This is a genomic window from Streptomyces sp. NPDC020898, from assembly GCF_044333925.1.
In the GTDB taxonomy this organism is placed as follows: Bacteria; Actinomycetota; Actinomycetes; order Streptomycetales; family Streptomycetaceae; genus Streptomyces.
This window is the reverse complement of the sequence record NZ_JBIRRV010000001.1, coordinates 1,728,142-1,785,812: the sequence shown is the minus strand read 5'-3', so window position 1 is coordinate 1,785,812 and position 57,671 is coordinate 1,728,142. Positions and strand designations below refer to the sequence as shown.

Sequence of the window (57,671 nt, the reverse complement as noted above, 5' to 3'; positions counted from 1 at the left end):
CGCCGAGCTGGAGCTGGAGCCGATCACGCTGGAGCAGTACAGGGAGCTGTACTGCGTGCCCGTGCCGCGGTTCTATGAGCGGCTGCTCGGGAGGCTGCCCACGGACGCCGAGTGGGCTGTCATGGACGAGGTCTTCCACCGGTACTACACACAGCACCGGGTGGCGTGCGAGCTGGCCGTGGGCGTGCGGGATCTGCTCGCCGGGTGGCAGTCGGCGGGGCGCAGTCAGTCCATTCTCAGCATGTACGGGCACGACGAACTCGTCCCGCTGGTCCGGGGATTCGGCATCGAGCCGCACTTCATACGTGTCGACGGGCGGACCGGGCCCTCCGGCGGCAGCAAGGCCGAGCACATGGTGCGTCACCTCGGTGCGCTGACCGGCGTCGAGGCCGCGCGCACGGTGGTGATCGGGGACGCCGCCGACGACGCGATCGCCGCCCGGCACGTGGGTGCGCTGGCCGTGCTCTACACCGGTGGCTCCCATGGCCGGGCCAGCCTCGAAGCGGTGGGCGTGCCCGTGGTGGACAGTCTGGAGGAGGCGGTCGCGGAGGCCGAGCGGCTGGCCGCGTGATGCGGTGTCGCCGATCGTCGAGCGGCTGGTCGTCCCCACGCGGGCCGTCGGCGTGCGCCGCGAGCACAGTCCTACCGGGCTGCGCGTCGTACCCGTGGTGATTTCGGCCCTTCCGGCGGCGCCGAACGTGTGACTGGTGGGGTGGGAGTGGCCGGATCGCCTGCCGCTCTCCCCTGCTGCTGTCGTGGTGGGTGCCCTGCCCGTCGCTCCCGTTCGCCCCGGGCTGGCGGCTTCGTCGGCGGGGCCGGTGGGCCGGTGGGGGCGTCTGGGCCCTCTCTTTTCTCCTCCTGTGCAGAACGGCAAACTTCGTGACCCGGTTTTGTACACAAACGGCTCATGACGGGGCCCCCGTCATGAGCGATAGCCTTATGGCGTGATCAGCGCGATACGTCGCGGGGGCGTCCACGTCCCTGCCATGCGCCCGGAGTGCACGGACCACATCCGTGCCCGGGTGGTGATCGCTGGTCGGCGCGGGCGGGACGGAACCCCGAGGGTTCCCATGACGCCGTACGCATCCCGCGGACCGGCGCTGCCGAGAGCAGTGTCACACTCCGCCGGGGTGCCGAGAATGGCCGATAACCCCTCGCTCTTCCCACCCCGCGGCATAGCGTCGGAACAGACCGGAGACCCCGCGTCGAGGCGTTGTGCCGGGGGAGGAACCCGTACTTCCTTCTACGTCACGCAACGGCGCGCGACAGGAGCCAGAGGACAATGCAGACCAAGCTGGACGAAGCCAAGGCCGAGCTGCTCGAAAGGGCCGCCCGGGTAGCTGAGAACAGCCCGGTCGGGGGGCACCTACCGACTGGGACGACACGTGAAACCACGCCCGGCGGAGATCCCGGAACCCCGGACCACGACACCGTGCTCGCGTTCCTCCAGCGCTATTACCTGCACACAGCCCCGGAGGACCTCGCCGACCGCGACCCGGTCGACGTCTTCGGCGCCGCCTTCTCGCACTACCGGCTGGGCGAGACACGTCCGCAGGGCACGGCGAGCGTGCGGGTGCACACCCCGACCGTCGAGGAGAACGGCTGGACGTGCAGCCACTCCGTCGTCGAGGTCGTCACCGACGACATGCCCTTCCTCGTCGACTCGGTCACCAACGAGCTGTCCCGGCAGGGGCGCGGCATCCATCTCGTCGTCCATCCGCAGTTCGTCGTACGACGGGATCTGACCGGGAAGCTCATCGAGGTCCTGCCGGCCCGGGGCGCCGGGAGTGCGGCGGGCGGGGGCGGCGAGCTGCCGCACGACGCGCACATCGAGTCGTGGATCCATGTCGAGATCGACCGCGAGACCGACCGCGCCGATCTGAAGCAGATCACCAACGACCTGCTGCGCGTGCTGTCCGACGCCCGTGAGGCCGTCGAGGACTGGGAGAAGATGCGCGACTCCGCGCTGCGCATCGCCGAGGAAATGCCCAAGGAGCCGACCGCCGACGACCTGCGCGACCAGGACGTCGAGGAGGCGCGGGAGCTGCTGCGCTGGCTCGCGGACGACCACTTCACCTTCCTCGGCTACCGCGAGTACGAGCTGCGGGGGGACGACTCGCTGGCCGCCGTACCCGGTACCGGGCTCGGGATCCTGCGGTCCGATCCGCACCACTCCGGTGACGAGGGGCACCCGGTCAGCCCGTCCTTCGAGCGACTGCCCGCCGACGCCCGCGCCAAGGCCCGTGAGCACAAGCTTCTCGTACTGACGAAGGCGAACAGTCGCTCCACCGTTCACCGGCCCTCCTACCTCGACTACGTCGGGGTCAAGAAGTTCGACGAGAACGGCGACGTCGTCGGCGAGCGGCGGTTCCTGGGGCTGTTCTCCTCCGCCGCCTACACCGAGTCCGTGCGGCGGGTTCCCGTTGTCCGGCGCAAGGTCGACGAGGTGCTGAGGGGCGCCGGGTTCTCGCCCAACAGCCATGACGGGCGCGACCTGCTCCAGATCCTGGAGACCTACCCCCGCGACGAGCTCTTCCAGACCCCGCCCGACGAACTCCGGGCCATCGTCACCTCGGTGCTCTACCTCCAGGAGCGGCGCCGGCTGCGGCTCTACCTCCGCCAGGACGAGTACGGGCGTTACTACTCCGCCCTCGTCTATCTGCCGCGCGACCGGTACACCACCGGTGTACGGCTGCGGATCATCGACATCCTGAAGGAGGAACTCGGCGGTACCAGCGTCGACTTCACCGCCTGGAACACCGAGTCGATTCTTTCGCGGCTGCACTTCGTCGTCCGGGTTCCGCAGGGGACCGAGCTGCCGGAGCTGTCCGACAGCGACAAGGATCGGATCGAGGCGCGGCTCGTCGAAGCCGCCCGGTCCTGGGCCGACGCCTTCTCCGAGGCTCTCAACGCCGAGCTGGGTGAGGAGCGCGCCGCCGAGCTGCTGCGCCGGTACGGGAACGCCTTCCCCGAGGGATACAAGGCCGACCACAATCCACGCGCCGCCGTCGCCGACCTCGTCCACCTCGAAAAGCTGGGCGTCGGCACGAACTTCGCGCTCAGCCTCTACGAGCCGGTGAGCGCCGCGCCCGGTGAGCGCCGCTTCAAGATCTACCGCACCGGTGAGTCCGTCTCGCTGTCCGCCGTACTCCCCGTCCTCAACCGGCTCGGCGTCGAGGTGATCGACGAGCGGCCGTACGAGCTGCGCTGCTCGGACCGGAGCGCCGTCTGGATCTACGACTTCGGGCTCCGGTTGCCCAAGTCGCTGAGCAGCGGCGGGGATTATCTCGGGGACGACGGCCGGGAGCGTTTCCAGGAGGCGTTCTCGGCCACCTGGACCGGGCAGGCCGAGAACGACGGCTTCAACGCGCTGGTGCTGAGCGCCGGCCTCAACTGGCGTCAGGCGCTGGTGCTTCGGGCGTACGCCAAGTACCTGCGGCAGGCCGGGTCCACGTTCAGCCAGGACTACATGGAGGACACCCTCCGCAACAACGTCCACACCACCCGGTTGCTCGTGTCGCTGTTCGAGGCGCGGATGTCGCCGGACCGGCAGCGGGCCGGAGTCGAGCTGACCGACGCCCTCCTCGAGGAGCTGGACGCGGCTCTCGACCAGGTGGCCTCCCTCGACGAGGACCGCATCCTGCGGTCCTTCCTGACCGTCATCAAGGCGACCCTGAGGACGAACTTCTACCAGGAGGGCATGGGCGGCAAGCCGCACGACTACGTCTCCATGAAGTTCGACCCGCAGGCCATCCCGGACCTGCCGGCACCGCGTCCGGCGTACGAGATCTGGGTCTACTCGCCGCGGGTCGAGGGCGTGCACCTGCGGTTCGGGAAGGTCGCGCGCGGTGGGCTGCGCTGGTCGGACCGGCGGGAGGACTTCCGTACGGAGATCCTCGGGCTGGTCAAGGCGCAGATGGTGAAGAACACCGTCATCGTGCCGGTCGGCGCCAAGGGCGGGTTCGTCGCCAAGCAGCTGCCGGATCCGAGTGTGGATCGGGACGCGTGGCTCGCGGAGGGGGTCCGCAGCTACAAGACCTTCATCTCGGCGCTCCTCGACATCACCGACAACCTGGTGGGCGGCGAGGTCGTGCCGCCCGCCGACGTCGTCCGGCACGACGAGGACGACACCTACCTCGTCGTCGCCGCCGACAAGGGCACCGCGACCTTCTCGGACATCGCCAACGAGGTCGCCCAGGCGTACAACTTCTGGCTCGGGGACGCTTTCGCCTCCGGTGGCAGCGCCGGGTACGACCACAAGGGCATGGGCATCACCGCGCGCGGCGCCTGGGAGTCCGTCAAGCGGCACTTCCGTGAGCTGGGCGTCAACACGCAGACCGAGGACTTCACCGTCGTGGGTGTCGGTGACATGAGCGGTGACGTGTTCGGGAACGGCATGCTGCTGAGTGAACACATTCGGCTTGTCGCCGCTTTCGACCACCGGCACATCTTCATCGACCCGAAGCCGGACGCGGCGACGTCGTACGCGGAACGGCGGCGCATCTTCGAGCTGCCGAGGTCCAGTTGGGCCGAGTACGACAGCGCGCTCATCTCGTCCGGCGGCGGGATCTTCCCCCGTACCGCCAAGGCCATTCCGGTCAACGCGCACATCCGGGAGGCCCTCGGCATCGAGGCCGGGGCCGGCAAGATGACGCCGGCCGACCTGATGAAGGCGATCCTCCAGGCGCCGGTCGACCTCCTGTGGAACGGCGGCATCGGGACGTACGTCAAGTCGAGTACGGAGTCGCACGCCGACGTCGGTGACAAGGCCAACGACTCCATCCGGGTCGACGGCGGTGACCTGCGCGTCAAGGTCGTCGGCGAGGGCGGCAACCTCGGGCTCACCCAGCTCGGGCGGATCGAGTTCGCGCAGCGCGGCGGGAGGATCAACACCGACGCCATCGACAACAGCGCGGGCGTGGACACCTCCGACCACGAGGTGAACATCAAGATCCTGCTCAACACCCTTGTCGCGGAAGGCGACATGACAGTCAAGCAGCGCAACAAGCTGCTCGCCCAGATGACCGACGAGGTCGGCGGGCTCGTCCTGCGCAACAACTACGCGCAGAACGTGGCCATCTCCAACGCCCTCGCCCAGTCCAAGGACATGCTCCACGCCCAGCAGCGCTTCATGCGCCACCTGGTGCGGGAGGGCCATCTGGACCGGGCTCTCGAATTCCTCCCGACCGACCGGCAGATCCGCGAACGGCTCAGCGGTGGACAGGGATTGACCGGTCCGGAGACGGCCGTGCTGCTGGCGTACACGAAGATCACGGTGGCGGACCAGCTGCTGCACACCTCGCTGCCCGAAGACCCGTATCTGCGCAGCCTGTTGCACGCCTACTTCCCGAGCGCGCTGCACAAGAAGTTCTCCGAGCAGATCGACGGGCACGCGCTGCGCCGCGAGATCATCACGACGGTCCTCGTCAACGACACGGTCAACACGGGCGGTACGAGCTTCCTGCACCGGCTGCGTGAGGAGACCGGTGCCTCACTGGAGGAGGTGGTGCGGGCGCAGACCGCGGCTCGCGCGATCTTCAACTCCAGTGCGGTGTGGGACGGGGTCGAGGCGCTCGACAACACGGTCGAGGCCGCCGTCCAGACCCGGATCCGCCTTCACTCGCGGCGACTTGTCGAGCGCGGCACCCGCTGGCTGCTCAACAACCGGCCGCAGCCGCTGCAACTCACGGAGACCATCGAGTTCTTCGGGACGCGGGTCGGTGAAGTCTGGTCCCAGGTGCCCAAGTTGCTGCGTGGCGCGGATCTGGAGTGGTACCAGAAGATCTACGACGAGCTGACGGACGCCGGCGTCCCCGACGAACTCGCCACGCGGGTCGCGGGCTTCTCGTCCGCCTTCCCGACGCTGGACATCGTCTCGGTCGCCGACCGTGCGGGACGCGACCCGATGGACGTCGCCGAGGTGTACTACGACCTCGCCGACCGTCTCCACATCACCCAGCTGATGGACCGCATCATCGAGCTGCCGCGCGCCGACCGCTGGCAGTCCATGGCCCGCGCGTCGATCCGCGAGGACCTGTACTCGGCCCACGCGGCCCTCACCGCGGACGTCCTCCTGGTCGGCAACGGCACGTCGACGCCCGAGCAGCGCTTCAAGGCGTGGGAGGAGAAGAACGCGGCGATCCTGGGCCGGGCGCGCACGACCCTGGACGAGATCCAGAGCTCGGACTCCTTCGACCTGGCGAACCTGTCGGTCGCGATGCGCACGATGCGGACGCTGCTGCGGACGCGTTCCTAGTCGGTACGTGAACAGAGGCGCCCCGGGCTGTGACGGCCGGGGCGCCCCTGTTTTCTTGCCAGTTCTTAGCGAAAGCCAGGCAAGGAATTTACGGTTTCCTGCTACCCGGGACTGCGTGGATAAAGTGCGCGAGTGAGTGTGAATGTCTCGGAGAGTGCGGATAGTACGGAGAACGCGGCGGACCGGCTGGTCCCTTCCGTCCGGCCGGTGCGGCGGGTAATCCTCGAAGCGGTGAAATTCGGGGCCGTCGGCGGCAGCGGTGTGCTCGTGAACTTCCTGTTCTTCAACCTGCTGCTGCACGGGTTCGGCCGACGGGCGATGACGGCGACCGTACTGGCCAGCCTCATCGCGATGGGCGGCAATTACCTGGGTTTCCGCTATTTCACCTACCGGGACAGGGCCTCACGTACCCGACCGCAGATCGCGCTGTTCTTCGTGTTCAGCGCGATCGGCGTCGCGATGGAAAGCGGGCTGTTCTACATCGGCTATCACGGGCTGGGGCTGAACGGTCCGGTCGAGTCGAATGCCGTGAAGGGCGTCTCGATCGTGCTCGCTTCCGCGTTCCGGTTCCTTGTCTATCGGACGTGGGTTTTCCGGCACTAGAACTCAGGCCGCCTTCTTGGCCGGGGCGTTGGTGAACGCCTCGTACTCCTTCAGTACGTCGTCGGTCGGGCCGTCCATGCGGAGTTCGCCGCGTTCCAGCCAGAGGACGCGGTCGCAGGTGTCGCGGATCGACTTGTTGTTGTGACTGACCAGGAACACCGTGCCCGCGTGCTTGCGCAGCTCGCGGATGCGGGCCTCGGAGCGCTGCTGGAACGAGCGGTCGCCGGTCGCCAGGGCCTCGTCGATCAGCAGGACGTCGTGGTCCTTGGCGGCGGCGATGGAGAAGCGCAGCCGGGCGCCCATGCCGGAGGAGTACGTCCGCATGGGCAGGGTGATGAAGTCGCCCTTCTCGTTGATCCCCGAGAAGTCGACGATGTCCTGGTAGCGCTCCTTGATCTGCTCCCGGGACATGCCCATCGCGAGACCGCCGAGATAGACGTTCCGCTCGCCCGTCAGGTCGCCCATCAGGGCCGCGTTGACGCCGAGGAGGGAGGGCTGGCCGTCCGTGTAGATGCTGCCGTTCTCCACCGGCAGCAGTCCCGCGACCGCCTTGAGCAGCGTGGACTTGCCGGAGCCGTTGGTGCCGATCAGGCCGACGGCCTCACCGCGGTAGGCGACGAAGGACACGTTCCTGACGGCGTGTACCTTGCGCACACCGGCCGCCTTCTCGCTCTGCTTGCGCCGCATCATGCGGTTGAGGGCGGCGGTCGCGGTGCCGCGTCCGGCGCCCGTGCCGTTGACCCGGTAGACGATGTCGACGTGGTTGGCGACGACGGTGGGAATCTGCTCGTTCGGGTTCTCAGCCACGGCCGTACGTCTCCTCAGCCTTCCAGAAGTAGATGAAACCGCCGACGCCCGCGGCCAGTGCCCAGCCGGTCGCGATCAGCCAGACGTGCGCGGGCAGCTGACTGGCGTGGTAGCTGTCGATCAGGGCGAAGCGCATCAGGTCGATGTAGATCGCCGCCGGGTTGGTCTCCAGGAGCACCGACACCACGTGCGGCAGGTTGTCCTTGTCGGCCAGCTTGTCGATGCTCCACATGACCCCGGACACGTACATCCAGGTGCGCAGCACGAACGGCATCAGCTGGGCGATGTCCGGAGTCGACGCGCCCATCCGGGCCATGATCATCGAGACGCCCGCATTGAACACGAACTGGAGTGCCAGGGCGGGGATGACCAGCAGCCAGGACGCGGTGACCGGGATGCCGAAGCAGAGCAGGATCACGATCAGCGCGGCCATCGAGAACAGCAGCTGCTGGAGCTGCTGGAGGCAGAAGGAGATCGGCAGGGCGGCGCGCGGGAAGTGCAGGGCCCGTACGAGGCCGAGGTTGCCGGCGATCGCACGGGTGCCCGACATGATCGAGCTCTGCGTGAACGTCCAGATGAACACGCCCGTGACCAGGAACGGGATGTAGTCCGGCACGCCGTGCTTGGTGCCCAGCAGGACGCCGAAGATGAAGTAGTAGACGGCCGCGTTCAGCAGCGGGGTCATGACCTGCCAGACCTGGCCGAGCTTCGCCTGGCTGTACTGGGCGGTGAGCTTGGCGGTGGCGAACGCGGTGATGAAGTGGCGCCGCGCCCACAGCTGACGGACGTACGCGGGCAGGGTGGGACGGGCGCCGCTGACCGAGAGGTCGTGCCGGACGGCGAGCGCGGTGAGATCGTCGTCGGTCGGAGTGACCTGCGACGGGGGCGGTGTGTGGAGGACCTGGCTCACATCCGCTGCTTTCGCTCGGGGGAGTGGAGACGGGGGTGGGGAAGGGAGTGGAGAAAGGGGCGCGCGAGCGGTTCCCTGGCCGGCGTCCCCCGCCGGTTCCCTCGGTTCCTTACGCGTTTCTTGCCGGACTCTTACGTCGGGACGGGACCGTATCGTCGCAACGGGAGCGTATTCCGATTCAGCGTCGGAACGCAACCGTCCCGTCGTAACGCCCCTATGCTGGTCCTCATGACGACGAACGCCGACGAGCCCGGGACCGCACCGGCGCGGACCCGCCGCCGGGCCCCCGCCGGAGCCGCCGTACTGCGGGAGGACGTGACGGAGGCCATTCGGGCGGCCGTCTTCGAGGAGCTGGCGTCCGTCGGATACGCCCGGATGTCCATCGAGGGCATCGCGCGCCGGGCGGGCGTGGGCAAGACGGCGGTGTACCGGCGCTGGCGTTCGAAGCTGCACCTGGTGCTCGACCTCGTCTCGGCGATCGCGGTGCAGGGACTGCCGGCGCCGGACACGGGCACCCTGGAGGGCGACCTGCGGCTGCTGTACGAACTGACGTCCCGCGCCCTGCGCCACCCGATCGCCTCGCAGGTCATCCCCGACCTCCAGGCGGAGGCGGCCCGCAATCCCGAGATCGCCGACGCCCTGCAGAAAGCGCTGCGGGAGGGGCAGGAAGGCGTCGCCAGCGGGATCGTGGCGGCGGCGGCGGAACGCGGAGAAGTCCGCCAGGGCATCGACGCGGACCTGGCCCTCGACCTGATCTCGGGGCCGCTCTACTGGCGCTCGGTCGTGATCCGCAGCCCGAAGCTGCCGAAGGGGTATCTGGAGACGCTGGCCCGGGCCACCACGGCGGCACTCAAGGCGCTGTGAACAGGACGCACCGCAAAAACGGCGGAGGGCGGGGTTCACAGCACCTGCTGTGAACCCCGCCCTCCGCCGATGCCGGCCCTCCCGATGTTCAGGCCTGATGCTGCCCCTGCGACCGCCCCTTCAGCAGGCCCATGCCCGCCCCCAGTGCCACGACTCCCATACCTGCGCTGGTCGCCAGGCCCTGCGCGCCGTCCACCGCGAAGGGCGCGACCGCCGCGACGGCGAGGTTGAACAGGAACAGGAACCAGAGGACCGGGCGGGACGAGAGCAGCGCCTTCATGGGGTTTTCCTTCCGGGGCGGGGAGCTCCTTCCGAGTGGGGGAGCCGTGAACTTCTGAGATCAACGATCCCGGGATCCGCCCGCCGCCACGAGGGAGTGCTCTCCCGAACCGATGGTGTAGCGGGCTACACCATCAGCCGGGAGCAGGGTCTCCCGCGCCCCCGCCCTTCGCTCGCCTAGCCTGATGACCATGTGGAAGACACTGCGACAAGCGGCGCGGGCCACGGTCCAGCTGGTCGCGGTCGCGATCCTGGCCTTCGGCTCGTACATATTCATCACCGTCCTGCTGATCACAGCCACCGTCTCGCTCGCGGTCATCGGCATCGGCATGCTGCCCGAGACGGTCCTGCTCATCCGCCGGATCGCCGGCACCAAGCGGCGGATGGCGACCGAGTGGTCGGGCGTGGAGATCCCCGAGGCGTATCTGCCCATCGAGGGCAAGCTGAAGGAGAAGCTGCGCACGGTGGTCCGCGACCCCGGTACGCACACCGACCTGCGCTGGATGGCCGCGCACTACGTGTACGGGGCCCTGCCGCTGCTGATGATCCCGCTCTGGCCGGTCGGTCTGGTCGTCGACGGTGTGTGGTGCGGGCTGCTGGGCCGCAAGGCCGTCGTCCTTCCGCTGATCAGCAGGCTCGCCGACCTCGACGCGTCCTGGTCGGCCACCCTGCTCAAGCCCTCGCCCAAGGCGGATCTCGTCGAGCGCGTCGAACAGCTGAAGGCGACCCGGGCCGACGCCGTCGCCGCGCACGGAGCCGAACTCCGGCGCATCGAAAGGGACCTGCACGACGGCGCCCAGGCCCGCCTGGTCTCCCTGTCCATGCGGATCGGCCTCGCGAAACGGGCGTACGACCGTGACCCGGACGCCGCCCGCAAGCTGCTGGAGGACGCGCAGGACCAGGCCGAGGAGGCGCTGACCGAGCTGCGCAACGTCGTACGCGGCATCCATCCGCCGATCCTCACCGACCGGGGTCTGGTGGGCGCGGTACGGGCGCTCGCGTCGAGCAGCGGCCTTGAGGTCGGCGTCCACGACGACGGCGTGGAGGACGGCGTACGGGCCCCCGCGGCCGTGGAGGCCGCCGCCTACTTCGTGATCGCCGAGGCCTTGACGAACGCGGCGAAGTACAGCGGCTCGCCGACGGCCTGGGTCGAACTCGCCCGTGTCCCCAGGGGGTTGAAGGTCCGGGTGGGCGACCACGGCCAGGGCGGCGCCGACGAGAAGGGCGGCACCGGACTGGTCGGGATGCGGCGCCGGGTGGCCGCACTGGACGGAAGCGTGGACGTGTCGAGCCCGGTCGGGGGGCCGACCGTGATCGAGGTGGAGCTGCCGTGCGTATGGTGAGCGCGACCGCCGCCGCACCGAAGAGATCGACCGGATCCAGCCGTACGGGATCCAGCCGGACCGGATGGAGAACAGGACCGTCATGCGCGTAGTGATCGCCGAGGACAACGCCCTGCTGAGGCAAGGGCTCGTCCTGCTGCTGACGTCGGCCGGACATGATGTCGTGGCCGTCGCGAGCAGTGGCCCCGAGGTGCTGCCGGCCATCCTCGAACACCGTCCGGACGCCGCCGTCCTGGACGTCCGGATGCCGCCCGGCTTCCGCGACGAGGGTCTGCGCGCCGCGCTGGAGGCGAGGGAGCAGATCCCCGGCCTCCCGGTGCTCGTCCTCTCCCAGTACGTGGAGGAGTCGTACGCGGCGGAGCTGCTGGGCGGCGGGGCGAGCGGTGTCGGCTACCTGCTCAAGGACCGCATCGGCAGGGTCGACGAGTTCCTCGACGCCCTGGAGCGGGTCGCCGACGGCGGCACGGCCCTCGACCCCGAGGTCGTCGCCGAGCTCCTCACCCGCCGCAAGAACTCCCCCCTCGACTCCCTCACGCCGCGCGAGCGCGAGGTCCTCAAGCTGATGGCGGAGGGCCACGACAACACGATGATCGCCAAGAACCTGGTGGTCACGGAGCGCTCGGTCAGCAAGCACATCGGCAACGTGTTCCTGAAGCTGGGCCTGCCCCCGACCGACAGCGGACACCGCAGGGTCCTGGCGGTACTGGCGTACCTGAACAACCAGTAGGACCCTCGACAGGGTGACCCGCATGTCCGACGCCTCCTCGCGCACCGCCCGCTTCTACGACCGGCTCGCCGACGACTACCACCTCGTCTACGCCGACTGGGACGCGAGCGTCGCACGGCAGGGCGAGAGCCTCGACCGGATCATCAGGGCGTGGCTCGGCCCCGGTGCCTCGGCGGTGCTCGACTGCGCCTGCGGGATCGGCACCCAGGCCATCGGGCTGGCGATGCGCGGATACGACGTCGTCGGGACCGATGTCAGCGGGGTGGCCGTCGGGCGGGCCGTGCGGGAGGCCGCGGCGCGGGACGTGCGGGTGCGGTGCGGAGTGGCCGACATGCGCCGACTGCCCTTCGGGGACGGGATGTTCGACGTGGTCGTCTGCGCCGACAACGCCCTTCCGCATCTGCTCACCGAAGCGGATGTGCGCGCCGCCCTGGCCGGGATGCGGCGCGCGCTGCGGGACGGCGGCCTGCTGCTGATCAGCACGCGGCCGTACGACGAGATCCGCGCCGACCGGCCCGCCGCCACCCCGCCCGGCGTGTCGCACACCGGGGGCGGCCGGGCCGTCGGCTTCCAGCTCTGGAACTGGCACGCGGACGGGGAACGGTACGACCTCGAACACTTCCTCCTGGAGGAACGCGGAGGAGGGGGCGAAGGAGAGGGAAGGGAAGAGGGAAGGGAAGAGGGAAAGGGGGACGGAGAAGGAGACGAGTGGTCCGTGAAGGTGCGGCGGGCCACCTACTGGGCGCTCGGGCAGCGGGAGTTGGCCGGGTTCGTCGCCGACTCGGGCTTCTCCGACGTGACATGGGAGGAGCCGGCGGCAACCGGCTTCTTCCAGCCGCTCCTTATCGCCCGGGCAGCGCCGGGGGCGATGGCGTCGCCGCCTCCGGATGCAGCCGCAGCCAGCCCTCCCACGCCGACGTGATCATGTCCTGGACGTCGTGCTTCGCCTTCCAGCCCAGCTCCGTCGCGATGCGGTCGGCCGAGGCCACGACCCTCGCCGGGTCGCCGGGGCGGCGCGGGCCGACGACCGGGGGCAGGGTGTGGCCCGTCGCCTCGTTGACCTGGTCGATCATCTCGCGGACCGAAACCCCCTCTCCCCGGCCGATGTTGAGGGTGAGTTCACGGCCCGGCGTCGCCTCCAGCGCCCGCGCCGTCGCCACATGGGCCTCCGCCAGGTCCACCACGTGGATGTAGTCCCGTACGCAGGTGCCGTCCGGGGTCGGGTAGTCGTCGCCGAAGACGCGCGGGGGTACGTGGTCCGTCAGGCGTTCGAAGATCATGGGGACGATGTTGAAGACGCCCACATCAGCCAGTTCCGGGGTCGCCGCGCCGGCCACGTTGAAGTAGCGGAGGCAGGCGGTGGACAGGCCCGTTGCCCTGCCCGTCGCGCGGACCAGCCACTCGCCCGCCAGTTTCGTCTCGCCGTACGGGCTCATCGGGGCGCACGGCGTCTCCTCCGTCACCAGGGTCACGTCCGGCATGCCGTACACCGCCGCCGAGGACGAGAACACGAAGGAGGCGACCCGGGCCGCCGTCACCGCGTCGAGCAGGACACGCAGGCCCTCCACGTTCTCCCGGTAGTAGTGCAGGGGGCGGTCCACCGACTCGCCCACCTGCTTCTTCGCCGCCAGATGGACCACACCCGTCACGTCGTGGGCCCGCAGGGCGCGCGCCAGGCCCTCGCCGTCCAGGGTCGAACCGACCACCAGCGGTACGCCGTCCGGCACCCGCTCGGCGATTCCGGTGGACAAGTCGTCGTACACCACGGTTCGTTCGCCCGCCTCGGTCATCGCGCGGACGACGTGCGCCCCGATGTATCCGGCTCCGCCGGTGATCAGCCAGGTCATGTGCGGCCATCCCCTCGTGTGGTCGGTGGGTCACGTCCCGTGACAGAGGAGAGTCAACCAGGAGGCGGGTGTCGTCCCACAGTGCGTGATTTTGGGCTTTGCCAGTTAACTCCCGTTACGAGGCACTTGGTTCCCGCTCGGGGATCGGATGAACGGACGGGGCGGGAGATGGAGACACGGAAGGAGGCGAGGAAGGAGACGGCACTGTGGCCGGGCGGGCCGAGCGCCACAGCCGTACGAGGGACAGGATCGCGGCCGTGGCCAGCAGACCGTTGCGGACGACCATCACCGTGACGCCCGTCCAGGTGCGGTCGATGACCTCGGCGTACAGGACCGGGTAGTCCAGCCCGCTGGCCGCGGCGGCGGCCACCAGCAGCCAGGCCACCGGGCGCTGACTGGTGTGCCGTGAGGTCAGGCACACGGCGGCCAGTCCGAGCAGCCACACCATGTACTGCGGGCTGACCACCCGGCTGGTGACCGTGAAGAGGAGTACGGCGGTCAGCGCCGCGTCGTACGGCGTCGCCTCCGTCCAGCGCCGGGCCCGGACCCGCCACAGCAGCAGCACCCCGAACGCCACGACCGTGAGCGCCAAGGACAGCGCCGCCACGGTGGAGACGTACGGGCCCACGAACTCCATCGCGCCGTACTGGTAGCGCACGTGCCCCTCCCACCCGGCGTGCGTGGCGAGGGAGAGCGCGGTACCGCCGAACGACTCGATCTGCACGCCCCGCCCGCCCTGCTGGCGCAGGAAGGAGAACGGGTCGCTGAAAGCCGCCGCCAGGAGTGCCAGCGCGGCCGTCGCCGTGACCGTCGAGGACCGCCACGCCGACCGGGTCACGGGCCCCCTGGGGGTGCCGAGGAGCACCAGTGCGGGCCAGACCTTCACCAGGGCGCCGAGCGCCGCGAACGCGCCGCACGCGCGCGGGGAGCGCGACAACGTCAACAGGGAGATGACGGCGAACGCGGTGACCTGCACGTCGTAACGGGCGAGCGGCACATGGAGGAGGAGCGGCAGGCTCGCCGTCCAGTACACGGCACCGCGCAGGGAACGGCCAGGGAGCCTTCCCGCGCGCGTGAGGGCGATCAGGATCAGGACGTCGGCGGCGAGTGTGAGCGCCACGAACGCCTCGAAGTAGGTCAGCATCGGCAGCAGCGCGGGCGACAGCAGCACCGGACCCGCGCCCGGCGGGTACTGCCACAGCGTGTCCTGCGCGGGGAAGGCGCCCTGCGTGAGGACGCCGTACCAGCGGAAGTACAGCCGCTGCACCTCGCGCGCCACACCGCCGCCGCCGAGCAGCGGGATGTCGTCGTGGACCAGCATCCACAGCATCAGCGCACGGGAGGCGGCCCAGCAGACGGTGAGGGAGAGGAGGGTGAGGAGGCGGGGCTTGGTGGGGGGTCTCGTCACGGCGGGATCGTAAGCCGCATGGATGTCGAATTCGTGTCATTTCGTCATCAATCGCCAACGAAGGTTCTCTCATCGCACAAAATCAGGCCCGTGATCAACACGCCGATGAACAAGGAGATGAACAAGAAGACGGTCGCCGTCGTCGCCCCCATGGCCGTCATGCTGGTGATCGCGTGCTGGGGGCTCGACCGGGGCGGCATATGGCGTGACGAGGCGGCGACCTTCCAGGTCGCGCGGCGCACGGTGCCGCAGATCTGGCGGCTGCTGCACGAGGTCGACGCCGTGCACGGCCTGTACTACCTGCTGATGCGGCCCGTCCTCGCCGTCCACCCCGGCGAGGTGCTCCTGCGGCTCCCGTCCGTCGCCGCGGCGGTCGCGACCGTCGGCCTGGTCGCGGCCCTCGGCACCCGGCTGGCCCGGCCGCGCGTCGGACTCTGGGCGGGCCTCCTCTACGCGGTCACGCCGATGGTCGGCCACTACGCGCAGGAGGGCCGCTCGTACGCGATGGTCGCGGCCGGCGCCACCGGCGCGACGCTGCTGCTCGTACGGGCGGTCGGCGGCCGTTCCTGGACGGCGTACGGAGTAGTCCTCGCCGTCACCTGCCTCCTCCACGAGTTCGCCGTACTGCTGCTCCTGGCGCACGCGCTGACCCTCGCGCTCGCCCACGCCCCCCGGCGGGTCTGGGCGGGCTGGCTGTGCGCGGCCGGAGCCGTGACGCTGGCGCTGCTCCCGCTGGCGCTGCTCTCGCACGCCCAGTCGGCACAGGTGGCGTGGCTGCGCCCACCAGGACAGGACAGTGTCGACCGGCTCGTGCACCAGTTCGTCGCCCCGACGGACGAGATCCTCGCGCCCTGCCTGATCCTCATGTACGTGGCGCTGCGCCGCCCCTGGAGCCCGCGGGGCCACGCCCACGGCAGGGGATTGACGCTCCCCGCCGTCGCCCTCCCCCTGCTCCTCGTACCCCCCGCGACCCTCATGGCCGTCTCCCAGTGGTCGCCGCTCTACGACGCCCGCTATGTGCTGTACGCCCTCGCCGGCGCCCCCCTGCTCGTCGCCGCCGGGGCCGACCGGATCGCACGGGCCGTGCCGCGGCTGCCCCGGGTCACCGTCACGGTCGCCGGGGCGCTGGCCGTGGCCCTCGTCTGCGCGCACCAGTTCCCGCTGCTGCGCCAGGACCGTTCCATGGCCCAGCGCGGCGGCGACAACCTCGCCACCGCCTCCGCCCTCGCGGCCCGCGAACTGCGCCCCGGCGACCCGGTGTTGTTCCTGCCGTCCATCGGACGGCGCTCGGCGCTGGCGTACCCCAAGGGATTCCGCGGGACCCGGGACGTGGCCCTCGGCGCCTCCGCGCGCGCGTCCGGCACGCTGTACGGCGTCGAGGTGGGCCCGGACGCGCTGCGGCGGCGGCTGGCGGGGCTGGACCAGGTGTGGCTGGTCGCCGAGCCGTACGCCCTGCGCACGTCCTGGTCCCCGGGCAGCCCCACCGAGCGGGTCAAGCGGGCGGCGGTGGAGGAGGAGTTCGAGCCGCGACGGGAGTTCAAGGGCAGCGGGGTGACGCTGCGACTCTACGAGCGCAGGCCGTCTACGCCTCCAGGGCCGCCGCGTCCAGGGCGACGGTGAGCTCGTCGAGACGGGCCCGCAACGCGCGGATCTCCTCCACGTCGAAGCTGGTCGCGGCGACGATCCGGCGCGGTACCTGAAGCGCCCGCTCGCGCAGCGCGAGGCCCTCCTCGGTCGCCCGCACCTCCACCGACCGCTCGTCCCGGGCGCTGCGCTCGCGCCGGACGAGACCTGCCGTCTCCAGCCGCTTGAGCAGCGGTGACAGTGTGCCGGAGTCGAGGCGCAGGTGTTCGCCGACCTTCTTCACGGGCAGCCGGCCGTGCTCCCACAGCACGAGCATCACCAGGTACTGCGGGTAGGTGAGGCCGAGGTCCTTGAGGACCACGCGGTAGACGCCGTTGAAGGCGCGGGACGCCGCGTTCAGCGAGAAGCAGATCTGCTGGTCGAGACGGAGGAAGTCCTCTGCGGGGGTGGTGGGTGTAGCTGACATGTCTCCAGGATACCTCTTGTCCGTCATCTAGTTGTGCACAATTGAATTGTGTGCTCTACTTATCTCCACAAGGAGCTCCGCGGGAAGCCGGGAAGCTCCGAAACTGACTGACCTGCTTGATGTGATGAGAGGGACGGGTTCCATGGACGCGATCTACACCGCAGTCGCCACCGCCACGCACGGCCGCGAGGGCCGCGCCGTCAGCTCCGACGGCAAGGTGGACCTCGCGCTGGCCATGCCGGTGGAGCTGGGTGGCAACGGCGCCGGAACCAACCCGGAGCAGCTCTTCGCCGCCGGTTACGCCGCCTGCTTCGGCAGCGCCCTCGGCCTCGTCGGCCGCAACGCCAAGATCGACGTCAGCGACGCCGCCGTGACCGCCGAGGTCGGCATAGGCAAGCAGGGCGAGGGCTTCGGCCTCAAGGTCACCCTGCGCGTCGAGCTGCCCGACTCCGTCGACGCCGAGGCCGGCCGCAAGCTGGTCGAGCAGGCCCACCAGGTCTGCCCGTACTCCAACGCGACCCGCGGCAACATCGAGGTCGACCTCGTCATCGAGTAGTACACCGAGCAGCAACCTGTACGTGACCTGCCCGCGCCGGCGTTGATGCCGGCGCGGGCACCGTCATGGGACGGCCGGGGCGTCCGGCCGGCCGCCAGGTGGTCGGCCGGGTCGGAGTGGGCCGCGACGGACTCGACGGCATGGGAACTCCCCGTGCGGGTAACGGTGTTCAGGAGCCGTTGTGGACGGGCACGGCATCGGCACAGGCCTCGGCGCCGGGATGCGGATGCGGCACGCTCGTGAGCGGCGCATTGACGAACGCGTCCGCCGCCGACGGCACCGGGTGGCGCTCGGCGAGCGGAGTGACCGGCGCCGACCCCGCCGTCTCGCCCAGCACCAGCCGCCGTACGACCCGTTCGGCGGCGCGCCCGTCGTCGTACGGGCAGAACCGCTCGCGGAAGGCGGCCCGCAGCTGCGCGGAGCGCGAACCGCGCCAGTGGCCGGTCGCGAAGATGTCGATCAGCTCGTCCTCGCTGCGCGAGACCGCGCCCGGCGGGAAGGCACGCAGGTCGAAGTAGGTGCCACGGGCCGCCTCGTACGCCTCCCAGTCGTCCGAGTGGATCACGATCGGCCGGTTCAGGTTGGCGTAGTCGAACATCAGGGAGGAGTAGTCGGTGATCAGCGCGTCCGAGGCGAGGCACAGCGACTCGACGCTCGGATGTCCGGTCACGTCGATCAGCCGACCGCCGGACGCGTGCGTCAGCGGGGCGTCGTAGAGGTGGTGGGCGCGGACCAACAGGACGAAACGCGGGCCGAGTTGGCGCAGGACGCGCTCCAGGTCGAGGGTGTGGCGAGGGCCGCGGAGATAGTCGCGGTGCGTGGGCGCGTACAGGATCGCGACCGAGCCCTCCGGGATGCCGAGCGACTCGCGCAGCCGGGTCACGTCCGTCGAAGTCGCCTGCTGGAACACGTCGTTGCGGGGCTGCCCGGTCTCCAGGGTGGCGTAGCCGCCGGGGAAGACGCGCTCCCATACGAGGGTGGAGTGGCGGTTGGCGGACAGGCAGTGGTCCCAGGTGTCGACGTCCGCGAGGAGCGCGGTGAAGTCGGTGTCACGGGCGGCGGCCGGCCGGTCCTGGAGGTCGAGGCCCATCTGCTTCAGCGGCGTCCCATGCTGGGTCTGGATCACCACCTGCCCGGCCCGCTTCACAAACCGCTCCTCCCAACTCACGTTGCTCACCAGGTACTTGGAGCGGGCCAGCGCCGTCCAGTAGGCGGCGGTGCCGGGCCGGACCCGGGCGGTCGCCGTCGGGAGCGTGTGATGGTGCTCGGGCCGGGCGACCCACGCCGTACGCATCCTGGGCACGAAAGAGCGGAACGCGGCTTCCAGGGCACCCGGGTTGCAGCCGTACCCGCGCCCGGAGTGACTGGTGAAGACGGCCCGGTCGGCGCGCAGCGGCAGTCGCAGCTGCACCCGGTAGTGCAGCCGCAGGGCCGTTGAACGGACGCTCCGGGCAAGGGACTTGACGAGGCGGGTGGTGTGCCGGCGCAGCGCGGACACGAGCCGTACCGCTCGATACGTGCGGTAGCTGCCCGTCCGGACGAGAAGGTGCCTGAGGCGCGCGTGCAGCGGCACGGAGGCGCCCGGGACGCGGTAACGGCGGTAGTGAGCACGCGACTTGCGCAGGAACTCGGCGCGGGCGCCGCGCGGCAGCCGGTCGGTCCTGGCCAGCACCGACATCAGCTGGTCGACCATCCGCCGGAACAACACCGGCCGCCAGTGCGTGAGTTCGGGGTGCGCGTCGACGAACGCGAAGACACGGTCGTACTGCTCGTGGATGTCGACGTGCCCCTGGTCGGCGACGGGAAGGGCCTCGGTGTGCTGCCGCTTTTGGCGGTGGTGGACGCAGACCCGGTCCAGGGTCGCGACCGACTCGGCGGCCAGCAGCGCCGGGACCGTCCAGGGGGTGTCCGTGTGGGCGCCGGGCGGGAAGACGAGGCCCTCACGCTCGGCGAACTCCCGCCGGTACGCCTTGTTCCAGGCCACCAGCGGCAGTTTGAGCAGCCCCGGCCGGTCGTCGAGCCGGAAGGGGACGGGACCCTGCTCGGTGAGCTGCCCGAGGAACGGGCTGCGGACGATCGCGCCGGTCCAGAAGGAGTGCGCGTGGTCGTAGACGACGACGTCCGGATCGCCCGCCTCCTTGATCCGGTCGGCGATCGCCCGCAGCGCGTCCGGGGCGAGGGTGTCGTCGCCGTCGAGGAAGACGAGGTAGTCCCCGGTCGCGTGCTCGACGCCCGCGTTGCGCGCCCGGCCCACCCCGCCGTTCTCCGGCAGATGGACCGGGCGCACCCGGGCGTCGCGGGCCGCGAACTCGTCGACGAGCGCACCGCAGGCATCGGGCGAGCAGTCGTCGACGGCGATCACTTCTAGATCCGGATACGACTGGCCGAGCACCGATTCCAGGCATTCGTGCAGGTAGGCCTGAACTTTGTACGCGGGGACGATGACACTGAACCTGGGCAAGACACATCCATGGGTCGGCGGGTCGGCGCGGGCATACTGCCCGGCAACGGCCGATGGAGTGACTTGGTTACGCCGATTGCGGCATGTGGGGGACGGTAACCGGTGGTCTGGGGTGATGAGAGTTCTTATCCGGTTACTTGACCGCTCCCGCCATCACCCCCGACACGAACTGCCGCTGGAACGCGAAGAACACGGCCAGCGGGATCACCATCGAGATGAACGCGCCCGGCGCCAGCACCTCGATGTTGCTGCCGAACTGCCGTACCTGCTGCTGAAGAGCGACCGTCAGCGGCTGCGACTCCGAGTCGGAGAACACCAGCGCGACCAGCATGTCGTTCCACACCCACAGGAACTGGAAGATCCCCAGGGACGCGATCGCGGGCGCGGCGAGCGGCAGGACGACGGTCGCGAACAGCCTGATCTCGCCCGCTCCGTCCAGCCGGGCCGCCTCCAGCAGCTCACGCGGGATCTCCGCGAAGAAGTTCCGCAACAGGAAGATCGCGAACGGCAGCCCGAACCCCACATGGAACAGCACCACCCCGATGATCTCGCCGAAGATCCCGAGCTTCCCGTAGAGGTCGGAGAGCGGGATCAGCGCCACCTGCACGGGTACGACGAGGAGCGCGACGACGACCAGGAACCACCAGTCGCGCCCCTTGAAGTCCATCCACGCGAAGGCGTACCCGGCCATCGCGCCGATGAGGACGACGAGGAGCGTCGCCGGGACCGTGATCCAGATGGTGTTGAGGAGGGAGCCGGTGATCGCGTCGTTCTTCAGCAGCGTCTCGTAGCTCTTGGCGGTCAGCTGGCCGGGAGCCGTGAACACCTTCCACCACCCGGAGGTGGAGATGTCCGCCGGGTCGCGGAACGACGACATCAGCAGCCCGAGCGTCGGCACCATCCAGATGAGCGCCACGAGGATCAGGAAGAAGCGCATCACGCCGCCGGCCGCGCTGCTCGCCACCCGGGCGGCGAACGAGCGTTTGGCGCGCACGGTCGTGTCGAGAGCCATCACCGCTGACGCTCCTTCCTCAGTCGACGGAGATTGACGAACATCACCGGCAGGACGAGCAGCAGCAGAATGACGCCGATCGCGCTGCCGACGCCGTAGTTGCCGCCACCGCCGAACGACGACAGGAACAGCTGGAGCGCGAGGACGTTGGCGTCGTCCTGACTGGGCTGCGGAGCGATGATGTAGACGAGGTCGAACACCTTCATCACGTTGATCATCAGCGTGACGAGGACGACGACCAGCACGGGTGCGAGGAGCGGGACGGTGACCCGGCGGAACACCTGCCACTCGTTGGCGCCGTCGACCCGGGCGGCCTCCAGCAGATTCCGGTCCACCCCGGCGAGCCCCGCCGCGATGAGAACCATGGCGAACCCGGCCCACATCCACGTGTAGCTGCCGATGATGGCCGGGGTGACGAGAGCCGGACCGAGCCAGTCGATCCCGTTGTAGGCGGCGGCGAAGTTCGAGCCGGGCAGACGCAGTTGGGCCCCTTCGGCGTCGGCGGGCAGGCTGAAGGTGCCGTCGGCGCGGCTGGTCGCCGAGGCGACCACCTTCCCGTCCTTCACGGCCTCGACCTTCACGCCGGTCAGCGCCTTCTCACCCGCGTCGACCTGCCCCTTCGTACCGCCACCGCCGAGCTTGAAGTCCAGCCAGACGGTGCCGTTGATCCCGGAACCGGTGGCGTCGGCGCTCTTCGCGTCCTCGGGCGTGCCGGGGAGCTTGTTGGGGGCGATGCCCACGAGGGGGAGGAGAGCGGGGGTGCCCGGGCTGACGGTTCCGGTGGAGGTGAACGAGCCGCCGCCGGACGACTTGAGGTCGCTGGCCTGGGCGTTCGGGCGGGCCTTCGGATAGACGGACGAGTCGACGAAGGCGTCGTGCACCGACGTCACGATCGCGTTGGCGACACCCTGGTTCGGGTCCGCCTCGTAGACGAGACGGAAGATGATGCCCGCCGCGAGCATCGAGATCGCCATCGGCATGAAGACGATCAGCTTGAACGCCGTACCCCAGCGCACCCGTTCGGTCAGCACCGCGAAGATCAGACCGAGCGCGGTGACGAGGGCGGGCGCGACGGCCACCCAGATCGCCGTGTTGCGTACGGCGGTCAGCGTGGCGTCGTTCGTGAAGATGTCGCCGTAGTTCTCCAGGCCGACGAAGCCCGAGCCGTCGGCGTCGTAGAGGCTGCGCCAGACCGAGTATCCGATGGGGTAGACGACGAGCGCGCCGAGCAGCACCAGGGCGGGCAGCAGGAAGAGTCCCGCCACCCACCAGCGGGTGCCGGTCACCCTCCGCCGACGTGGGGTGGGCGCGGTGGGTGAGACGGGAGTTGTGGGGGCGGTGGAAGCGTCGGGGGGCTTGTTCTCCTTGGAGTCCATGCCGGGGCCGTCAGCTGCTCTTGTACGCCTTGGCGGCGTCCGTCTCTAGTTTCTGCTGGGTGCCCGCGATGTCCTTCGGGTTCTTCAGGAAGTCCTGGAGGTACTTCCACTCGCCGGTGCCCTGGGTACCGCCGAAGGCCGCCGGGGCCTGGTCGGACATGTCGAAGCGGAAGTCGTCGCCGGCCTCGATGAGGGCCTTGGCGATGTCCCGGGTGACGTCGTCCTTGTAACTGGTCTGGTCCATCTCCTTGCTGGGGGAGAGGAAGCCGCCCTGGGCCGCCCAGATCTCGGCAGCGTCGGTCGAGCCGAGGAAGGTCAGCAGGGCCTGGGCGCCCGCGCCGTCCTTGAGGGCCACGGCGACATCGCCGCCGCTGACGACGGGCGCCTGGTCGCCGACCGCCGGGAACGGGAAGACCTTCGCGTCCGTTCCGATCTTGGCCTTCGTGTCCGCGTTGATGTTGGCGGCCACGAAGTCGCCCTCGAAGACCATCCCGGCCGGGGTGTCACCGGAGAAGGTCTGGGTGACCGACTTCGGGAACTCCGTCCCCAGCGCGCCCTTGCGGCCGCCGGCGAGGAGCTCGTCCTTGCCCCAGAGCTCGGCGAGCGTGGTGAGGGCGTCCTTGACGGAGGGGTCGGTCCACTTGATCTTGTGCTCGGCGAGCTGGTCGTACTTCTCCGGGCCGGCCTGCGAGAGATAGATGTTCTCGAACCAGTCGGTGAGGGTCCAGCCGTCGGCGCCGCCCACGGAGACGGCGGGGGAGCCGGCGTCGGAGAGGGTCTGGGCGGTGGCGACGAAGTCCTTCCAGGTGGTGGGGGTGTCGGTGATGCCCGCGGCTTCGAAGGCGGCGGTGTTGTACCAGACCAGGGACTTGTTGGCGGCCTTGACATAGATGCCGTACTGCTTGCCCTCGAAGGCGCCGAGGTCCTTCCAGCCGGCGGAGAAGTTCTTGTCGAGCTGGGCCTGCGCGTCCGCGCCGAGAGGCTTGATCCAGCTCTTCTCGGCGAACTGGTGCAGTACGCCGACCTGCGGCAGGAACGCGACGTCCGGCGGCTGGCCGCCCTGGATCTTCGTACCGAGGAACGTGGAGGTGTTGTTGCCGGTCGGCACGAAGTTGACCTTCGCGCCGGTGCGCTTCTCGAACTCCTTCAGGACCTGGGTGAAGTTCTCCTGCTCGGGCCCCGTCCAGACGGCGGCGACTTCTAACGTCTGCCCGTCGAGCTTGGGGAGCTGGACGGAGGCGGAGGTGTCACCGCCGGTGCCTTTGCTGGTGCTGGTGCCGCCCGGGCTGTCGTCGTCGGAGCCGCAGGACGTGAGGGTGAGGGCGAGGGCGGTGGCGGAGAGGGCGGCCAGTGTTTTGGCTGTGCCGCGTGTACGAAGGTTGCTGCTCATGTCTGCCCCGTTCGTTCGGCGTTGAACGTGTTCGGCGCTGTCGCGTGGGCTCTGGTCTACGCCGGGTCGTTGGGGTCGGCAAGAGCGCCTGCGCTGTCAAGCGGACGATCGTGACCGCGTCGTGTCCTTGCTCTCCTACCCACCCACCAGTTGCCAGTTCGTTTACCGGGTGCCCGCGAACTGCCTTTTCCCACCCACCGAGCCACCCGCCTCGGTCCGTCTGACATTTCAGCCCGTTGGGGGTCCCCCCTCTGGGGGAGTTTGAGGACGAGGCCCGTTCAGGGCCGTAGCGGGGGTCTGGGGGCGCAGCTCCCAGGAAGGGATGGGACGGGTAGGGGCGGCGGGGGCGGGAAACCGCGCCCCCGCTACAGGAGCGACGGCACCTCCGCCGCCGCGACCGAGCGCGTCGCCCGTTCCAGCGCGCTGGCCAGCAGGGCCAGGTCCGTGGGCCCGTTGCCCAGTTCGCGGATGGGCCGGCGGGCCGGCGGGTCACCCATCCGCTGCCATTCCAGCGCGGCGACAGTCGGCCGCAGCGTCGCCGTACGCGGGATACGCCCCGTCACCCGCCCCCCTTGGAACGGGATGCTTCTTCCGTCCGCCCCGCTCAACCGCCCCCGCCCGGCCGCGGGCTCGTCCGGTCCCGGCGCCGGCGCGTCCAGCAGGACCCGCAGCGCGGCGCCCCGCGCCAGCTCCGTCTCCGCGGTGCGCCCACCGACACCGGCCGCGGCCACGAGATGCACCCCGAGCCGCTCACCCTCCCGGGCCACCGCCTCCAACGCCCGCACGACGGACCCCGCGGACGGCCGCCCCGGCGACCCCAGCGCCGGCGACACCAACGCGTCCAGGTCGTCCACGACCACCACGAGCCGGGCCAGCGGCGGCACCTCCGTACGCCGCCGACTCGCCGCCGGCCGCAACCGCAACGTCGAACTGGGGGGAGTGTCGAGATCCCCGGCACCCGCCTCCGCGCTACCCGACACCGACCCTGCCCCTGAGCCCGCCCCCGCCGAGCCACGTGCGCTCGACACCGACCGCTGCGGACCGATCCGGCCGGACAGCTCGCGTCCGGTGTGCCACTCGGCGAACGGGACCCGGCCGAGCAGCTCGGCCCGCCGCTTCAGTTCGGCGCTCAGGGACTGGGCGAACTCCCGCATCCGGACGGGGTCGTTGGCCGTGAGGTGGGTGGTGACGTGCGGAACGTCGGTACACACCCGCAGTCCGTCCCCGTGCGCGGCGCCCCCGCCGCCGCTGCCCGTGGTGTCCCGGCCGTCCATCAGTACGATGCCCAGCCGGTCGGGCCGCTCGGCGGCGGCCAGCGACGCGACGACCGCCCGCAGCAGCTCCGTGCGTCCGCTGCCGGGCGGCCCCTCGATCAGCAGATGCGGACCCTCGGCCGCGAGGTCCACGCCGACGGGTCCGCGCGGTCCGGCGCCGAGTACGGCCCAGGCCCGGCCGCCGCGCGTCTCGGCGTCGTCGGCCGCCGCCGCCCAACGGGCCATCAGGGACGCCGGGGTGGCCCGGGCGAGCCCCAGCTCGTCGAGCAGCCGCGCCGCCTGTGGCAACGGCGCGGAGACGCGCTGCTGGCGTCCCCCGCCGGCACCCTCGGTCCGCAGCGGGGCCAGCGCCCGCGCGAACCGCTCGGCCCAGGCCAGGGACACGGCATCCACGGCGGCGACGGAACCCTGCCCGACCAGCCCGGTGGAGGGAAGGTGAGGGTGCGTGGACTGGGAGGAGACGACATGACCGGCAGACGCGGAAGAGCCGACAGACGCAGAAGACGCAGAGGAACCGGCAGACGCAGAAGTACCGGAAGACACAGAAGTACCGGAAAGGCCTTCAGAACCCGTCGCGCCGCCGAAGTCGGCGGAGCCCGTGGCAGAGGTGCCCGTGGAGTCCGGCCGCACAGGTGCGGTCACCCCCGCCCGCGCCACCCGCATCACATGCAGGGCCGTGGCCACGTCGCCGCCCAGCAGCGCCACCGCCCCGCACTCGCGGAACGTCGGAGAGGCCGCGCAGGCCGCCTCGTACGTCTCTGCCACCGGCGATGCGGGCGACGCCGACTCCGTCTCCGCGAGGCAGACGACATGTATGCCGGCCCGCGGCCCTTCGTGTGCCAGCCGTGCCACGGCCTCCCGGACGGCCGCGCCGCCGGGGTCGCCGTCCACGACGACCACGGTGTACGGGCCCGCGAAACCGTCCGCCGACTCGTCAGCGGCGTCGTCCCGGGCCCAGGAGGGCCGCCGGGCCGCTCCCTGGGCGACGTCACTCGAAGTGGGAGAGGCGGGGGAGGCGGAGGAGACGGGAATCTTCGCCGCCGTCTCCGCGTAGTGGTCCTCCAGGCGGCGCAGGAGTTCGTCCGTGCGGGCCGTGGCCTGTTCGCGGTCGTAGGCGACGAGGAGACGGCAGTCCTGGCCGTGCCCGGGGCGCAGATGCGGGAGCCAGCCGAGCCAGGACCACTCCGCGGTGCGCTCCTGAGCGGTGCGCGAGCGGTCCGTGCTGAGCAGGACGATCTCCAGGGACTCGGGGGAGTGCAGCGCGGCCAGCTGGGCCACGACCGCGCGGGCCAGCCCCGAGAGCCGCGTGCGCGGCCCCGCCAGCCCCAGCGCCCCGACCTCGCGCAGCCCGGCGGTCACCGGTACGGCGGGCAGCAGCCCCGAACCGTCGGGGGCCGCCCGGTCCGCCGTACCGAGCCGCACGGTGAGCGCCTCGGGGTGACCCGGGCCGCGCTCCCAGAGGCGGGGGCCGGGACCCAGGGCCGTCAGCAGCAGTGCCGCCGGGTCGGGCCAGCTCTCCGGTGCCTGCGACACGGCGCCCGTGAACTCCGGGGCCGCCGTGTCGACGGGCCCCTCGTCGTCGTACGCCTCGTCCGCTGTCTCGTCCGTCTGCTGGTCCGCGCGCCCGCCGGTCAGCCGCCGCGCCCACGCGGAGAGCCCACCGCGCCTGCGCACCCCCGGCGGAACGTCCGTCCCCCGGAGGGGCGTTCCCTTGCGCCTGCTGCCCGCGGAGTCCTCTTCCTGCTCCGTCGCACCAGCCGATGCCGCTGCGGATGTCGGTGCCGACGACGCTTCCCTGTCGGCCGGACGGGACGACCGGCGTGCGTGCGGCACCGTGGCGTCGCCGGATGCCGGCCCCGTCATGGAGAACCCGGCGCCGTGGGTTTCCCCGGCGCTGCCCGGCCCCCGACTCTCGATCCGCGGTGCCCGCCCCTGCCCCGGCACGAGCGGCGCCGCCTCCTCGACCGGGCCCTGCGGGCCGCGCGCGCCGTGGCCCCCGGCGGCTCCCCAGCTCGCCGAGCCGTAAGCGTGATGGGTCTCCCCGGAGGGCGGCTTCGCCGTGCCGCCGGGCTGCACGCGCGTGTGCTGTGCCTGGGGCCGGGACGGGGACGCCGCGGGGGAGGGCCGCCCGTCATGGGTGCCCTCCGCGTCGTCCGCCGTACTTCCGTTGACGACACTCACCCGGACGTGGCCCTCGCCGTCGGGGGTCGTGCCCACGCGCGCGTCCGCGTCACCGGGCGGCGCCAGCCGCAGGGCCGACTCGCCGATGCGCAGCAGCGCGCCCGGCGCCAGGCGGACCGGACGGGTACCGAGACGGGCGCCGGACAGGGTCGAGCCGTTCGTGGAGCCCAGGTCCGCGACCGCTATACGGCCGTCCGCCGCGACCGTGACCGCGCAGTGCAGCCGGGAGACGTCCGGGTCGTCGAGCGGGACGTCGGCGTCGGCGGAGCGGCCGATGGTGATCTGGCCGCCATGCAGGAGATGGACCCCGCCCGCGTCCGGTCCCGCGACCACGTGCAGCTGGGTCGCCGCCTCGTCCGCCTCGGGGTGCGGCTCGGGCTCGGCGGGGGTGCCCAGGGCGAGCACGGCGCCGTCGATCAACGGGGGTTCGCCGAGGGTGCAGCGCTGGGTGTCCAGGCGCTGGGCACCCGCGTACAGCACCACCGCGCCGCCGCTCTCACGGCCCGTACCGCGCTCGGGCACGGACGAACCGCCGTCGCCCGCGACCACCGACGCCAGGGCCGAGGCGACCGCGGCGAGCGCCGTGCCGGCGGGAGCGGTGACCAGCACATCGCAGCTCGCGGCGCGCGCCCACGGCTCCGAGGGCGGGCCCAGCGGGTCTACGACGGTCAGCCGGATCTGCATCGCCGTCAGCGGTCCCTTCTGCACGGGCACCTGTTTTGGAGGACGAAGCCACGCCACGGGTCCCACCACCGCGGACTTCCCCCACCGCACACGAGCACGTCGGCCAGTACTGGAGGCATCCTCGCACCTGCCACCGACAACGCGCCCGCCCCCCACCGATAAGTGATCTTGAATGGCCGCCTCTGCCCGCAAAAGTGCCTGACCAGTGACCGATGGCTGTCCGTTTGGGATCGGTTTGGTTATCGGTTTGAGATCGGTCACGTTCGGGATCCGGCAACCGAAGCGACCGAATCGGACGTCTTTCCATCGAACGCGCAAGGGAGGCCGTACGTAGCCGTACATGGACGGTGGCCGTTACCCAGGGCCTTCCGGGAGCACGGCACTACAGTGGGTCGGAACACCAGCAAGCAGCAGGGGAGCCATGACGTGCGGCCGGTAGGGAGCAAGTACCTCCTTGAGGAGCCGCTGGGACGCGGCGCCACGGGCACCGTCTGGCGCGCTCGCCAGAGGGAGACCGCGGGAGCCGAGGCGGCGGTCGCCGGCCAGCCCGGCGAGACGGTGGCGATCAAGGTCCTCAAGGAGGAGCTCGCCAACGACGCGGACATCGTGATGCGCTTCCTGCGCGAGCGGTCCGTGCTGCTGCGGCTGACCCACCCGAACATCGTCCGCGTACGGGACCTGGTGGTCGAGGGCGATCTGCTGGCGCTGGTCATGGATCTCATCGACGGTCCCGACCTGCACCGCTACCTGCGGGAGAACGGCCCCTTCACGCCGGTCGCGGCCGCCCTGCTCACCGCTCAGATCGCCGACGCGCTCGCCGTCAGCCACGCCGACGGTGTCGTGCACCGGGACCTGAAGCCCGCCAACGTCCTGCTCATGCAGGACAACGGCCGGATGCACCCGATGCTCACCGACTTCGGCATCGCCCGTCTCGCCGACTCCCCGGGCCTCACCCGCACCCACGAGTTCGTCGGCACGCCCGCGTACGTCGCCCCGGAGTCCGCCGAAGGCCGGCCGCAGACCTCCGCGGTCGACATCTACGGCGCCGGCATCCTGATGTACGAGCTGGTCACCGGCCGTCCGCCGTTCGGCGGCGGGTCCGCCCTGGAGGTGCTGCACCAGCACCTCACCGCCGAACCGCGCCGCCCCTCGACCGTGCCCGAACCGCTGTGGACGGTCATCGAGCGCTGCCTGCGCAAGAACCCCGACGAACGACCCAGTGCCGAGAACCTCGCGCGCGGGCTGCGTGTCGTCGCCGAGGGCATCGGCGTACACGCCAACTCGATGCAGATCGCGGCGGCCGAGGGCGTCGTCCACCTGCTCGCGCCGGACCCCGCTCCGACGGCTGTGCCCGGATCGGCCGACCCGACCCAGGTGCTCCCGCACAGCGCCGGGGCGTACGACCCGAACGGGGCCACCAGCGTGCTGCCCCACACCGGCGGACCCGGCTCGATGGGCGCCGCGGACCCCACCGCCGTCCTGCCGCCGGTGCAGCAGCACCAGGCCGGCGGCCACGGAGGGCCCGAGGAGCCGCACCCCTGGCAGAACCAGCTGCGCGCCGCCAGGGACCGCAACGAGCAGACGCAGGTCCAGTACCTGGACCCCAACGACGACCCGCTGCGCCGCCGGCCCCAGCGGCAGTCGGGCCGGCCGCCGCAGCAACAGCCCCAGCAGCCGCCGTACCAGCAACCGCCGTCGCGCCCGCAGCAGCAGCAACGAGGGCAGCAGCCCCCGCCCGGATACGGCTACCCGCAGGGGCCGGGCCAGGGGCAGCCGCCCCAGCACCAGCAGTACGCGCCGCCGCAGCACCAACAGCAGCCGCAGCAGCGGTACGCGCCGCCCGCGCCCCAGCAGCCCCAGCGCCCGCAGCAGCCCGAGGGCCGGCCGCCGCGCGAGCCGAGGGAACCCCGGCAGCGCAGCGCCAACCCGATGAAGATCCCCGGGCTCGGCTGCCTCAAGGGATGCCTGTTCACGATCATCATCCTGTTCGTCGCCGCGTGGCTGATCTGGGAACTGAGCCCGCTGCAGGGGTGGATCGGCTCGACGAAGGGCTTCTTCGCGCAGCTCGGTGACTGGATCGACACGGTCAGCGGCTGGGTCGGGGATCTGGGCGGCGGCGGTTCCGGGGGCCAGTCCGGGCAGTAGCCGGCGGGCGGCGGGCGTGCGTCCGTCGGGTATCGGTTACCGCTCCGACTCCAGGTCGGGCATTTGGGTGTTAGCCATGTCATTCATGGAGCAGATGGGCTGTGCTCTGGCCGTGATTCAGGTGTGACTCTGGGGATTTGTCGACACCTGGCGGGTGATTTCCGTCCCGGCGGTGAAGGTTGGGGCTCCGGACGCGTAGTTTTGTCGGCTGAGGCCGAAGCTGAGGCCGAGGTCTGGGTCGGCTGGGGGTCCGGGGGTTGCCCCCCGGAACGGCGCAGCGTCGGCAACCCGCGTCTGTAGGAGCAGTCTTGGCACGGAAGATCGGCAGCCGGTACACCGCCAACCAGATCCTGGGGCGGGGCAGCGCCGGCACGGTGTGGCTGGGCGAGGGTCCCGAGGGGCCCGTCGCCGTCAAGCTGCTGCGCGAGGATCTGGCGTCGGACCAGGAGCTCGTCGGACGCTTCGTGCAGGAGCGGACCGCGCTGCTCGGCCTCGAACACCCGAACATCGTGTCCGTACGGGACCTGGTGGTCGACGGGAACGACCTCGCGCTCGTCATGGACCTCGTGCGGGGTACGGACCTGCGCACCCGGCTCGACCGGGAGCGCAGGCTCGCGCCCGAGGCCGCCGTCGCGATAGTGGCCGACATCGCGGACGGGCTGGCCGCCGCGCACGCCGCAGGGGTCGTGCACCGCGACGTGAAGCCGGAGAACGTACTGCTGGACATGCAGGGCCCGTTGGGCCCCGGCGGCTCGCATCCGGCCCTGCTGACCGACTTCGGCGTCGCGAAACTGATCGACTCACCGCGGCGGACCCGGGCTACGAAGATCATCGGTACGCCGGACTATCTGGCGCCGGAGATCGTGGAGGGACTGCCTCCGCGCGCGGCGGTCGACATCTACGCGCTGGCGACGGTCCTCTATGAGCTGCTGGCCGGGTTCACGCCCTTCGGCGGCGGCCACCCGGGCGCGGTCCTGCGCCGCCATGTCACGGAGACGGTGGTGCCCCTCCCGGGCATCCCGGAGGAACTGTGGCAGCTGCTCGTGCAGTGCCTGGCGAAGGCGCCGGCGTCGCGGTTGCGGGCGTCGGAGCTGGGGGTGCGGCTGCGGGAGCAGTTGCCGTTGCTGGTGGGGATGCCGCCGCTGGACGTGGACGAGCCGGACTCGGAGGACGGCACGGAGGCCGGCGGGCAGGGGCCGGCCGCGCGGGACGAGGCGTACGACGAGGTGGCCGTGCCGGTGGGGGAGCGGGTGCGGCGGGGTGCGGTGCCGCTGGTGCGCGGTGCGAAGCCGGACTCGAACCGGGACACGCACACGTCGATGCGGGTGCCGGGGCCGGACGAGCTGGCGGGCGGGGCGCTGGGTACGGCGCGTGTGCCGCGTCCTGCGGGGGCGCCGCGGCCCGGTTCGGCGCGGCATCGGGCCTCGGCGCGGCGCCGCAGGGTGACGTTGAGTGTGGCGGCGGTGGCGTTGGTGGCCGCGGTGGGTGTGGGCACGTGGGTTGCCACGTCGGGCGACGACGCGGGGGCGACCCCGCCGGACACGAAGAACTCGGCGCCGGCGTCTCCGTGAGGCGTGGGTTTCGCCCCCGCCGCCCTTACCCGTTCCCATCCCTGGGGCTGCCGCCCCAGACCCCGCTACGGCCCTGAACGGGCCTTGTCCTCAAGCGCCGGACGGGCTGGGAGGGCTGGGCTTTGGCTGAACACGCGGCGGGGGCGGGTGGGCGGGAAAGAAGCTGGGGCCGGACAGGCCTTGTCCTGGCTGGGTGGCCTGGGCTGGGCTGGGCTGGAGAGGTTCGAGGGCGTCTGGTAGGCGGGGCGAGACGGGTGGGTGGGTGGGAGAGCCGGCCTGGGCGGTATGTGCCTCACCTCTCTGACGCCGGTCAAGCAGGCGGGAAAGTCTGCCGCTCGGCGGAGCCGTTACGCTGGTGTCGTGGCAGTCGTCGATGTATCCGAAGAGCTCAAGTCCCTCTCCTCGACCATGGAGTCGATCGAGGCCGTCCTGGACCTCGACAAGCTGAGGGCAGATGTCGCCGTGCTCGAGGAGCAGGCGGCGGCGCCGTCCCTGTGGGACGACCCGGAAGCAGCGCAGAAGATCACCAGCAAGCTCTCCCACCTCCAGGCGGAGGTGAGGAAGGCCGAGGCGCTGCGCGGGCGGATCGACGATCTGAGCGTGCTCTTCGAGATGGCCGAGGAGGAGGACGACCCGGACACCCGCGCCGAGGCCGAGACCGAGCTGACCTCGGTCAAGAAGGCGCTGGACGAGATGGAGGTCCGTACCCTCCTCTCCGGCGAGTACGACGCCCGTGAGGCCCTCGTCAACATCCGCGCGGAGGCCGGTGGCGTGGACGCCGCCGACTTCGCCGAGAAGCTTCAGCGGATGTACCTGCGGTGGGCCGAGCAGAAGGGCTTCAAGACCGAGATCTACGAGACGTCGTACGCGGAGGAGGCCGGCATCAAGTCGACCACCTTCGCCGTCCAGATCCCGTACGCCTACGGGACGCTCTCCGTGGAGCAGGGCACGCATCGCCTCGTACGCATCTCGCCCTTCGACAACCAGGGGCGTCGGCAGACCTCGTTCGCCGGGGTGGAGATCCTGCCCGTCGTGGAGACGACCGACCACATCGAGATCGACGAGTCCGAGCTGCGGATCGACGTCTACCGGTCGTCCGGTCCCGGCGGCCAGGGCGTCAACACCACCGACTCCGCGGTGCGGCTGACCCACCTGCCGACCGGCATCGTGGTCTCCTGCCAGAACGAGCGGTCGCAGATCCAGAACAAGGCGTCCGCGATGAACGTGCTCCAGGCCAAGCTCCTCGACCGGCGCCGCCAGGAGGAGCAGGCCAAGATGAACGCCCTCAAGGGCGACGGCGGCAACTCCTGGGGCAACCAGATGCGTTCGTACGTCCTGCACCCGTACCAGATGGTCAAGGATCTGCGCACGGAGTACGAAGTCGGCAACCCCGAGGCCGTGTTCAACGGTGAGATCGACGGTTTCCTCGAAGCCGGAATTCGCTGGCGCAAGCAGCAGGAGAAGTAGAGCCCCAAAGAACTCCTTGTCGACAAAGCAACCGCCGTCCACTGGACGGCGGTTGCTTTGTGTCGCGGGATGTCTGGGTTTTACATCACACTCACAGGGTCTGATGTGCGGCACCGGAGGAACAAGCGGACATTGCGCACGCAACGACCTTGACGTTCTCTTGGAAAATCGAAAAGGTGACGCTTGGCACGCGTATCTCTGGGGCGCATGTGAACCGGGGGGCGCTCATCGCTCCCCCTGTCGATCACGGCCCCGGGCGCGGCTCCACTGATGATTTAGCTACTGGGGGTAGCAGCCTTATGACGAACAAGACGCGGATCCGGGTCGCGCGGATCGCGGCCGGAGCGGTCATCGCCGCCGGTGCGTCGTTCACCGCCGCGGGCATCGCCTCTGCCGCCGACGACGACGATTGCCTGATCGTGGTCTGCGCCGGTACGCCGAGCCCCGAGCCGGAACCGACGCCGACCGTTCCGACTGAGCTCCCGACCGAGCCGGAGCCCACCCCGACCCTGCCCGACCCCGAGCCCACCCCGACCGTGCCGACCACGCCGACGGTCGCTCCCGAGCCCTCGGAGCCGGAGGAGCCCTCCACCGAGCCGAGTGAGCCCACTGAGGAGGACCCGACCGGGACGCCGTCCGAAGACCCTACGGATGACAGCGGTACGGGCCCCGGCGACGACACCGACGGTGGCAACAGCAACACCGACCCCGACGGCGGCTCGAACCCCTCCACCCAGGAGGAGGGCTCCTCGTCCCTGACCGACACGGGCACGGACACCGCCGCCCAGGGTTCGGGCGCCGAGCTCGCCGAGACCGGCGCCGCCGAGACGACCTTCCTGATCATCGGTGCCGCCACTATGATCGCCGGCGGTATCGGCTTCCGCGTCCTCCCGCGCCTCGTGGGCGGCCGTGGCGGAGCTGCCGCCTAGTAGGCAGTCGCCGGCAGTCAGTAGCCGGCGATCGGTAGTACGTGCACACGTGAAGGGCCCGGAGCTTCGTCGCTCCGGGCCCTTCACGCGTACATCCTGCGGGGCCGCCCTCCGCGGGGCCCCACTTGCCCCTGCGTCGCCCGTACGGGCTTCCGCGCGGCCTATGCCGTCTGGTGCGCCACCAGGGCCAGTGCCGCGATCAGCACCGCCAGCAGCGCGATCAGCGCCATCGGGTTGAGTCCGCCGAACGGGCTCTCTTGCTGCAGCCGCTGGCGGCTGGCCCGGCAGACGCGACAGCGTCCCTCGTTCACGGGCGCCGCGCAGTTCGCGCACACCAATCGGTCGTACGTCATGCGCTTTGCCCTCCTTGCGCCGCTTCCACGTACACAACGCTTTCGGGAACGCAACCGTTCCCCACTCCACTGTGCCAGGTTCCGCGGATTTCGGCGCGGTTCGCCTTATCCTGCCCAGCGCTCCACGGGTTAGGCGGCGCACGGAAGCTCCCCCGGCTGGCATAAATGCGCACAACCCTTACGCAATGCACTCCCGTGCCTGCGCTCCTGTGCTCGGTTCGCGTATGGTCACGGTCACCTGCCCCCGATGGTCCGTGGTGTATCCGTGATCCGATTCGACAGCGTCTCCAAGGTCTACCCCAAGCAGAACCACCCCGCCCTCAGGGATGTCACCCTCGAGGTCGAGAAGGGTGAGTTCGTCTTCCTCGTCGGGTCCTCCGGCTCAGGCAAGTCCACCTTCCTGCGGCTGATCCTCCGCGAGGAGCGCGCCAGCCACGGTCAGGTGCACGTCCTGGGCAAGGACCTCGCGCGCATCTCCAACTGGAAGGTGCCGCAGATGCGGCGCCAGCTGGGGACGGTGTTCCAGGACTTCCGGCTGCTGCCGAACAAGACGGTCGCCGAGAACGTCGCCTTCGCGCAGGAGGTCATCGGCAAGTCCAAGGGCGAGATCCGCAAGTCCGTACCCCAGGTGCTCGACCTTGTCGGGCTGGGGGGCAAGGAGGAGCGGATGCCCGGTGAGCTGTCCGGTGGTGAGCAGCAGCGCGTGGCCATCGCGCGGGCCTTCGTGAACCGGCCCAAGCTGCTGATCGCCGACGAGCCCACCGGCAACCTCGACCCGCAGACCTCCGTCGGCATCATGAAGCTGCTCGACCGGATCAACCGGACGGGCACGACCGTGGTGATGGCGACGCACGACCAGAACATCGTGGACCAGATGCGCAAGCGCGTCATCGAGCTGGAGAAGGGCCGTCTCGTCCGCGACCAGGCGCGCGGCGTCTACGGCTACCAGCACTGAGTTCCCGGAAAGGCTTGAGCCCGCCATGCGCGCCCAGTTCGTACTGTCGGAGATCGGTGTCGGTCTTCGTCGCAATCTGACGATGACGTTCGCCGTCGTCGTCTCCGTAGCCCTGTCGCTCGCCCTGTTCGGCGGGTCGCTCCTGATGAGCGACCAGGTCAGCACGATGAAGGGCTACTGGTACGACAAGGTCAACGTCTCGGTGTTCCTCTGCAACAAGAGCGACGCCGAGTCCGACCCGAACTGTGCCAAGGGCGCGGTGACCGGCGACCAGAAGAAGCAGATCCTCGCCGACCTCGACAAGATGACCTCCGTTGTCCAGGAGGTGACCTACGAGTCCGCGGACCAGGCCTACAAGCACTACAAGGAGCAGTTCGGCGACTCCCCGCTGGCCAGTTCGCTCACCCCGGACCAGATGCAGGAGTCGTACCGGATCAAGCTCAAGGACCCGGAGAAGTACCAGGTCATCGCGACGGCCTTCGACGGGCGCGACGGGGTGCAGTCCGTGCAGGACCAGAAGGGCATTCTCGACAACCTCTTCGGGCTGCTGAACGGTATGAACTGGGCCGCCCGGGCGGTGATGGCGCTCATGCTCGTCGTCGCGCTGATGCTGATCGTCAACACCGTGCGTGTTTCCGCGTTCAGCCGTCGGCGTGAGACCGGGATCATGCGGCTCGTCGGTGCCTCCGGGTTCTACATCCAGGCGCCGTTCATCATGGAGGCCGCGGTCGCGGGGCTGATCGGCGGTGGTGTCGCCTGTGCCTTCCTGCTGATCGCGCGGTACTTCATCATCGATCACGGGCTGGCACTGTCCGAGAAGCTGAACCTGATCAACTTCATCGGCTGGGACGCCGTTCTCACGAAGCTTCCGCTGATCCTCGCGACGAGTCTGCTGATGCCGGCGCTTGCCGCGTTCTTCGCGCTGCGCAAGTACCTGAAGGTGTGACGCATGCCAAGAGGGCCGTTCGGTCAACCGACCGTACGGCCCTTCGCGTTGTCCTAGACTCACCGGCATGTCAGGCCGCGACCTGTTCACACAGCCCCGCCGTGCAGGCCGCGGGGCGGCTCTGACGTTGCTCTTCGCCAGCGTCCTGGTCGCCGGCGCGGCCACCGGCTCGCTCCCCGAGCCCGCCGAGCACAAGCCGGCCACCCCGGACACCGTCCGCGCCGCCGCCCCCGCCGGGCACCACGAGGACGTCGCTGCCGCTGCCGCCGAGGCCATGGCCGACGGCGAGTCCCCCGTGGAGGCCGCCGAGCGCGCCGTCAGCCGCAGCGGGGACCGCTGGGGAGCGGTGTACTCCCCAGGGGAGTACGAGGAGTTCGAGGAGGCCCTCGACGGCCAGTACACGGGCGTCGGCCTGTGGGCCCGGCGTGGGCGGGACGGCCGTATCGAGGTCACCAGGGTGCGGTCCGGGTCGCCCGCGGCCGTCGCCGGGATCCGTAGCGGCGACCGGCTGCGCAGTGTCGACGGGAAGACGGTCGACGGGCGGCCGGTCACCGAGGTCGTCTCCTTACTCCGCGGTGACGCACAGGACGCCGCCGCCGGTACGACCGTCCGGCTCGGGCTGGAACGCGGCACGCGCGCGTGGAGCGAGACTCTGCGCCGGGCCCAGCTGTCCACGGACTCCGCGACCGTCCGGAAGGTCGACGACGGCAAGGTCACCGTCATCCGGGTCGCCGCCTTCACCAAGGGGGTCGGTGACGTGGTGCGGACCGCCGTACGGCAGGCCCCCGACGGCGCCGGCATCATCCTCGACCTGCGCGGCAACTCCGGCGGCCTGGTCACCGAGGCCGTCACCGCCGCCTCCGCCTTCCTCGACGGCGGCCTCGTCGCCACGTACGACGTCAACGGCGAGCAGCGCGCCCTGCACGCCGATCCGGGGGGCGACACCTCCAGACCCCTGGTCGCGCTCGTCGACGGCGGCACGATGAGCGCGGCCGAGCTGCTCACGGGTGCCCTCCAGGACCGCGGCCGGGCGGTCGTCGTGGGCTCCAGGACCTTCGGCAAGGGCTCGGTGCAGATGCCGAGCCAGCTGCCCGACGGCTCCGTCGCCGAACTGACCGTCGGCCACTACCGCACCCCCGCGGGGCGCGGCGTCGACGGCGTGGGCCTCACTCCCGACCTCGACGCCGACCAGGGGGCACTGGAGCAGGCGGAGACCGTACTGAGCGGTCTGGGCGACCCCTCGTAGGGCCCGCGTAATCCACTTTCCCGGGAGCGGGTCAGTAGTGCGAAAATGGGCGGCACTATGGCTAAGGAAACAGGGCGCAAGCTGGTCGCCCAGAACAAGAAGGCGCGGCACGACTACGCCATCATCGACACCTACGAGGCCGGACTGGTCCTCACCGGTACCGAGGTGAAGTCGCTGCGTCAGGGGCGCGCCTCGCTCGTCGACGGCTTCGTGCAGCTCGACGGGCACGAGGCGTGGCTGCACAACGTGCACGTGCCGGAGTACAGCCAGGGCACCTGGACCAACCACAGTGCCCGGCGCAAGCGGAAGCTGCTGCTGCACCGCGCGGAGATCGAGAAGCTGGAGTCCAAGACGCAGGAGGGGGGCAACACGATCGTGCCCCTGGCCCTGTACTTCAAGGACGGCCGGGCGAAGATCGAGATCGCGCTGGCGCGAGGCAAGAAGGAGTACGACAAGCGGCAGACGCTGCGGGAGAAGCAGGACCGGCGTGAGACGGACCGGGCGGTCTCGGCGGTGAAGCGCAAGCAGCAGCACGCGTAGCGCGCGGGAATTCGGTGGCATCGGCGCGCGTTGGTCACGTACGATGGCTACTGCACCCCGTCGAGGGTGCGCGTTCCTCTCCGGAGGGACTCCTCCTCGGAGGGCTTGAAAAAACAACATGGGGATGATCGGTTTCGACAGCGGCTGTCGAAGCAGGTGAAGCGTGTCGAGGAAGCGGCCATGATCTCGTAAACCACAGGCCGAAAAAAATAATCGCCAATTCTAACAGCGATTCTCCCAAGCAGCAGTTCTCCCTCGCCGCCTGATTTCAGGTAGCGACGAGCCTGCTCCTTACTAAAGGGAGTGTCAGCCCGGGAGTGTTCCCGACCCGGATCCTGGCATCAGCTAGGGGACTAAACCTTGATCCCGGTCACGGGGTGAAGAGGGAAATCTAACAGTGACTGGGCCCGTCGGCGACTTGTTCGCGTGATTGCCGGGGCCGAGAAAAGCACAGCGAACTGCACACGGAGAAGCCCTGATTCCGCACCGTTGGACGCGGGTTCGATTCCCGCCATCTCCACAGTTCCCATGTTATGCATTGCATCGGCTGAGGCCCCTTCGCTTTCGAGCGGAGGGGCCTTTGTCGTTCTCGTGAGTGTCTTGTGCGGCGTCCAGTGGTGGCTGGATCCGGCCTGATCGTCGAATTCAAGCCATGTGCCCGGTGGGATCTTGCCACCGGAACTTGTGACATGTCTATGGTGACCCTCGCGCGCCAGGCGGACCTGACCCGTCCGCCGCCGCGCACTTCAGACTGCGGACGGGGGGAACCGCCGCCAGGTCTGCCTCCTCGGACGGACGGGCAGGACGGACAACCCCTGCCTGCCTTTGTTCATGAGGGGGATGTTCTTCTTGCGAAGATCTACAAGACGCTTCGCGCGCGTGGTTCCGATCGTTCTCTCCGTGGCCGTCCTGAGCACGGTCGCCGCCCGGCCCGAACTGGCCGCACGGTACACGGACACCGACACCGCGCCCGTGGCCGCCGTCGACGACAGCTACGACGGCTTCGACAGCGCCGCCGCCGAGCAACTGCGGCAGGACCAGTGCCTGATGGCCGGCGCGCTGCGACTCGGCGGGTCGGGCATGTTCACCACCGCGCAGGACGCGCTCAACCAGACCCCGGACAAGCTGCACACAGCGGCGAACCGGGAGTACTGGAACGGGACTCCGCTGGCGACGGCGTTCCAGCAGGACAAGGACGCCGCCGACAAGGAAGGCAGCGCGCTGTACGCCCGCCTTCAGGACTGGCAGAAGCCGGTGTCGGGGCTGCCGACCCCGGGCGGGTTCTCGAGTGTCGCGGACTTCCAGGACCCGCCGGGGCTGCCCGGCAGCGACAAGGAGGACTTCCACAGCCAGACCGGTCTCTCGCAGTGGATCTACGACCAGTTCTGGAAGACCGAGGGCGACTTCTACGAGGACCCCACGCCGAAGGCCGACGAGGCCACGGTGAAGGCGGTCAGGGATCTCGGCACCCCGCTCTACGGCAGTTCCCCGGACCCGTCGCTGCCCGCACCGGAGTGGAACCAGGCGTTCACCGAGCACCAGGCGTGGGACGACCTGGTCAACTGGAGCCCGCGGCCGACAGGTTCGGACGACGCGCGGCTCTTCCTGGCGTCAGGTGGGTTCCCGCGTACGGCGGCTGAGCCGGGCACCGTCGAATACCGGCTTGCCGTCGAGGACTTGAAGACACGGTTCGCGGCGTGCGCGTGGCGTGGGCCGGTCGACCCGAGCAAGGTGCTCGGCAGGCAGGTGGCCGCCGCGTCGGCGGAGTGGCAGCAGGAGATCGCGTCGCAGGCCGCGCCGCGCAACCAGATCCTGGGCGCCAACCGTGACGCGGTGAAGGCCCTCGCGGCCGGCTCGAAGGCGCTCGGCGAGATGCTGGGCCAGTCCTGGATCGCCGACCACCTGACCCGCTGGCAGAGTTACTGGTCCGCCGGTGGTCCCGGCTGGATCGGCGACAGCCCGATGGTCGTCCACGCGAACGGCTCCTCCGGCAAGTGCCTCGAAGTGGCCGGCGCGGGCAAGACCAACGGTTCGCTCGTGCAGATCTTCACCTGTAACGGCGGCGCCGGGCAGAAGTGGCAGATCAGCGGCGACACGCTCGTCAACGTCAACTCCGGCAAGTGCCTGGACGTGAAGAGCTCCGGCAGCGCCAACGGGACGGCCGTACAGATCTGGACCTGCAACGGCAGCGCCGCGCAGAAGTGGGAGTACGACACCCACGCCACCACGCGGCTGTTCAACACGGGCACCGGTAACTGCCTCGACCTCGCGACGTACGACAACAGCCGTGACGGGCGGATGTGGGACTGCAAGGGCACCGTCCCGCAGAAGTTCGACATCACGCCGTCCGGTCACAACGGCACCGACAGCCTGAGCTACCCGACGACGGGCCAGTTCGCCAAGGCGAAGGCGGGTATCGCCGCCGCCCAGGCCGCGTCGGCCAAGCAGCTCGCGGCGATCAAGGCGCAGGCCGCTGCCGCGAAGAAGGCGGCCACCGCGACGGACACGGCCGAGCAGGCCGCGTACGCCATCGCCGACAGGGCGGGGGCTCCGCGAGGGCGCGGACTGCTGGTCGGTCAGCAGAAGGCGCAGGTCACGAAGGCGTCGTCGGCCGCGCTGGACGCGCTGGTGAAGGCCGGCGAGACGGCTGACGCGGCCACGCGGGCCGCCGCCGGGGACAGCGCGACCATCGCCGCGCGTGCGGTGACGCAGACGGCCGCGTCGAAGGCGGCGTTCCGTACGGCCGCCGCGAACCAGGCCAGGGAGCAGGCGAAGGCCGCCGCCGACGCTGCCGCCGTACAGGCGCAGAACGCGAAGGCCGCCCGGGATCTCGCCAAGGCCAAGCTGGGCGAGACGCAGAAGGCGGAGGCGGACGCGAAGGCGGCTGCCGCCGATGCGCGGGCCCACCGGCTGAACGCGGAGAAGGAGGAGCTGACGGCGAAGGCGGAGAAGGAGACCGCCGCGCAGAAGCAGGCCGAGGCCGCGCAGCACCGGCAGAACGCCGAGGGGTACGCCACCGAGGCCACCGGCGCCAAGGGCCGGGCGGAGGCGTCCGAGACGACGGCGCGTGAGCGTCGGCAGGACGCGGAGGCGGCGCGGGACAGGGCGAAGGCCAAGCGGGACGACGCGTGGGACGCCGAGAGCAAGGCCGACACGGCGCGCGCGAAGGCCGACGCGAAGGGGGCGTACGCCGACGCGCACGACGCCGACGACCAGGCGACGGCGTCGCGGGCGGCGGCGGACGAGGCGGACCGGCACGCGAGTGACGCGGAGTCGGCAGCCGTGTCGGCCCGTGGCGAGGCGAACGCGGCGACGCGGGCGGCGGCCGATGCCGACGCGGCGGCGACGCGTGCCGAGGCGGCGGCCAAGCGGGCCCGTTCGGAGTCGGACGCGGCGAACGCGGCGAAGCTGCGGGCGGACGCGGCGGTCCGTACGGCGACGGCCTCGGCGGCCGACGCCATCAAGGCGTCGCAGACGGCGGCTCAGGCGGCCCGTACGGCCGACGAACTCGCCGACGCGGCCGAGAAGTACGCGGCCGAGGCGAAGACACACGCCGACGTGGCCGGGGCGGAAGCCGTCAAGGCGGTCGCGGGTGCGGCGGAGGCCGTCGGTCATGCGTACGCGACCGCGCAGGCGGCGGAGGACGCCCGTAACGCGGCGCAGCAGGTGGCCGCGCCGGCCAACGACGCGATCCAGCTCGGCTCGCCGTACGTCACCACGGACTCCGCCGCGGGGCTCGTGGTCCTGACCGGGCAGTCGACGAAGACGATCGCCCAGCAGCAGGTGGCCGTCGCGGAGGCGCACGAGGCGAACGCGGCGAAGGTCGCGTCGCAGGCCCAGAGCACCGCGAACGCGGCGACGGGCGACGCGAAGGCGGCACTCGTGCTGGCCTCGGAGGCCGCAGGGTTCGCGGCGCAGGCCCGCAAGTCGGCCAAGGAGGCGATGGGTTACTCGGCGGAGGCGGCGCAGTACGCGGCCGAGGCGCAGAAGTCACTGGCCCGCACCATCGAGTACGACCGTCAGGCGACCCTGGACGCGGCAGCGGCCGACCGGGCCGCCGGGCGTGCCGAGGGCTACGCCAAGGACGCCCGCGCCTCCGCCGACCAGGCGGCCCTGGACGCGGCTGCGGCCCGCCAGGCCGCGTCGCAGGCCGAACAAGCGGCGAAGGACGCCCGCGCGGCGGCCGACCGGGCCGACGCCGAGGCAATGATCGCGGAGGAGGCGGCGAAGGACGCGCAGAAGTACGCGGACTCGGCGCAGGAGGCCTTCGAGTCCTCGGAGCGCAAGGGCTCCAACGAGACGGTCGCCGAGGGTTCCGGCTCCGGCATCGAGGGTGTCTTCTACGTCGTCGACAAGATGACCGACGCGGCACCGGCCAAGCAGCTCAACGAGTGCGAGTACGTGGTCCAGGGCTGCACGGTGACGTACGAGCTGCGTCTCAACCTCACGGTCAGCTACTACTACTGCGCCAACCCCGATGTCCCCGCCACCGAGACAGGCTGCCCGAAGGCGGACTGGGTCTTCCTCGACACGAAGTCGTTCGCGGACCAGAAGCAGGAGTGGACCCACCACTTCAGCTTCGAGGACATCACCCGGATCGGCTGGCAGGCGCTCTTCGGGGAGACGGCCGGCGCGATCCTGTACGAGATCGTGCTGGGCGACGTCGCCGAGTGCTTCCACGGTGACAAGTCCAGCTGCGCCTGGGCCGCCACGCTCTTCGTGCCGCAGGCGATGTTCACGAAGCTCGCCAATGCGGTCAAGATCGCCCAGCGGGTCGAAATCGCCATCAAGACCGGTGAGGACGCCGCAGGCATCCTCGCGGACCTGAAGAAGATCTACGGCGAGAAGGGCGCCCTCGATGTCGCCGACGCCACCAGTGCGGCGGGCATGGGGCTGCGTGTCGCGACCTCGGTGGCGGAACGGGCGAAGATCGCCCGAGGCCCTCTCGACACCAAGCTGCTGGACAAGCTCAAGGACGCCGGCGTCAAGATCGACAGGGCGAGCACGCTCTGGGTCATCAACTACGCCAAGCCCGGCCTGCCCATCGCCTGGCTGGAGAAGGGCACCGTCAACGCGGGTCTGACCCACATCGTGTTCCGGCACGCGGGCGAGTTCGCGAACGCGGGAGTCCGGGTGGACGACATCCCGGCCCTCGTGAGGACGGCCCTGACCCAGGGCACGAGGGTCGGCACCCAGGGGGCCGGCAGGCCTATCCTCGAGGTCGCCTTCCTGGGCAAGGTCCACCGTGTGGCCGTCAGTGTGGGCGACAACGGATACGTGATCGGAGCGAACATCGCATGACCCTCGAAGAACCGCGGCACCTGCTGGTGCAGGCGCGGGGCGAACCGTCTCCGCTGTTCGAGACGGAGGACCCCTGGGCCTTCGACGACCTCGGCGCCTTCACCCGTTGTGTGCCGCTGGACGACGAGCGGTTGCTCCTCCCGGCGGATCTGGCCGACGCGCTGCGTTCATGGGCCCGGTCCCGTCCGCCGGGCGGGTTCACCTCCCGTCCGGAGCTGCGGGGGCACGTCAAGCAGGGGCTGGCGGTCGCCCGGCGGCTGGCCGCGCGGCTCGGGCCGGCGTGGACCGTGCGGTACTGGGACGAGCAGCACCGCACGGAGAAGTGGGTGTGCTGGGGGTGCGACCGGTTCCACTGGGAGCGTGACGCCCACGGCACGCCTCCGCACCCGGTCGACCTCACGGTCGAGGGCGAGTTCAGGTTCGGTCCGTTGCGCTCGGAGGGATTCGGGGACTTCTTCCCGGACGATCCGGCCGCCGCGCTGGCCCTGTCCGACGGTCTTGTCGCCGACCTGTACGGGTGGGCGCGGAGCATCGACGACACGGTGAACCTGGAGGTGCGGGACCGGGTGGACGGCAAGTACGACGCCGAGTTCGAGCGGCTGTTCCGTGCAGGTGCGGAGCTGGCGAGACGCGTCGCGCACGAGGCGGGCCCGGACCGGACGGTGACCTACAAAGGCCTGGCCAACGGTGGGCTGGCCGCGCTGACCTCGGTCAGCTGGCGAGGGGACCGGCAGGTGTAACGGTGCGTGCACGCCGCGTACCGGCTCGGGTGGTGAGCCGGTACGCGGCGGCGCCGGTCGCCGTCAGCGCAGGCTGAACGTCGACAGACGCAGGCCCGGGGACAGGACCAGGTACACGTCCGTACGGCCCTTCGCCGAGCCCGACAGGCCGGCCGTCACCGTCTCGTAGGTGTACGGCGACGAGGTGCCGTCCGTACGGGCCGTGCCGAGGAGTCTGCCGGTCGGGGAGCCGAGCCGGACCTCGACGGTGCCGGCGGCGCCGGCGACCTGGGCCGTGAACTCCCGGATTCCGGAGCCCAGTTGACCGTCGCCGAACTTCAGCCAGGCCCCCTCGGGCGCAGCCGACACCGACGTTCCGCGCACCTTCGACTCGTCGACCAGGCGGATGCCGGAGTAGTCGTCGAAGTTCTCGGCGCGTGTCACGCGCGACAGGTTCCGGGGCGGGATCGTCTCGCCCTGTGCCCGCCAGGTCGCCCGGGTGCGGATGTCCGACGAGGACGCGCCCACCAGCACGTCGTAACTCCCCTTCTCCACCGCCCACTTGGAACGGGTGACGTCCCAGTGCGCGAGGTCCCGCACCCCCACCTTCAGGTGTACCGTCCGTGTCTCACCCGGTCGCAGCGACACGCGCTCGAACGCCTTCAGCTGCTTCAGGGGCTGTTTGTCGCGCGACGCCCGCTGGTGCACGTACAGCTGCACCACCTCGTCGCCGGTCCGCGTGCCCGTGTTCGTCACCGGGATCTCGTAGCCGTCGGCCGTCCGCCTCAACTCGCCGTAGCGGAACGTCGTGTACGACAGGCCGTGGCCGAAGGGGTACAGCGGGCGGCCCTTGAAGTACTGGTAGGTGCGGTCGGACTTGATGATGTCGTAGTCGAGGATCGACGGGAGGTCCGCCTCCGACCGGTACCAGGTCTGGGTCAGGCGGCCCGCCGGGTTCGTGTCGCCGTACAGGATGTCGGCCAGCGCGTTGCCCGTCTCCTGGCCCGCGTGGGACGTCCAGAGGAGGGCGGGGATCTTCTTCTGGAGTGAGCCCAGGGTGGTCGGGTAGCTGTTCTCGACGATCACCACCGTGTTCGGGTTTGCCGCCCGCACCGCTCTGACCAGGGACTCCTGGGAGGGGGCCAGGCCCATGTCGGTGCGGTCGTGGGCCTCGCGGCCGTTGATCGAGGGGTTCGAGCCGATCACGACCACCGCCGCGTCCTTGCCCCGGACCGCCGCCACGGCCTCGGCCGAACCGTCCCGGACCACGTCCTTCGTGTAGCGCGCGGCCTGCTCCTTGGGGACCAGGCCCAGGGTGCCGTCGGCTCCCGTGGGGCCGACGTAGACCGGGTTCGTCCACCAGGGCTCCTCGGTCTCGTAGCCCGCATAGCGCAGCAGATACGTGCCCGTGCCGTCGTTCTGGGGCTCCAGCGCGAACTGCTGCTGGACGTACCAACCCCCGGGCTGTACCTGGTCGTTGACGAAGCCCGACCAGTTGTAGCCCACGTACCTGCCGTTCGCCGCCGAGCGCAGGGCGACCACTCCCGCGCCCCAGTCGAAGACGTCGAAGCCGCTCTCCATGCCCGGCGTCGTCGCGGACTCCCGCAGGGCCGCGCCCGCCTCGCCCGCGCCCGCCGTCACATACGCGCCCGTCTCCGCGTTCCGCAGCGTGATGCGGTCGACGCCCTCGCTGGTCGTCACGTCCGTGCCGAGCTTCGACGCGATGCCCTCGGCGGGCGTGACCGCGTACGGCAGGGTGCCCGAGTACCAGTCGGTGTACAGGGTGTCGGCCAGCGGGCCGACCACCGCCACGTTCTTCTGCGACTTCCGCAGCGGCAGCGCGCCGTCGTTCTTCAGCAGTACCGTGCCCTCGGCCGCCGCCTCGCGCGCCAGTTTCCGGTGCGCCGGGCTGTTGATCACCGAGCTGTCGATCGAGCCGTACTTCCCGCCGCCCGGGTCGAACTCGCCCAGCCGGACCCGGACGGAGAGGATGTGCGAGACCGCCGTGTCGATGTCCGACTCCGCCAACATGCCTTGTCGCAGCGCCGAGTTGACGGCGTCGACCGTCGGGGCCGAGTCCGCTCCGTTGTCCGTGAAGCTGTCGATGCCCGCCTTCAGCGCCGCCGCGTCGCCCTCGGCGAGGGTGGGGTAGTAGCGCTGGTCGCCGGGGAGGTTGGCCGGGGCGAAAGCGTCGGTGACGTTGAGGAGGTCCTGGTCCGTCCAGGAACGCACGACCTCGTCCAGGTCCGGATTCACCGTGGCGGGGCGGCCGTTGACCAGGTTGTACGACGACATCACGCCCGTCGCCGCGTCCGCCTCGATCGCCGGTCTGAAGGCCGCCTCGTCGTACTCCTTCGCCACGCGCGGGCGCAGGTCCGAGGACGTCGTCGTGCGGTTCTTCTCGTTGTTGTTCGCCAGGTAGTGCTTCAGGGTCGGGGCTGTCTTGAGGTGGTTCGGGTCGCCGCCCGTCAGGCCTTGTCCGTACGCCGTCGACAGTGCGCCGGTCAGCTCCGGGTCCTCGCTGTAGCCCTCCTCGTTGCGGCCCCAGCGCGGGTCGCGGAGCAGGTTGACCACGGGCGCCCAGAGGTTCAGGCCCCAGCCCTCGGGGCGTTCCTGCTGGAAGCCGCGCGTCTCGTCGCCGACCGCCGAGCCGACCTGCCGCATCAACTCCGGGTCCCAGGTGGACGCCAGGCCGATCGCCTGCGGGAACACCGTGGCCTCGCCCAGCCACGCCACCCCGTGCAGCGCCTCGGTGCCGGTGCGGAAGGACCGGATGCCGAGGCGGGGGATCGCGGGCTGGTGCTGGTGGAGGAGGGAGACCTTCTCGGCGAGGGTGAGACGGGTCAGGAGGTCGTTCACCCGTACGGAGACCGCGAGTTGGGGGTCGCGGAACGCCGGGGCGGCGGACGGTGCGGAGGTCGCGGGGACTGCCGATGCCAGACCCGCGACCAGGGTCAGCGCCAGCGCGAACGCGTATCTGCGACTTCTTCTGCTTCGTCCGGCTCTCTTCTTGCCTTTCACTCGCGGCTCCTTCAGTCGGTTTACGGGGCCGTACGTGGCACGGTGCTCGCCCGTTCCGTCAGACGGGGCGGCAGCAGGGTCGCCTCCGGTACCTGGCCCGTGCCGTCCAGCTTCTTCATCAGCAGCTCCACCGCCCGGGCCCCCACCTCCGCCGACGGTATGGCGACCGAGGTGACCGGTACGGGCAGGCTCTCGGCCAGGTCGTCCGGGCAGATCGCGGTGACGGAGAGGTCGCCGGGGACGCGCAGGCCGAGTTGCTCGAAGGCGTCGATCAGGGGTTCCAGAACCGGTTCGTTGTGGACGACGACCCCTGTCAACGCCGGGTGCTCGCGCAGGAGTTGCTCCGCGACCACCCTGGCCGCGGCCGGAGACGCCTCGCAGGGGTGGACCGACGACGACAGACCGCGCCGGTCGGCGGCGGCCGTGAAACCCTGGACCACGCGCTGGGCGAACGCGGTCCTGCGGACGTACACCTCGGGCGGTGAGCCGACCAGGGCGATCACCCGGTGCCCGAGGCCCGCGAGCCGTTCCACGCACAGCTCGCCGGCCGCCCTGAAGTCGAGGTCGATACAGGTCAGGCCGGCCGGGTCGGAGGGGAAGCCGATCAGGACCGACGGCACGTCCAGCGCGCGCAGCAACGGCAGCCGGGGGTCGTCGAGTTGGACGTCCATGACGATCAGCGCGTCCACCAGCGCGGTGTCCGCCACCCGGTGCAGGCCCGCCTCGCCCTCCTCCTGGGTGAGGAGCAGGACGTCGTGGTCGTGCCGGCGCGCGGCCGTCACCACCGACACCGCGAACCGCATAGCGACCGGGACGTGGATGCCGGCCCGCAACGGGATCACCAGCGCCAGTACGTTGGAGCGGCTGCTGGCCAGCGCCCTCGCGCCCGCGTGGGGGCGGTAGCCGAGTTCGCTGATGGAGCGTTCGATGCGCTGCCGGGTCTCCTCGGAGATCGGGCGCTTGCCACTGAGGGCGTACGAGACCGTGCTCGGGGAGACCCCGGCGTGCCGCGCCACATCGGTGATCTTCACCATCACTCGCCTCCTGGCTCTGCCGGCTCCAGCTCCACCGTCAGGAACCCGGTGCCCGCCTTGGCCCGCACCTCACGTCCGCCCGCAGACAGTCCCCACGGCGCCGAGGGATCGCTGCACGACGCCCGCAACGTGTTCCCCTCGCGCACGACTGTGAACGTCAAGTCGTCGATCGGTACCGTCACTTGGGCGCCGCGCTCCAGGCCGTACGCGTGCAGGGTGACCCCGTCGGCGTACGCGTAGTCGGGGCGGTCGTCCACCGCGCCCACCGGGATCACCGCCCCGGGACGCACCAGCAGCGGCACGCTCAGGAAGTCGTGCTGTTCGCGGATCCAGCGAGGGCCGGTGACCGTCCGCCCGGTGAGGAAGTGGGTCCAGGTGCCCTCGGGGACGTAGTACGAGACGTCCCCCTCGTCGCTGAACACGGGCGCGACCAGCAGATCCGGGCCGAGCATGAACTGCCGTTCCAGGTGGGCGCATCCGGGGTCGTCCGGGAACTCCAGGACCATCGCGCGCATCATCGGGACGCCCTCCCGGTGGGCGGTGCGGGCGGCCTCGTACAGATACGGCATGAGGCGGAGCTTCAGCCGGGTGAACAGCCGCAGTACGTCGACGGCCTCCTCGTCGAACAGCCACGGCACCCGGTAGGAGGAGCTGCCGTGCAGCCGGCTGTGGGAGGAGAGGAGGCCGAAGGCGATCCAGCGCTTGAACAGGGCCGGGCTCGGTGTGCCCTCGAAGCCGCCGATGTCGTGGCTCCAGTAGCCGAAGCCGGAGAGCCCGAGGGACAGTCCGCCTCGCAGCGACTCCGCCATCGACTCGTACGTCGCCTCGCAGTCGCCGCCCCAGTGGACCGGGAACTGCTGGCTGCCTGCCGTCGCCGAACGCGCGAACACGACCGCCTCGCCCTCGCCGCGATGCTTGCGCAGCACGTCGAAGACGGTCCTGTTGTAGAGGTACGTGTAGTAGTTGTGCATCCGCTCCGGGTCCGAGCCGTCGGTGAACTCCACGTCCAGCGGGACCCGTTCACCGAAGTCGGTCTTGAAGCAGTCGACGCCCTGCGCGAGCAGCGCCTCCAGTTTCGACGCGTACCAGTCACGGGCGGCTGGGCTGGTGAAGTCGACCAGTGCCATGCCGGGTTGCCACAGGTCCCACTGCCAGACACTCCCGTCCGGTCTCCGCAGGAGGTGGCCGAGTGCCTTGCCCTCCGCGAAGAGCGGCGACCGCTGCGCGATGTACGGGTTGATCCACACGCTGATGTGCAGGCCCCGCTCCTTCAGCCGGGCCAGCATGCCTTCCGGGTCCGGGAACACCCGCGGGTCCCACCGGAAGTCGCACCAGTTGAACTCGCGCATCCAGAAGCAGTCGAAGTGGAAGACGGACAGCGGGAGTTGGCGTTCCCGCATGCCCTCGATGAACGACGTCACTGTCTCCTCGTCGTAGGACGTGGTGAACGACGTCGACAGCCACAGGCCGAACGACCACGGGGGCGGCAGCGCCGGACGGCCGGTCAGGGCCGTGTACTTGCGCAGGATGTCCTTCGGGGTCGGGCCGTGGATGACGTAGTACGTCAACTGCTGTGTTTCCGCGCTGAATTGAACCCTCGACACCGCCTCCGAGGCGACCTCGAAGGACACCCGGCCGGGGTGGTCGACGAACACGCCGTAGCCCGCGTCCGTGAGGTAGAACGGGACGTTCTTGTAGGCCTGTTCGGTTGCCGTGCCGCCGTCGGCGTTCCACATGTCGACGACCTGACCGTTCTTGACCAGCGGGCCGAAGCGCTCGCCGAGGCCGTAGACGCTCGTCCCGACCCCCAACCCCAGCTGCTCACGCAGATAGTGCGCCCCGGTCGCCGTGTCCCGCATGATGCCCATGCCCTTGGGGCCGCTGCTGGTGAGGACGCGGCCGTGGGCGAGGAAGTCGACGTGCCAGGGGCTGGTGCGACTGACCCGGACGGAGAGGGTCCCGGAGGTCAGGGTCGCGTACTCGTCGTCGTACTCCGTGTGGGCCGTCAAGTCCTCTTTCCGTACCTCGAATTGAGGGCTCTGCGGCTGTTCGCCCTCGAAGTGCGTGAACGTGACGCCGATGACGTCGGGCATCGGGGCGTGCGCGCTGATCGTCACGACCGGTCCCTTCAGCAGGTCGCCGCGGTGGCGGATGGGCTGGGTCGGCGCGTGGATGTCCAACGTGCCGTCGGCGCCCGTCACATCGAGCACCTCGACCGGGTGGGCGGCGGTGACGCCCTCGCGCAGCAGCCAGTAGCCGTCGGTGAACTTCACGTGGGGGGTCTCCTTGCTACGGGACTACTGGGGTACTGGGGTACTGGGCCTACTGGGCTACTTCACGGCACCCACGGCGATGCCACGGGTGAGCGTTCGCTGGAAGACGAGGAAGAAGACGAGGGCCGGCAACACGCCGAGCAGGGCAGCCGCGTTGGTCATCGTGGCGTCCATGAGGCGCTGGCCCTGGAGGACGCCGAGGGCCACCGACACCGTCTGGTTGTCGTTGGAGATCAGCATCACCAGGGGGAGCAGGAACTCGTTCCAGGTCCAGATGAAGAAGAAGACGAGCAGGACGCCGAGTGTGGGGCGGCTGACCGGGACCACGATCCGCCACAGCACCTGCCACTTGTTCGCACCGTCGATCCGCGCGGCCTCGATGATCTCCCGGGGGAACTGGCCGAGCACGGACGACAGCAGATACGTACCGAAGGCCGCCTGGATCACCGTGAACACGATGATCACGCTCAGCCGGGTGTCGTACAGGCCCGCCTCCTTGCTCAGGTAGTACACCGGGTAGACCAGCGCCTCCTGCGGCAGCATGTTCGCGAGGACGAAGAAGGCCAGGATCCAGGTGCGGCCCTTCATCCGGCCGATACCGATCGCGTACGCGTTCAGCACCGACAGGACGACCGCCAGCACGGCCACCGACCCGCTGATCAGCACCGAGTTGACGAGCTTCTGGCCGAAGTCGACGCGCTCCCAGAAGTCCTTGATGCCGTCCAGATAGAGGCCCTCGGGGAGGCTGAGCGGGCCGTTCGCGGAGTACTCGGCGGGCGACTTCACGGCGTTGACCGCGACGATCAGGAACGGCACGACCATGAACATGGCCGCGAGGACGAGGGCGGCGAGCACCGGATACCGGCGCAGGGCGGTCGTCATGGACGTATCCCTTCCTCGGTGTCCTCCGCGCGGGTCTGGAGCTTCAGGCCGATGAGCGAGAGGGCGAGGATGATCACCGTCAGGACGGTGGAGATGGCGGCGCCGTAGCCGACCTGGGTCTTCTCGAAGAACGTGGTGAAGGAGAAGTAGGAGGGCACGTTGGTCGCCCCGCCCGGGCCGCCCTTCGTCAGGACGTACACCGCGCCGAACACCTTCAGCGCGGCGATCGAGCACCAGGTCAGGACGACGTAGATCTCGGGCCGGATCTGCGGGAGCGTGATGTGCCGGAAGCGGCGCCACCAGCCGGCGCCGTCCAGCTCGGCCGCCTCGTACAGCTGCGGGTCGACGCGTTGCAGGCCCGCCATGAAGACGACCAGCGGGAAACCGACCTGGACCCAGACCATCACGCCCATCACGGTGTAGAGCGCGAGGTCGGGGTCGCCGAGCCAGTCCTGCTGCCAGGAGCCGAGACCGACGGCTTTCAGCACCTCGTTCAGCGAGCCGTTGTCGGGGGCCAGGATCCAGCTCCAGACGATGCCGGCGACCGCGATCGGCAGCACCTGCGGGAGATAGAAACAGGCACGCAGCACGGCCGCCCAACGGCTCCCGAAGTACTTGCCGACGTAGTCGAACAGCGCGGCGGCCAGCACGAGTCCGAGCGCCGTCGGTACGGCGGCCATCGCCACCACCATGAACAGGCTGTGCCGGAACGACGCCCAGAACTCCGAATCGCCCATCAGCTCCCGGTAGTTGGCGAGCCCCGTCCACTCCGGTGTGCCCACGCCCTCCCAGTCCGTGAAGCTCACGCCCGTGTTCATCAGGAACGGCACGACGATCACGGCGAGGAACGCGAGCACCCCGGGAAGGAGGAAGAGGGTGTACGAGTCCCGGCGGCGGCGCGAACTCCCGTACCGCCGCCGGTCCTTGGTGGCCCGGCCGCGACCGGCCGTCCGTTCGACGGTCACCGTCATGTCTTCGGTGCGCCCTTGTCGTACGCCTCCTGGAGCGCGTCGAGATACGCGTCCGGTTTCGCGCTGCCCGTCATCAGCTTCTGCGTCTCGGAGACGAGGACGTCGTAGAAACCGGGGATCGGCCAGTCGGGGTAGAAGGCCAGACCGTCCCTGGCCGAGAGGGTGTTGAAGTCGGCGATGAGCGACTTGGACTGCGGGTCGGTGATGGCGGCCGGGTCCGCCGCGACCGGGACTCCACCGTTGTTGCCCAGCAGGTTCTGGATCTTCTTCGACATGGTGATGTCGATGAAGTCGTAGGCGAGCTCCTTGTTCTTCGCGCCCTTCGGCACGACCCACAGGTTGCCGCCCGAGCCGAGCGTGAGGTTCGAGTCCGGCCACAGGAAGGTGCCCCAGTCGAACTTCGCCTCCGACTGGAAGCGCCCGTACCACCAACTGCCCGAGAACAGGATCGGCGCCTTGCCCTGGATGAAGGAGACGCCGGCGTCCTCGGCCTTCGTGCTGGTCGACTTCTCGCTGATGTACCCCTTCTTCACCCAGTCGGCGAACGTCTCGGCCGCGTAGGTCCAGGCCGCGTCGTGGAAGTCGGTCTTCCCCTTGTACAGCTCGTACGAGTCCACCCAGGCGCGGTCCGCCTTCGACAGCGCGAGCTGGTACAGGTACTGGTGGGCCATGTACTCGGCGCCCGCGTTGGCGAGCGGGGTGATGCCGTCGGCGACGAACTTGTCCATGGCGGCGGTGAGTTCGGCGAGCGTCTTAGGGGGAGCGGAGATCCCGTGCTCCGCGAAGAGCTCCTTGTTGTAGAACACCATCGTGTACTCGGCGTAGTTGGGCACGCCGAACCACTTGCCGGAGCCCATCACCCCGTCGGCGTCGTACTGGCTGGTGGTGCGCACACCGGCGTCAAGTTCCTTGTCCCAGCCGCGCTTTGACGCCTCGGCGGTGAGATCGGTCAGCAAGCCCTGGGTCGACAGGTGCCCGGCCGTCGCGTTGCCCTTGTTGTACTCCATCAGGTCGGGTGCGTCGGAGGAGTTGAGGACCATCGGGGCGGTCTTCTGGATCTGTTCGAAGCCCTTCTCCTCGAACTTCACCTTGACGCCCGGATGCGTCGCCTCGAACTCCTTGATCGCCGCGTTCCAGGCCACGCCCATCGCGCTGTCAGGGCCCTCGTAGTGCCAGAGGCGGAGGGTCTTCCCGTCGGACGATCCACTGTCCGAGTCGCCGCACGAGGCCAGCAGCAGGGCCCCGACCAGGGCCGACGCCGTCACCACCACCCGCCCGGCACGTCCGCCACGCGTTCTTGCCGTCGACATCCAGTGCCTCCAGGGGAGTTGGATGGAGCTCGGTCCCGTCACGCAGGGGGTCGTCGAATCGATTCGATGCGTGACGTCGAAGCGCTTCGACGGGCGAAGGTATGTGTGGCGTGTGAACGAGTCAATGGGGTGCGCGTGAATTGGCCCGGCGGGCGGCTCACCGGGTGACTTGCCAGGCGGCCTGTTGCGTGGCCTTCCGGATGGCCCGCTCGGCCGTCGGGCCCCGGCTCGCGAGCGAGAGCAGCAGTGCACTCGCCGCCGCCGTGACCGGAACCCCGTACGCCGCCGTGGTCGAGATGTGCTCCGCCGTCCAGCCGCCGGCCGCCGAACCGCAGGCTATGCCGCCCAGGAGGCCGGTCACCGCGAGGGTCATGCCCTCGTTCAGACGGCCCTCGGGAGTACGGCTCTGGATCAGGGCCATGTTGGTGATCATCGTGGGCGCCGTGGCCATCCCGGCCACCAGCAGCGCGCCCGCGAGGACGAGAAGGGAGCCGGTCAGCGCGGCGGCGAGCAGCGGAAGCGTCATCAGTACCGTCATCGCCCCCAGGCACCAGGGATGGCGCCGCTCGGCGGGCCCGGCCGGCCGCAGCGCCCCGTACAGCAGACCGGCCGCGCACGATCCGGCGGCCTGGAGGGCGAGCACGGCGCCGGCAGCAGCCCGGTGCCCCCGCTCGTCGGCGAAGGCGATCGTGACGACCTCCATCGACCCGAACACCGCACCCGTGGCCAGACATACGGCGAGCAGTGGGCGCATCCCGGGAGCGCGCAGCGGAGACGTGCCGTGCGTACCTCGCGGGTGGCGCCCCTCGACGCGGGCGCGGACCGGCGGCTCGGTCGACCGCTGGGCGGCGAAGAGGAGAACGCCGGTCATCATCAGCACCGCCCCGACCAGCGTGCCCGCCTCCGGGAACAACGCCCCGCACAGGAAGGCCGCGAGCACCGGGCCGAGCATGAAACACAGCTCGTCGGCGGCCTGTTCGAAGGAGTTGGCGGTGTGCAGCGCTTCCGCGTCCGGGCCGCCCTTCTTGTCGCCGCCCAGGAGATGGGCCCAGCGGGCACGTGACATACCGCCCGTGTTGGGGGTCGTGGCGGTGGCGGCGTACGCGGCGAAGAGGGTCCAGTCGGGGGCGCCGTGGTGCACACAGAGCAGCAGGGCGAGGGAGCCGAGGGCGGCAAGTGCCGTGGCTGGTACGGCGATCCGGGCCTGGCCGTACCGGTCGACGAGCCGTGCGGTCCAGGGTGCGACCACGGCCGTGGCGGCGAGCCCGGTCGCGGTGACGGCGCCGGCGAGGGCGTACGAGCCGCGCGTCCCGGCGATCATGATGACCGCGCTCACGCTGAACATGCCCATGGGCAGCCGGGCGATCAGGTTCCCGGCGGTGAAGGCACGGGCACCGGGGATGGCGAAGAGCCGGCGGTACGGGCCGGGCGGGCGGGGCGTCCCACCGGGCGTCCGGGTACGGCCGCGGGGGCCGAAGTCGGCGATGACCAGGGTGTCCTGGGTGACGGCGGGGAGCGGTCGGGAGAGTGGCCGGGGGTGCGGGCGTGGGTGGGGGAGTGGGTCCGGTCGGTGATGCGATCGGTGATGCGGTCGGGGTGATGGCTGCGGCATGCGTCCACCGTCGTCCTGAGCCGATCACCGGGTCCAACACCTGATCCCCACCCATTCACGCACTCCTGTTGTAAGTTCCCTGGATGTCTGTCCCGGCCCACCTCGACCCCCGTCTTCTCCGCGCCTTCGTCGCCGTGGCCGAGGAGCTGCACTTCACCCGGGCCGCCGCCCGGCTGTACGTGGCCCAGCAGGCGCTGAGCCGCGACATCCGGCGCCTGGAACGGGAGTTGGGCGCCGATCTCTTCGTACGGTCGACCCGGCGGGTGACCCTGTCGGCCGACGGTGAGCGGCTGCTGCCGTACGCCCGGCGGGTGCTGGCGGCCCACGACGAGCTGCTCGCCGCGTTCGGGGAGGCCCGGCCGCTGCTGGTGGACCTGAACTCGCCGGGTCTGGTGACCGGGCGGCGGGTGCTGCACCGGGCGCGTGAACTCGCCCCGGAGTATGAGTTGATGGCCCGGTTCGAGAGCGGGCTCACCTTCGCGGCGGGGGAGTTGCTCGCGGGCCGGCTCGACGCGTCGTTCGGACGGTTCGCGGGCCTGGACCCGGTGTTGCGGGCACAACTCGACCAGCAGCCCGTGCGCTACGAGCCGATGGCCGTCGTCCTGCCCGAGGACCACCCGCTGGCCGCGTTGCCCGAGGTGCCGTTGGACGCGCTGGCGGGCGAGAGCGTGTACGCCGGGGCGGGGAACCCCCGTACCCCGGAGTGGACCGATCTTGCGCGCCGGCTGTTCGATGGACGGGGCATCGAAATCGCGTCACCCGCTCCGCTTGCCGTGGGTGACGAGGAGTTCCAGCGGATCATGGCGAAGACGCGGAACCCGGTCCTGGCCGTGGTGGATTTTCCGGCCTTGCCCCGGACAGTGCTGCGACCGCTCGTCGACCCTGTTCCGTTGTCACCCGTTTCGGTGGTGTGGCGGAAGGGTCTGACACATCCGGGACTTGAGGCTCTCCGGCGGGCCGCCGCCCAGCTCGCAGGGGAGGAGGGGTGGCTTCGGAGGCCTGTTGATGGATGGATTCCAGCCATCGACCTCAACATCATTTCCATCCACAAGTAACACATGGCAAACACAGCACCTCCATGTGCGCTACATTCGAGGCCCGGCTGCAGTGTGATAAATGGGGGCGCTCGGATCGGATGGGGGTCCGATTCGAACATCGATGTACGAATGGCCCGGAATCGTACGCGCACCCGAAAGTTCCCGTGGGGGGATGTACGTGCGTGTGAAGAAGTGGCGAGAAGACGCCCAACCGGAAGGGTCCGCGGCCAAGGCCGAGACCGTGTCCGGAACCCAGCAGTTGCCCGGCATCAGCCCGGGCGGCACCGGCCCTGTTCCCCGGCAGAGACACGCCGGTGCACCGGCGCGCCTCGGTGGCGCCGGAGGCAGAGGCGCCCATGTTCGCCCGCGCGCGGGCGACACCGGATCGCTCTCCGAGGGCCCGTGGGAGAACACCTCGGAGGCCGGTCACACCCATGACCCGCACGAGGTGACCGTCCAGCTCGACGGCGTCGGCCGGCAGCTGGAGGAGTTCCTCGTACGGCAGGCCAAGGAGGGGGCGGACGCGAGTGCCGGCGACGGCCCCGTCTTCGTCGACGAGACCGGCCGCCGCAGCCGCAGATACCGCCGGATAGGCATCGCCGTCGGCATGGTGTGCGGCGTGTACGCCGTCGTCATCGTCGCCACCCTTCTCTCCGGCAACTCGAACGCGCCCTGGTTGCCGGTACCGGGCCAGCAGGACGAGCAGCCGGCGAGCCAGGTCGACACCTCTCCGCTGCCCGCCCAGTCGGTGCAGCCCTCGGACTCGGCCGGGGTCGGGTTCACACCGACCCCGGGGGCGACGGTCAGCGCGGGGGTCACTCCGTCGCAGGGAGCGAGCGGGGTCCCGGCCCCCGTCGCGAGCGTCCCGGTGCCCAGCGCGTCGACCAGTCCCCAGCGGCCCTCGGCCAGCGCGCCCCAGCCGAACCCGGCGACCAGTCCCACGGCCGCGGACCCCGATCCGTCTCCCACGGTGACCACCTCGCCGGAACCCAGCCCGTCGACCAGCGTCGAACCGTCGCCGGATCCGTCGGATTCCCCGGCCGCCGACGGCGGCACCGGCACGGTCGCCGACGGCACGAACGAGCCGACCCCGATCGCCGAGAGCCCTGTCGAGCCGAGTGCCACGGGCACCACGGGCGACCCGGCCCCCTCGCCGACGTCGGCCACCTCGTCGGCCTAGGGGCGCCCCGATGGTTCCTGGTCGGAGGCAGCCCGGCGGGGGGGGGGGGGGGCGCCGCGCGGGCCCGCAGGGGGGGCGAGGGGCGGGGCCCGGGGCCCAGCCGCGCGCGGGGGCGGGGGCCGAGTTGAGACCGGAGGGGCCCCTGTGCGAC

At 70.4% G+C, this 57,671-nt stretch carries 41 protein-coding genes and 1 other RNA gene (1 of these 42 running past the window's edge); 23 read left to right on the top strand and 19 right to left on the bottom strand.

The annotated features are described in order from the left end of the window. The 4 genes from ACH4TV_RS07810 to ACH4TV_RS07795 all read left to right on the top strand — a co-directional run. Positions 1 to 571, top strand: the 3' portion of a protein-coding gene (locus tag ACH4TV_RS07810) for an HAD family hydrolase (protein WP_398395228.1). 95 nt of this gene lie to the left of the window's left edge; the window shows 571 of its 666 coding nt (coding positions 96-666); its start codon lies beyond the left edge, outside the window; its stop codon occupies positions 569 to 571. 4 nt (positions 572 to 575) lie between these two features. Continuing rightward, a complete protein-coding gene (locus ACH4TV_RS07805) occupies positions 576 to 704 on the top strand; it encodes a hypothetical protein (protein WP_398395226.1) in 129 nt (42 codons plus the stop codon). Positions 705 to 1,282: 578 nt separating this feature from the next. Beyond that, positions 1,283 to 6,256: an NAD-glutamate dehydrogenase gene (locus ACH4TV_RS07800; RefSeq protein ID WP_398395225.1), complete on the top strand. Its 4,974-nt coding sequence runs from the start codon at positions 1,283 to 1,285 to the stop codon at positions 6,254 to 6,256. Between the two features lie 132 nt (positions 6,257 to 6,388). Then, complete coding sequence (locus ACH4TV_RS07795; RefSeq protein WP_398395224.1) at positions 6,389 to 6,859, top strand: GtrA family protein; 471 nt, start codon at positions 6,389 to 6,391, stop codon at positions 6,857 to 6,859. 3 nt (positions 6,860 to 6,862) lie between these two features. Here ACH4TV_RS07795 and ACH4TV_RS07790 read toward each other — a convergent pair whose 3' ends face one another. Together ACH4TV_RS07790 and ACH4TV_RS07785 are read right to left on the bottom strand one after the other, a co-directional pair. Then, complete coding sequence (locus ACH4TV_RS07790; RefSeq protein WP_398395222.1) at positions 6,863 to 7,666, bottom strand: ABC transporter ATP-binding protein; 804 nt, start codon at positions 7,664 to 7,666, stop codon at positions 6,863 to 6,865. Beyond that, positions 7,659 to 8,576: an ABC transporter permease gene (locus ACH4TV_RS07785; protein WP_398395220.1), complete on the bottom strand. Its 918-nt coding sequence runs from the start codon at positions 8,574 to 8,576 to the stop codon at positions 7,659 to 7,661. Before ACH4TV_RS07785 ends, ACH4TV_RS07790 begins: the two co-directional genes overlap by 8 nt. Positions 8,577 to 8,804: 228 nt before the next feature. On the opposite strand from ACH4TV_RS07785, the gene ACH4TV_RS07780 reads away from it, so the two are divergent. Then, positions 8,805 to 9,440, top strand: a complete 636-nt coding sequence (locus tag ACH4TV_RS07780; protein ID WP_398395219.1) for a TetR/AcrR family transcriptional regulator — start codon at positions 8,805 to 8,807, stop codon at positions 9,438 to 9,440. An 88-nt stretch (positions 9,441 to 9,528) separates the two neighbouring features. Here ACH4TV_RS07780 and ACH4TV_RS07775 read toward each other — a convergent pair whose 3' ends face one another. Then, entirely contained in the window at positions 9,529 to 9,720 is a 192-nt protein-coding gene (locus tag ACH4TV_RS07775) for a hypothetical protein (protein WP_398395217.1), read from the bottom strand. A gap of 190 nt (positions 9,721 to 9,910) precedes the next feature. Between ACH4TV_RS07775 and ACH4TV_RS07770 the strand changes: the two genes are divergently transcribed. The 3 genes from ACH4TV_RS07770 to ACH4TV_RS07760 all read left to right on the top strand — a co-directional run bounded on the left by ACH4TV_RS07770 (position 9,911) and on the right by ACH4TV_RS07760 (position 12,711). Further along, complete coding sequence (locus ACH4TV_RS07770) at positions 9,911 to 11,062, top strand: histidine kinase (RefSeq protein ID WP_398395215.1); 1,152 nt, start codon at positions 9,911 to 9,913, stop codon at positions 11,060 to 11,062. A gap of 82 nt (positions 11,063 to 11,144) precedes the next feature. Then, positions 11,145 to 11,789 carry a response regulator gene (locus ACH4TV_RS07765; RefSeq protein WP_398395213.1) on the top strand — a complete coding sequence of 215 codons (645 nt, stop codon included), beginning with the start codon at positions 11,145 to 11,147 and terminating at the stop codon, positions 11,787 to 11,789. Between the two features lie 22 nt (positions 11,790 to 11,811). Continuing rightward, the gene (locus ACH4TV_RS07760; protein WP_398395211.1) at positions 11,812 to 12,711 is read left to right on the top strand and encodes a class I SAM-dependent methyltransferase; all 900 of its coding nucleotides are present in this window, start codon (positions 11,812 to 11,814) and stop codon (positions 12,709 to 12,711) included. Here the strand turns inward: ACH4TV_RS07760 and galE are convergent. Together galE and ACH4TV_RS07750 are read right to left on the bottom strand one after the other, a co-directional pair. Then, on the bottom strand, positions 12,632 to 13,636 hold the full coding sequence (gene galE, locus ACH4TV_RS07755) for a UDP-glucose 4-epimerase GalE (RefSeq protein ID WP_398395209.1): 1,005 nt from the start codon (positions 13,634 to 13,636) through the stop codon (positions 12,632 to 12,634). The genes ACH4TV_RS07760 and galE overlap by 80 nt on opposite strands. 115 nt (positions 13,637 to 13,751) lie before the next feature. Further along, positions 13,752 to 15,044, bottom strand: a complete 1,293-nt coding sequence (locus tag ACH4TV_RS07750; RefSeq protein WP_398395207.1) for a glycosyltransferase 87 family protein — start codon at positions 15,042 to 15,044, stop codon at positions 13,752 to 13,754. 90 nt (positions 15,045 to 15,134) lie between these two features. Here ACH4TV_RS07750 and ACH4TV_RS07745 point away from each other — a divergent pair, with 90 nt between their 5' ends. Continuing rightward, positions 15,135 to 16,664, top strand: coding sequence for a glycosyltransferase family 39 protein (locus tag ACH4TV_RS07745; RefSeq protein ID WP_398395205.1), 1,530 nt, complete (start codon positions 15,135 to 15,137; stop codon positions 16,662 to 16,664). On the opposite strand, the gene ACH4TV_RS07740 is transcribed toward ACH4TV_RS07745, so the two are convergent. Further along, the gene (locus ACH4TV_RS07740) at positions 16,627 to 17,121 is read right to left on the bottom strand and encodes a MarR family winged helix-turn-helix transcriptional regulator (RefSeq protein ID WP_398395203.1); all 495 of its coding nucleotides are present in this window, start codon (positions 17,119 to 17,121) and stop codon (positions 16,627 to 16,629) included. The two genes, ACH4TV_RS07745 and ACH4TV_RS07740, sit on opposite strands and share 38 nt — an antisense overlap. Positions 17,122 to 17,236: 115 nt before the next feature. On the opposite strand from ACH4TV_RS07740, the gene ACH4TV_RS07735 reads away from it, so the two are divergent. After that, positions 17,237 to 17,650, top strand: a complete 414-nt coding sequence (locus tag ACH4TV_RS07735; protein ID WP_398395201.1) for an organic hydroperoxide resistance protein — start codon at positions 17,237 to 17,239, stop codon at positions 17,648 to 17,650. A 169-nt stretch (positions 17,651 to 17,819) separates the two neighbouring features. Here the strand turns inward: ACH4TV_RS07735 and ACH4TV_RS07730 are convergent, their stop codons facing one another. The 5 genes from ACH4TV_RS07730 to ACH4TV_RS07710 form a co-directional block, all read right to left on the bottom strand. Next, positions 17,820 to 20,111, bottom strand: coding sequence for a CDP-glycerol glycerophosphotransferase family protein (locus tag ACH4TV_RS07730; RefSeq protein WP_398395200.1), 2,292 nt, complete (start codon positions 20,109 to 20,111; stop codon positions 17,820 to 17,822). Between the two features lie 133 nt (positions 20,112 to 20,244). Continuing rightward, entirely contained in the window at positions 20,245 to 21,123 is an 879-nt protein-coding gene (locus ACH4TV_RS07725; RefSeq protein WP_398395198.1) for a carbohydrate ABC transporter permease, read from the bottom strand. Further along, the gene (locus ACH4TV_RS07720; RefSeq protein ID WP_398395196.1) at positions 21,123 to 22,499 is read right to left on the bottom strand and encodes a carbohydrate ABC transporter permease; all 1,377 of its coding nucleotides are present in this window, start codon (positions 22,497 to 22,499) and stop codon (positions 21,123 to 21,125) included. Before ACH4TV_RS07720 ends, ACH4TV_RS07725 begins: the two co-directional genes overlap by 1 nt. A gap of 10 nt (positions 22,500 to 22,509) precedes the next feature. Then, the gene (locus ACH4TV_RS07715; RefSeq protein ID WP_398395195.1) at positions 22,510 to 23,889 is read right to left on the bottom strand and encodes an ABC transporter substrate-binding protein; all 1,380 of its coding nucleotides are present in this window, start codon (positions 23,887 to 23,889) and stop codon (positions 22,510 to 22,512) included. Between the two features lie 365 nt (positions 23,890 to 24,254). Next, positions 24,255 to 28,028 carry an FHA domain-containing protein gene (locus ACH4TV_RS07710; protein ID WP_398395418.1) on the bottom strand — a complete coding sequence of 1,258 codons (3,774 nt, stop codon included), beginning with the start codon at positions 28,026 to 28,028 and terminating at the stop codon, positions 24,255 to 24,257. Between the two features lie 426 nt (positions 28,029 to 28,454). Between ACH4TV_RS07710 and ACH4TV_RS07705 the strand changes: the two genes are divergently transcribed. The 4 genes from ACH4TV_RS07705 (at position 28,455) to ACH4TV_RS07690 (ending at position 34,140) form a co-directional block, all read left to right on the top strand. Then, entirely contained in the window at positions 28,455 to 30,173 is a 1,719-nt protein-coding gene (locus ACH4TV_RS07705) for a serine/threonine-protein kinase (protein ID WP_398395193.1), read from the top strand. Positions 30,174 to 30,481: 308 nt separating this feature from the next. Beyond that, positions 30,482 to 31,744 carry a serine/threonine-protein kinase gene (locus ACH4TV_RS07700; RefSeq protein WP_398395191.1) on the top strand — a complete coding sequence of 421 codons (1,263 nt, stop codon included), beginning with the start codon at positions 30,482 to 30,484 and terminating at the stop codon, positions 31,742 to 31,744. 360 nt (positions 31,745 to 32,104) lie between these two features. Further along, positions 32,105 to 33,211, top strand: a complete 1,107-nt coding sequence (gene prfB, locus ACH4TV_RS07695; protein WP_398395189.1) for a peptide chain release factor 2 — start codon at positions 32,105 to 32,107, stop codon at positions 33,209 to 33,211. Positions 33,212 to 33,510: 299 nt separating this feature from the next. Further along, a complete protein-coding gene (locus ACH4TV_RS07690; RefSeq protein ID WP_398395188.1) occupies positions 33,511 to 34,140 on the top strand; it encodes an LPXTG cell wall anchor domain-containing protein in 630 nt (209 codons plus the stop codon). Positions 34,141 to 34,301: 161 nt separating this feature from the next. Here ACH4TV_RS07690 and ACH4TV_RS07685 read toward each other — a convergent pair whose 3' ends face one another. Continuing rightward, on the bottom strand, positions 34,302 to 34,493 hold the full coding sequence (locus tag ACH4TV_RS07685) for a hypothetical protein (protein WP_398395186.1): 192 nt from the start codon (positions 34,491 to 34,493) through the stop codon (positions 34,302 to 34,304). A 265-nt stretch (positions 34,494 to 34,758) separates the two neighbouring features. Here ACH4TV_RS07685 and ftsE point away from each other — a divergent pair, with 265 nt between their 5' ends. From ftsE to ACH4TV_RS07650, 7 genes are all read left to right on the top strand, one after another. Beyond that, positions 34,759 to 35,448: a cell division ATP-binding protein FtsE gene (gene ftsE, locus ACH4TV_RS07680; RefSeq protein WP_398395184.1), complete on the top strand. Its 690-nt coding sequence runs from the start codon at positions 34,759 to 34,761 to the stop codon at positions 35,446 to 35,448. A gap of 25 nt (positions 35,449 to 35,473) precedes the next feature. Next, a complete protein-coding gene (gene ftsX / locus ACH4TV_RS07675) occupies positions 35,474 to 36,394 on the top strand; it encodes a permease-like cell division protein FtsX (RefSeq protein WP_398395182.1) in 921 nt (306 codons plus the stop codon). A gap of 67 nt (positions 36,395 to 36,461) precedes the next feature. Next, a complete protein-coding gene (locus ACH4TV_RS07670; protein ID WP_398395180.1) occupies positions 36,462 to 37,640 on the top strand; it encodes a S41 family peptidase in 1,179 nt (392 codons plus the stop codon). A 57-nt stretch (positions 37,641 to 37,697) separates the two neighbouring features. Continuing rightward, positions 37,698 to 38,180: an SsrA-binding protein SmpB gene (gene smpB, locus ACH4TV_RS07665; RefSeq protein WP_398395178.1), complete on the top strand. Its 483-nt coding sequence runs from the start codon at positions 37,698 to 37,700 to the stop codon at positions 38,178 to 38,180. A 120-nt stretch (positions 38,181 to 38,300) separates the two neighbouring features. Next, positions 38,301 to 38,703: a transfer-messenger RNA gene (gene ssrA / locus ACH4TV_RS07660) on the top strand. Between the two features lie 317 nt (positions 38,704 to 39,020). Continuing rightward, the gene (locus ACH4TV_RS07655; protein ID WP_398395176.1) at positions 39,021 to 43,481 is read left to right on the top strand and encodes an RICIN domain-containing protein; all 4,461 of its coding nucleotides are present in this window, start codon (positions 39,021 to 39,023) and stop codon (positions 43,479 to 43,481) included. Next, the gene (locus ACH4TV_RS07650; protein WP_398395174.1) at positions 43,478 to 44,221 is read left to right on the top strand and encodes a hypothetical protein; all 744 of its coding nucleotides are present in this window, start codon (positions 43,478 to 43,480) and stop codon (positions 44,219 to 44,221) included. Before ACH4TV_RS07655 ends, ACH4TV_RS07650 begins: the two co-directional genes overlap by 4 nt. A 63-nt stretch (positions 44,222 to 44,284) precedes the next feature. Here ACH4TV_RS07650 and ACH4TV_RS07645 read toward each other — a convergent pair whose 3' ends face one another. The 7 genes from ACH4TV_RS07645 to ACH4TV_RS07615 form a co-directional block, all read right to left on the bottom strand. Further along, on the bottom strand, positions 44,285 to 47,221 hold the full coding sequence (locus tag ACH4TV_RS07645; RefSeq protein ID WP_398395172.1) for a glycoside hydrolase family 3 C-terminal domain-containing protein: 2,937 nt from the start codon (positions 47,219 to 47,221) through the stop codon (positions 44,285 to 44,287). A 20-nt stretch (positions 47,222 to 47,241) separates the two neighbouring features. Next, complete coding sequence (locus tag ACH4TV_RS07640; RefSeq protein WP_398395170.1) at positions 47,242 to 48,255, bottom strand: LacI family DNA-binding transcriptional regulator; 1,014 nt, start codon at positions 48,253 to 48,255, stop codon at positions 47,242 to 47,244. Further along, positions 48,255 to 50,528 (bottom strand): alpha-xylosidase, encoded by a 2,274-nt coding sequence (gene yicI / locus ACH4TV_RS07635; RefSeq protein ID WP_398395168.1) that lies wholly within the window; start codon positions 50,526 to 50,528, stop codon positions 48,255 to 48,257. Before yicI ends, ACH4TV_RS07640 begins: the two co-directional genes overlap by 1 nt. Before the next feature lie 57 nt (positions 50,529 to 50,585). Further along, positions 50,586 to 51,410: a carbohydrate ABC transporter permease gene (locus ACH4TV_RS07630; RefSeq protein ID WP_398395167.1), complete on the bottom strand. Its 825-nt coding sequence runs from the start codon at positions 51,408 to 51,410 to the stop codon at positions 50,586 to 50,588. Then, entirely contained in the window at positions 51,407 to 52,381 is a 975-nt protein-coding gene (locus ACH4TV_RS07625) for a carbohydrate ABC transporter permease (protein ID WP_398395165.1), read from the bottom strand. The genes ACH4TV_RS07630 and ACH4TV_RS07625 overlap by 4 nt, the downstream gene beginning before the upstream one ends. After that, the gene (locus ACH4TV_RS07620) at positions 52,378 to 53,691 is read right to left on the bottom strand and encodes an ABC transporter substrate-binding protein (protein ID WP_398395163.1); all 1,314 of its coding nucleotides are present in this window, start codon (positions 53,689 to 53,691) and stop codon (positions 52,378 to 52,380) included. Before ACH4TV_RS07620 ends, ACH4TV_RS07625 begins: the two co-directional genes overlap by 4 nt. Positions 53,692 to 53,848: 157 nt before the next feature. Then, positions 53,849 to 55,303, bottom strand: a complete 1,455-nt coding sequence (locus tag ACH4TV_RS07615) for an MFS transporter (RefSeq protein ID WP_398395161.1) — start codon at positions 55,301 to 55,303, stop codon at positions 53,849 to 53,851. Positions 55,304 to 55,386: 83 nt separating this feature from the next. Here ACH4TV_RS07615 and ACH4TV_RS07610 point away from each other — a divergent pair, with 83 nt between their 5' ends. Together ACH4TV_RS07610 and ACH4TV_RS07605 are read left to right on the top strand one after the other, a co-directional pair. After that, positions 55,387 to 56,358, top strand: a complete 972-nt coding sequence (locus tag ACH4TV_RS07610) for a LysR family transcriptional regulator (RefSeq protein ID WP_398395159.1) — start codon at positions 55,387 to 55,389, stop codon at positions 56,356 to 56,358. A 154-nt stretch (positions 56,359 to 56,512) separates the two neighbouring features. After that, the gene (locus tag ACH4TV_RS07605; RefSeq protein WP_398395157.1) at positions 56,513 to 57,520 is read left to right on the top strand and encodes a hypothetical protein; all 1,008 of its coding nucleotides are present in this window, start codon (positions 56,513 to 56,515) and stop codon (positions 57,518 to 57,520) included. Positions 57,521 to 57,671: the final 151 nt, after the last annotated feature.

What these genes read in the sequence shown, in the direction of transcription:
- ACH4TV_RS07685 (WP_398395186.1), bottom strand. Translation starts at nt 34,493, where the DNA reads ATGACGTACGACCGATTGGTGTGCGCGAACTGCGCGGCGCCCGTGAAC.
- ACH4TV_RS07770 (WP_398395215.1), top strand. Translation starts at nt 9,911, where the DNA reads ATGTGGAAGACACTGCGACAAGCGGCGCGGGCCACGGTCCAGCTGGTC.
- ACH4TV_RS07715 (WP_398395195.1), bottom strand. Translation starts at nt 23,889, where the DNA reads ATGAGCAGCAACCTTCGTACACGCGGCACAGCCAAAACACTGGCCGCC.
- ACH4TV_RS07735 (WP_398395201.1), top strand. Translation starts at nt 17,237, where the DNA reads ATGGACGCGATCTACACCGCAGTCGCCACCGCCACGCACGGCCGCGAG.
- ACH4TV_RS07740 (WP_398395203.1), bottom strand. Translation starts at nt 17,121, where the DNA reads ATGACGGACAAGAGGTATCCTGGAGACATGTCAGCTACACCCACCACC.
- ACH4TV_RS07655 (WP_398395176.1), top strand. Translation starts at nt 39,021, where the DNA reads ATGTTCTTCTTGCGAAGATCTACAAGACGCTTCGCGCGCGTGGTTCCG.
- ACH4TV_RS07605 (WP_398395157.1), top strand. Translation starts at nt 56,513, where the DNA reads ATGTACGTGCGTGTGAAGAAGTGGCGAGAAGACGCCCAACCGGAAGGG.
- ACH4TV_RS07725 (WP_398395198.1), bottom strand. Translation starts at nt 21,123, where the DNA reads ATGGCTCTCGACACGACCGTGCGCGCCAAACGCTCGTTCGCCGCCCGG.
- galE (WP_398395209.1), bottom strand. Translation starts at nt 13,636, where the DNA reads ATGACCTGGCTGATCACCGGCGGAGCCGGATACATCGGGGCGCACGTC.
- ACH4TV_RS07610 (WP_398395159.1), top strand. Translation starts at nt 55,387, where the DNA reads ATGTCTGTCCCGGCCCACCTCGACCCCCGTCTTCTCCGCGCCTTCGTC.
- ACH4TV_RS07625 (WP_398395165.1), bottom strand. Translation starts at nt 52,381, where the DNA reads ATGACGGTGACCGTCGAACGGACGGCCGGTCGCGGCCGGGCCACCAAG.
- ACH4TV_RS07615 (WP_398395161.1), bottom strand. Translation starts at nt 55,303, where the DNA reads ATGCCGCAGCCATCACCCCGACCGCATCACCGATCGCATCACCGACCG.
- ACH4TV_RS07780 (WP_398395219.1), top strand. Translation starts at nt 8,805, where the DNA reads ATGACGACGAACGCCGACGAGCCCGGGACCGCACCGGCGCGGACCCGC.
- ACH4TV_RS07720 (WP_398395196.1), bottom strand. Translation starts at nt 22,499, where the DNA reads ATGGACTCCAAGGAGAACAAGCCCCCCGACGCTTCCACCGCCCCCACA.
- ACH4TV_RS07650 (WP_398395174.1), top strand. Translation starts at nt 43,478, where the DNA reads ATGACCCTCGAAGAACCGCGGCACCTGCTGGTGCAGGCGCGGGGCGAA.
- ACH4TV_RS07760 (WP_398395211.1), top strand. Translation starts at nt 11,812, where the DNA reads ATGTCCGACGCCTCCTCGCGCACCGCCCGCTTCTACGACCGGCTCGCC.
- ACH4TV_RS07670 (WP_398395180.1), top strand. Translation starts at nt 36,462, where the DNA reads ATGTCAGGCCGCGACCTGTTCACACAGCCCCGCCGTGCAGGCCGCGGG.
- ACH4TV_RS07620 (WP_398395163.1), bottom strand. Translation starts at nt 53,691, where the DNA reads ATGTCGACGGCAAGAACGCGTGGCGGACGTGCCGGGCGGGTGGTGGTG.
- ACH4TV_RS07710 (WP_398395418.1), bottom strand. Translation starts at nt 28,028, where the DNA reads ATGCAGATCCGGCTGACCGTCGTAGACCCGCTGGGCCCGCCCTCGGAG.
- ACH4TV_RS07765 (WP_398395213.1), top strand. Translation starts at nt 11,145, where the DNA reads ATGCGCGTAGTGATCGCCGAGGACAACGCCCTGCTGAGGCAAGGGCTC.
- ACH4TV_RS07775 (WP_398395217.1), bottom strand. Translation starts at nt 9,720, where the DNA reads ATGAAGGCGCTGCTCTCGTCCCGCCCGGTCCTCTGGTTCCTGTTCCTG.
- ftsX (WP_398395182.1), top strand. Translation starts at nt 35,474, where the DNA reads ATGCGCGCCCAGTTCGTACTGTCGGAGATCGGTGTCGGTCTTCGTCGC.
- ACH4TV_RS07800 (WP_398395225.1), top strand. Translation starts at nt 1,283, where the DNA reads ATGCAGACCAAGCTGGACGAAGCCAAGGCCGAGCTGCTCGAAAGGGCC.
- ACH4TV_RS07640 (WP_398395170.1), bottom strand. Translation starts at nt 48,255, where the DNA reads ATGGTGAAGATCACCGATGTGGCGCGGCACGCCGGGGTCTCCCCGAGC.
- ACH4TV_RS07690 (WP_398395188.1), top strand. Translation starts at nt 33,511, where the DNA reads ATGACGAACAAGACGCGGATCCGGGTCGCGCGGATCGCGGCCGGAGCG.
- ACH4TV_RS07630 (WP_398395167.1), bottom strand. Translation starts at nt 51,410, where the DNA reads ATGACGACCGCCCTGCGCCGGTATCCGGTGCTCGCCGCCCTCGTCCTC.
- smpB (WP_398395178.1), top strand. Translation starts at nt 37,698, where the DNA reads ATGGCTAAGGAAACAGGGCGCAAGCTGGTCGCCCAGAACAAGAAGGCG.